Genomic DNA, 55837 nt, shown 5'->3' with positions numbered 1-55837 from the left:
GTGGGCGTCGGGTCGCCCTGGTCGGCCAGGGCTTCGGCGGCCTCCAGCACGTGGGCCTGCAGTTCGCCCCTCAATCGGGCGGCCGTATCGGCTGGAAAGGGCGCGGTCACGGCGGCCAGATAGTCGGTGAGGCACTGGGGCGTGTGGGTCATGCGCGCGCACCTTCCAGGGCCAGGGTGCGGCGAAGTTTCTGCGCGCTGTGCTGGGCCGCGATCAGCCCCGTAAGGAACAAACCTCCCCAAAGACACAGCGAAACACTTTCCAGGAGGCCCAGCGGAAGGTTGCTCAGCGCCGGCAGCACGATCTGAAAGAGCACGATTCCATACAAGCCCATGTTGGCCCGCATCTGTCGGCGCTGTTCTGGGCGCCAGTGGTGGGTCCAGGCCGCTGTGAGCGCCAGCAGGCCCAGCCCTGCGGCCACCCCACCCAGTGTCGGCAGATGCGGGTCACCCGTCCAGGCCCCCTGAAACAGCAGCCCCACCGCCAGCACCCCCAGCATCACAAGGCTCAGCAACCAGCCGTCCACCCGGTCACGGCCCAGTACGTCCAGTTCGGCCGCCGACACGTAGAGCCGACCCAGCGCCTTCCGGGTGGTGGCCGGCGGACCCAGCAGGGCCGTGATGTCGTCGCCCTCTCCCAGCCCGGCCTCCTGCAGGTGGGCCAGCGTTTCGGTCTGAACGCGGGTGACCACCGCCCTGGGCAGGCCCCGGGTGGCGTCGTGCAGCCACTGTTCGGGCGTCATGCGGACACCGCCGGCTGTTCTAGGGTCAGGGTGCGTCGGAGTTTCTGGGCTTTAAAGGTGATCTCGGCGCCCCAGCACAGCCACATCAGCGGAAAGCCCATGACCAACCACAGCGGAGGCTCGCCCGTCCACGCGCCCGTCGTCCACGAGACCCAGAAACTGAAGTTCACGGCCCACAAACCCAGGTTGGTCTGCAATAGAGCCCGGAGTTCAGGGCCCATTCGCCTGATACCCAGGGTGAACAGCGCCAGCAGGCTTCCCGCTATTGCCACTCCATTCAGGGGCGGGCCTACCTGATCGTTCCCGCCTGCCCAGAGCAGCAACAGCAGGGCGCCATAAGCCCCCAGGATCCAGAAGCCGACTCGCTGGCCCCTTGGTTCGCGCAAACCCTCAAAGGTCGCCACGTCCAGATAGAGGCGCGCCAGCGCTCGCCGCGCCTTCTTCGGCTTTCCCAGTAGCCCTTCGACATCTTCAGCCTCGTCCAAACCCGCGTCCTGCACATGGGCGGTGTATTCGGCGCGCATCCGCGCCTGCACGCCCGGCGTCAGGCCGGCCGTGGCTGCGGCCAACCACGCCTCCAGCCTCACGACTGCCCCCCCAGCACCGCCTGCACGGCGTTCACCTGCTGCTGCCACGCCTTGCGGCTGCGGGCCAGCACCCGGCGCCCACTCTCGGTCAGGCGGTATTCGCGGCGCAGGCGCCCCCCCACCTCGTGTTCCTCGCTTTCAATCAGGCCCTCGGCTTCCAGGGCGTGCAGGGCGGGGTACAGGGTGCCTTCGCGGGCGGTCAGCAGCCCCTCGCTGCGGCCCTTGATGGCCTGGGCGATGGCGTAGCCGTGTTCGGGCTGCCGGTCCAGCACCGCCAGGATCAGCATGCGCAGCTGCTCGCGGGTGTTCATGGCCGCAGCATACCTCTGATTTAGATGTATCTCAAGCCGAGGTATCGGGCAGGTTGTAGACCCGCCGGGCGTTGGCGTCGGTGGCGCGTTCCAGTTCGGCCGGGTCCAGGCCGCGCAGGGCCGCGATGAACTCCAGGGTGTAGCGCACGTACCCGGGGCGGTTGGGCTTGCCGCGCTTGGGGACCGGGGCCAGGAAGGGCGCGTCGGTTTCCAGCAGCAGGCGCGAAAGGGGCACCTCACGGGCCGCCGCGTGGATCTCTGGGGCGTTCTTGTAGGTGGTGTTGCCCGCAAATCCAAAGTATGTGTGCTCGCCCCGGTCCAGGCCAAAGCGCAGCAGCCCCGCGTGCCCGCTGAAACAGTGGAGGATAACCGGCACCCCCGGCCACGCGCGCAGCACGTCCATCACGCCCTGTTGGGCGCGGTCCTGCCCGGCCTTGTCGCGGGTGTGGATCACCAGCGGCTTGCCGGTACGCGCGGCGAGGTCCAGCTGCCACTCGAAGGCCGCACGCTGGGCGGTGCGCTGCGTATCGTCCCAGTAGTCGTCCAGACCACTTTCGCCGATACCTACCACGCGCGGGTGGGTGCTCAGGGCCTCCAGTTCGGCGCGTGCCTCGGGGCTGTCCTGGGCGGCGTCGGTGGGGTGCAGGCCCACGGTGGCGTAGACGTCGGGGAATTGCTCGGCCAGGGCAATGGCGTTGCGGGCGTGTTCGGGGCTGGCGCCAATGCAGACCAGGGCGGTCAGGCCCAGTTCACCGCGCGCGCTGGCGGGGTCGTCCAGGTAATCGAGGTGGGTGTGCGTGTCAATCATGCCCCGCAGGCTAAGGGCCTTGCCCCTCCCCCTCCAACTGTTCGGGACGTTACCTGACAGGGGCGACTGCCGGGGCAGCCCGTCCCATCCTGTCCCCACCACTCTCATGAGAGGGCCGCGCTAAAGTGCGGGCCGTGCAGAAAACTGGCCTCTACGCCCTGGCGGGCATCACCCTCTTTGCGCTGGTCTTTGCGTTTGTGCCCACCGGGCGCCGCGACGCGGGCACTGGCGTGACCCTCAGCGGGGTGGAGCTGCGCCTGTACCCCTCGCGCGACCCAGACGCTGTGTGGAGCTTCCGGGCCGCCAGGGTAGACAGCGATCCCCTGCAAAGCCGCACGCGCCTGACCGGCCTGTCGGGGGGCCAGCGTGTGGTCAAGGAAAAAGACGCCAGAGGCCGCTACACTGGCCGCACGACCCTGGACGCCCGGCTGACCACCCCAGACCTGACGATTGACGGCCAGGACAACATGACCACCCGTCAGGCCCGCATCACCCTGGTGCAGCAATGTGCAGATATCGATCTGACCGGAAACGAACAGACTCTGGTGCGGATTGAGGGGGGGCGGGGCTTTTATGCACCGGTGGCCAAGGTGCGCTCTCCCTTCCTCAACGGCGATTACCAGAAGCTACAGATGGGCTTTGATTTCAACATTGAAGACGTGGACAACAACAACTCTGTCACTTATTCCGACCTCGACACCACCGAGCGCTGCGTCAACGGCCAGCGCGTGAAAGCCTGAAAGGAGTTTCCATGAAAAAGACTGCCTCCCTCCTGACCCTGCTGGCCGTGACTGCCCCTGTGCTGGCCCAGAGCGGCGACGCCGCCAAGCGCCTGATCACCATTCAGGGCGGCCCGCGCGGCGACGTGCGCAATGGGCCTTTGACGTTTACCGGCACCCCCGTGAAGGCCAAAGTCAGCACCCTGAACATCGAAGCCTCGCAGGCTGTGATGGCCGCGCCCAAAGGCATTCCGCTGATTGAAGCCAAGGGCAAGCGCACCGCCACCTTTACCGGCAACGTGAAGGTGACCCGTGGCCGCCTGACCGCCACCGGCAACGGCCTGAACTACGACGAGAGCACCGGCCAGGGCGTGCTGGACGGCAACGCCAGCGCCACCTTCGTGCCGGAAAAGAAGGAAGACGGCGACACCGTGACCATCAAGGCGCCCAAGATGAGCCTGGATGTGGACAACAACGTGTCCACCAGTACCGGCGGCGTGACGCTCTCCACCGGCAGCCAGAGCGGCAAGGCCGACAAGCTGGTGTTTGACGAGGACCGCGAGGTGGCCCAGCTGACCGGCACCCCCAGCCTGACCCGCGCGGCCAGGGGCAACCAGAAGGAACTGGTGATCACCGGCCAGGAAGTGCGCGCGCTGACCAAAAGCAAGACCCTGTATGTGCGCGGCGGCGTGAAACTGGTGCAGGGCACCACCACCACCACCGGCGACGCCGTGTACTACGACGACAAGAAGAACGTGGCCTACGTGGTGGGCAACGCGGTGAGCGTGGACAGCAAGAGCAAGGCCACCGTGAAGGCCCCCGCCAGCGGTTACCTGGAGCAGCGCACCGACCTTGCCCGCGTGCGCGCGCTGAACTCGGCGTACAAGATTCCCACCGAGCAGTTCAAGCTGACTGGCGAGAAGTAACTTCAGCCGCTCCCCTGCCCTCCCGGCTCCTGCGCGCCGGGGGGGGTTTTTGCGGTCTGGCCGTGACCAGAAGGCGGCGCCGACACGCAAAGTCTCATGCAGGGAGCCGCTAGACTGCGCGCAATGAGCAAAGCGGGCTGGACATGGACAGGGCGGGCCACGCTGGCCCTGCTGCTGGGGCTGGGGGCAGGCATGGTGTGGGCGCAGCAGGCGCCGGGCACGCCGCCGCCCGCCACCCAGTCCAACCCACAAGTGCCCCCGGAAGACTTGGCGCCGCAGGAGGCAGGGGCGGAACAGTCCAGCCTCGAACTGGTCCGGCGCAGTGAAAAGGACGGCAAGGAGCGCCGCATCCTGATTGTCAAAACCGGGACCCGGGACGACACCGGGGTCTTCGCCCTGTGCACACCCACAGAGGACGAGCCCGAGAATGCCCCCACGCTGGCGGTTTTCAGTGAGACCGATACCGGTGGCGTTCGGCTGACCATTGACAAGAACGTCATTCAGGTGCCCCTGGCCCTGGTCACGCAATTGCCGCCCAAAGGGGACCAGGAAGGCAGCGACGGCCGGGTGGAAGCCAGCGCCGGCACCGCCCGCTTTCTGGACGAAGCCCCGCCCGACAAGACCGACCGCCTGAGCCGCTGCGGCGTGGAGACCAGCCCCAAACCCGCTCCCAACACTGTGCTGGTGACCCAGGGCCGCACCGAACTGAAAGGCCAGAAACTGGTGTACGACAGCACCGACGGCATTGCCCGTATTGACGGGCCCATCACCTTTCAGCGCCGCAGCGACAAGGACGCCCTGAGTGGCCAGAGCGAACGCATAGAGGTCAGCGTGGACGAGGAAAAGACCACGCTGGTGGGCAACGTGGTGCTGAACTCTGAAGGTGGGCGCATCAGCAAGGCCGCGCGGGTGGAATACGACGATACGCGTAACGTGGCCCGCCTGTACGGCACCCCAGAGCAGCCCGCCGAGAGCGTCAAGGGCCAGGACGTGCTGCGCGCCGGCACCATCCTGTACGACTTGGACCGCAACGAGGTGCGCGCCGTGAAGGCCGAGGGCGGCACCATCACGGGCGAGTTTGTGGACGCCGAACCGGCCCCAGGGACGGCCGCGCCCACCCCGGCCCCGGTCACTCCGCCCGGCACCGGCCGTTAGGAGCCCCCCCGGCCCCCGTTTTGGGCCGGGCTCTCCCCTACCCTTCCAGGGACGCCCCTGCCTCGCGCAGAATGTCGGCGCTGCGCTCCAGGGCGGCGCGTTCTTCTTCGGTCAGGGCGGGCACAATCGTGTCCAGCACGCCGGCACGGCCCAGCACGCGCGGCAGGCTGAGGCTGGTACCGAATTCAGGGGTGGGCGCGCTAACGGTCAGCACGGCGCGGCGGTCATCCAGAATGCGCTCGGCAATGCGGGCCAGCGCCGCGCCGATGCCGTAGTAGGTGGCGCGCTTGCCCGCAATGATCTGCCCAGCGGCGCCGCGCGTGTCCTGTTCAATCTGCGTGCGGATCTCCGGGGTCCAGGGCAGGCCGCGCGCCGCCATGAAGTCGGCCACGGGCAGCCCGGCCACGGTGGCGGTGCTCCAGGCCACCACGGCGCTGTCGCCGTGTTCGCCCAGCACGTAGCCGTGGACGTGGGTGGGGTCCACGCCCGCGCGCTCGGCCACCAGATACCGGAACCGGGCGCTGTCGAGCACCGTGCCCGAGCCGATCACCGGCTGCCCGGGGGCCAGTTCGGCGCTCAGACCAGTCAGCACGTCCACCGGGTTGGTGGCGATCAGCAGCGTGGCCTCCGGCGCGGCGCGCGTTACCTGTGGAATCAGGTCGCGGAAGATGGCCGCGTTTTTCTGCAGCAGGTCCAGGCGGGATTCGCCGGACTTCTGGTTGGCCCCGGCCGCCACGATCACCACCGCGCTGCCCTGCAGGTCGCTGGGCGCGCCGCTGGTGACCCGGGCGCCGTGGCTGACGGGCGCGGCGTGGGCCACGTCCTGCGCCTCGGCGCGGGCACGGTCCTCGTCCACATCGGTCAGCACCAGTTCGCTGCACGACCCGCGCAGGGTCAGGGCGTAGGCGGCGGTGGCGCCCACCAGCCCGGCCCCCACAATGCCCACCTTCACGCCGCGCCCCCGCGCACGGTCAGCACTGGTACGGCGCTGCGCCCCACGATTTTCTCGGCGGTGCTGCCCAGGAAAAAGTGCTCCAGCGCGCTCTGGGCGTGGGTGCCCACCACGATCAGGTCCGCGCCCCAGCGCCGGGCGCTGTCCAGCAGGCCCGTGACCGGGTCGCCCACCAGCACCGCCAGTTCCTCGCCGTCTTGCACCAGGGCCTGCAGGCGCTGGGCATCGGCGGCTTCCATGGTGTGCAGCAGGGCTGGGTCGGTCAGGGAAGGGGTCACGCCGCCCATCAGGTCTGGGGCGGCCGTCACGCGGGCGTCGGTGACGTGCACCAGCAGGCGCTGGGCGGCCGGAAAATGGCTGCGGGCCAGCCGCAGGGCCGCCTGAGAGGACGCCGAGAAATCCACGCCCACCAGAATCCGCCCAAAGCCGTCTGGGGCGCCGGGCACGGAGCTGCCGGAATGCTGGGTCATGCCTCAGACCGTACCCAATCCCGCCGCGCGGCGCCAGGAGGGTAAAGGGCAGGTAAAGCGTGCCGCACGGCCCCGCGCCCCTACACTGCCCTATGAACCTTCAGAGCTTCGGGGCGGCGCAAACGGTCACGGGCAGCATGCACCTGCTCACGCTGGGCGGGCGGCAGCTGCTGATTGACTGCGGGCTGTTCCAGGGCGGCGACGAGATGGAAGCGCGCAACCGCGAGGATTTTCCCTTTGACGTGGCCGGGCTGGACGCGGTGATCCTGACCCACGCCCACCTGGACCACGTGGGCCGCCTGCCGCTGCTGGTGCAGCGCGGCTACCGGGGCCCGGTGTACTGCACCGCCCCCACCGCCGCGCTGGCCGAAACGGTGCTGCTGGACAGCGCCCGCCTGCAGGTGGACGGCTACCGCCATGACCTGCGCCGCGCCCGGCGCCAGGGCCATGCCGACGACACCGTGCTTCCGCCGCTGTACGAGGAAGCGGACGTGCACCGCGCGCTGGCCCTGCTGCGCCCCAGCCTGGACTTTGGCGACACCCAGCGGATTGCGGGCGTGCGCGTGACCCCGGAGCGCGCCGGGCACATTCTGGGCAGCGCCTACCTGCTGCTGGAGAGCAGCGAGGGCCGCCTGATCATGAGCGGCGACCTGGGCAACCGCGAAAGTGGTCTGCAGCTGGACTTCACTCCGCCCCCCCAGGCCGACGCCGTGGTGATTGAATCCACCTACGCCAACCGCACCCACCGCGCGTGGCCGGACACCCTGGCCGAATTCAGCGCGGCCCTGCGCGACAGCGTGCGCCAGGGCGGCAAGATCCTGATTCCCAGCTTTGCCATTGAGCGCACCCAGACCATCCTGCACACCCTGAAGACCCTGATGGACGCGGGCGAGGTGCCGCGCATGCCGGTGTTTCTGGATTCTCCAATGGCGGCGCGCGCCACCCACGAGTATTTCGAGTTCGGCGATGAACTGATCCCCGAGGTGCGTGACGCCCTGCAGGCCGGCGAGGACCCCTTCCGGCCGAACACCCTGCACGTGGTGAACACCAGCGCCGAATCCCAGCGCATCAACCGCTACGACGGTCCGGCGATCATTCTGGCGGGCAACGGCATGATGACGGGCGGACGCATTCAGCACCACCTCAAACACCACCTCTGGAAGCCCGGGACCAGCCTGATCATCGTGTCCTACCAGTCGCCGGGCAGTCTGGGCGGGCGGATCGTGGCGGGCGCCGACACGGTGCGGATCATGGGCGAGGAGGTGGCGGTGCGCGCGCAGGTGCACACCATCGGCGGCTTTTCCGCCCACGCCGACCAGGACGACCTGCTGGCCTTCCTACAGAGCGCGGGCCAGCCGCATGTGTGGCTGGTGCACGGCGAAGACGAGGTGATGGCGGCCTTCCTGCCCGTGCTGGCGGCCCAGGGCCTGAAGGGTGACATTGTGCCTGACCGCCAGCCGGTGGACCTGCTGGGCCCCGGCTTTCCGAACGGCACCCCCCCGGGGTTCGCGGCACAGCCCGACACCGGCCGCGACGTGGTGGCCGGAGGCGAGTAGACCGGGAGACCCCAGAGCCACCCCGAGTGGAGACTTCCAATGTCTCGGAGGCAAACAAAGTGGGGGTTGTGAGAGACAGCGACGCGGGCGGAGCCGGCTTCCGGCCCCAGGGTGCAACGGGCTGCCCCTGTCCGGCCCCTGATGACTTCCCAATACCTCTAGCTTGCTTCATCGGGGCAGACGGGTGATTTTGCTTGACCTCCCCGCCGCGCCGCTTGCCCTCTTCCCCGAGGCCACACACCTCCACTTCCTCCTCCCGCTAATCCGCTGGGGTTTCCTGAAGCCCGGCCAGGGGGTCAGGCTGGGCGCGCAGCAGCTCGATAAACACAGCCACGATCACCGGATCAAACTGGTGGCCGGCCTGGGCCTGCAACTCCAGGATGGCCGTTTCGGGCGGCCACGCGGCCTTGTACACCCGGTGGCTCGTCAGGGCGTCGTAGGTGTCCACCACGCTGAACACCCGGGCCACCAGCGGAATGGCGGCGCCTACAAGGCCGTCGGGGTAGCCGCGCCCATCCCAGCGCTCGTGGTGGTGGCGAATCACGGCGCGCGCCAGCGGGTGCAGGGTGGCGATGCTGCGCGTCAGCTCATAGCCCACGGCGGCGTGGCTCTGCATGGTGGCCCACTCGGCGGCGTCCAGGGGTCCGGCCTTGAGCAGAATGCGGTCAGGCACGGCCAGTTTGCCTATGTCGTGCAGGTAGGCGCCCTGGCGCAGGCCCTCCAGTTCCTCGGTGCCCAGGCCCACAGCCGCGCCCAGGGCCAGCGCCTGCTGCACCACCCGGCGGGTGTGCCCGGCAGTCTCGAAATCCCGCAGTTCCAGGGCCAGCCCCAGGGTCAGCAGGGCGCCTTCCTGGGTGGCCTCCAGCGCCGCCAAGTGCGCGCGGCGTTCCAGGGCCTGCCCGATCAGCTCGGCGGCGCGGTCCAGCAGGGGGCGGGCGGCCTGGGGCAGGGGCCGTGCCGGGCGCCACAGCAGGGCCACCTGCCCCACCACCAGCCCGTCTTGCTGCACAGGCGCGGTCATCTGGCCGTCCGGGGCCAGCGCCTGGGGGGCGCCCAGCGCCGCCAGCACGGTGGGCGGGGCGTGGCCATCGGTGACCACCGGCTGACCGTCCAGATCCACAAAGGCGGCCACCTCGGCACCCAGGAAGCTGCGGCATTCGGCCAGAATGCGCCGCGCCACCTGCGCCGGGTCGGTGAGGGTGGCCGTCAGGTGCGACAGGTCGCTGAGCTTCTGAAACTCCTCGGCGCGGCGCCGCAGGGCCTCGACGCCTTCCAGGCGTTCCAGGGTCGTGGTGCCAATGGCCGCAATGCCGCCCAGCAGCTGCGCGTCCAGCTCACTGAAGGGCGGGTGCGGGCGGCTGACCACCAGGGCCGCCAGAGGCTCGCCGTTGGCCCGCCACAGCGGCGCGGCCATCACGGCGGGCACTGGTCCCTGGGGCGCGGGGTTCGGGGCCGCCGCGTTTGAGGCTGGGTCCTCCGGAGGCGGCCAGCGCACCACGGTGCGGGTGGCCAGGGCCTGCTGGGCCAGGGCCTCATCCTGGGGCCGGGCCAGCGGGGGCTGGTTCTGGACCGGGCACCACAGCGTGGCCTCGGCGGTGCCCAGCAGCGCCGCCGCCTGCTGCGCCAGCACCCCCTGTGCCTGCGCCGAGTGGGTCACCTCGCGCAGGGCCGCCGTCACGCTCAGCAGGCCTTCCAGTTCGCGGCGCCGGGCGGCCTCCTGGGCTTGCCGCCGCTGTGCGGCCAGCAGGGCGGCGATCTGGGTGGCAAACGCCTCGGCAATATCGGCGCTGCGGGCCGAAAACGCCGCCGGGTTCTGCAGGTTGTCCAGATTCAGGTAAGCCACCACCTCGCCCCCCTGCACCACCGGCACGCAGACGTTGGCCTGAATATGGGTCAGTTCGCCGTGGGCTTCAAAGGCAGGCCGGGCGCGGGTCCATTCCTCGTTGGCCGCCGCCGCCCGCAGGCGCTGGCTGATCTCGTGGCGGGCCAGCACCCGCGCGCGGCTGACCTGGGGGGCACTGGCCGCGCCGTACCACACGTGCGCGGCGGCGGCCGGCTGGCGCACCCCCACCAGCGCGCTGGAAAAGCCCACCTGCGCCTGCAGCACGAAGCTGTCCCCCTCGCGCAGCGATAGCGACCCGCTTTCGGCCCCGGGCACAGCCGCCACGGCAGCTTCCAGCAGTGGCGCCCACACGTTCTGCTCCGGGCGGGTGTCGTGGGCCAGCAGTGCCAGGGTGGCGCGCAGCGCGCCAAAGGTCACCTCGCCCGCCAGTTCCAGCGCCCGGTCGTCGGGCGGGGCGCCGGTGAGGTTGCCCAGGCCCTGATCGGCACGGCGCGCGGCCTTTTCGTGCAGCATGCGCTGATCGGCCAGCCGGGCCAGGGTGCTGGGGGTGGTGGCCTCGGCGGGGGCGCGGGCCAGCCCTGCGGCGCAGCTCAGCTCGGCAAAGCCCTGGGCCTGCACGGCGCGCTCGGCGGCGCGCACGCACTCGCGCAGGGAGCCCGGCGCCGGGCCGGGCTGCAGCAGGGCGAACTCGTCGCCGCCCAGCCGGTACACGGTGGCCGCCGCGCAGTGCGCCTGCAGCGCCGTGCCCAGCGCCCGCAGCAGCGTGTCGCCCGCCGCGTGGCCGTGCACATCGTTCCAGGCCTTGAAGGCGTTCACGTCCAGCAGCAGCAGCGAGACCCCGTCTCCCGGGGCCAGCTGGGCCAGGTAGGCTTCCAGATCAGCGTCAAAGGCCCGGCGGTTGCGCAGGCCCGTGACCGGGTCTTCCAGCGCCAGCCGCGCCAGGGTCTGGGTGTGCAGGTCTGCCTGGGGCGACAGGGCGGCGCTCACGTCCTGAATCGCCTGGACCCGGCGCCGCCGGTCGGTGATGTCGCGGGCCAGCCCCGCCACGCCCTTCACCACGCCGCCCTCCACTGCACGGCCACCCTCCACCACCGGCAGCGTGGTGAGCTGGTAGATGTGGTGCCCATCTGCCCGCTGCACCTCCCGCTCGGTGACCTCGGGGACGCGGGTGGCCATCACGCGCTGTTCCAGGGCCCGCAGTTCGGCGCTGGCCTGCGGGCCAAACAGCGCCTCGTCGGTCTGGCCCAGCAGGCGCGCCGGGGCCAGCCCCAGCAGGGCGCTGGCGGCCGGGTTGACCCACAGATAGCGCCCGGCGCGGTCCTTGACATACGCCGCGTCCGAGGTGTGCTCGCCCACCGCCTGCAGCGCGGCTTCGGGCGGCGCCGGCGGCGCACGGCCCAGTTCATTCACCAAGAGGGTGCCCAGATCGGCCAGCGCCGCCTGGGTGTCCTCGTCCAGGGCCGGGCCCGGGGTGGGGGCTGCGCCGTACAGCACCGCCAGAGGCTGGCCGTCGTCGTGGCGCAGCAGCAGGCCCACAAAAAAGCGCGTCTCGTCTGTATCCGCAGCCAGCAGCGCCCGTGGTGGGTGCAGGGCCGGGCCCGGATACACCACGGGCCCCTGCGCCGGGCTTAGCCACGTTTGCAGGCACAGCCAGTCCAGCAGGGTGCGCGGCGCGGCGCCGGCCGCGTCGGCGCGCGGGGCCCAGAGCGTGGCGGCCGGCACCCCCAGCAGCCGCGCACCCAGCTTCAGCAGCCGGGACACGGCGGCCTCGGCCTGGGGCGGCAGCTTGAACACGCTGGGTTCGTGCGACATGGGCCTCCAGAAAACAGTGTGCGGCGCGGGCTGCTGGGGGGTGGGGCCCACTGCCTAGTCCCAACCGGCTGGGCGGGGCCACCCCGCCAGAGAAGGGAGGGGGCTGCAGCGGCGGACCAGCCTTCAGCCGTGGGGTGCTGCCAGAGTATGTGAAAACGCGGCCGTTGTGGGGCAGTGCCCGGCGCGCCCCCCCAGCGGGCGGGCCCAGGCGGCGGGGGCGCCCATCCCTGCCCCTCCCCTCATGCCCAGCCGCTAAGCTGTGGGGGCCCATGACACGCCTGTTCCTTCTGGCTCCCCTCGCCCTTCTGGCCCTCACCGCCTGCGGTTCCAAGACCATCGAAGGCGTGCAGACCTTCAAGTACGACGGCGGCGACCACCGCACCGGCTCGCTGGTCTACGCCGAAACCCCCCCGGCAGGCGGCGCCCACAACGCCAGCTGGCAGAACTGCGGCGTCTATGACCGCCCGCTGTACAACGAATACGCGGTGCACAGCCTGGAGCACGGCGCCGTGTGGATCACCTACCGCCCCGACCTGGAAAGCGCCCAGGTGGACCAGCTGAAAAAACTGGTGGAGGGCCGCTCGTATACCCTGCTCAGCCCCTACGAGGGCCTGGACAAGCCGGTGGCCGCCAGCGCCTGGGGCGCCCAGCTGAAGGTGGACAAGGCCGACGACAGCCGCCTGAAGGCCTTCCTCGACAAATACGAGCAGGGCGCCACCGCGCCGGAACGCGGCGCCTCGTGCAGTGGGGCATACGGCGAAACGCAGTGAGGCTGTGGGCTCTGGGCCATGAGCCATGGGGCAACCCCCAGAGCCCACGGCTCAGAGTCAGACAGGAAAGCCCCCCGGCATTGCACCGGGGGGCTTTCTCTCGCTCGCTTACGCGCCGGGTTGCGTGGCGCCTTTGCTCATGGGGACGGGCATGTTGGGCTCGTCGGTTTCGGGCTTGGGCAGCAGCAGCAGGTCCAGGACCTGGCCCACGCGCTCAAAGGTGTGAATGCGCAGGTCGCCGCGAATGCTCTCGGGCACCTCCTGCAGGTGAGGCTCGTTGTCCTTGGGAATGATGACCTCGCGGATGCCGCCCTGGTGCGCGGCCAGCAGCTTTTCCTTCACGCCGCCGATGGGCAGCACGCGCCCGCGCAGGCTGATCTCGCCGGTCATGGCCACGTCCAGGCGCACCGGGCGGCCGGTCACGGCGCTGATCACGGCGGTGGCAATGGTGATCCCCGCGCTGGGGCCGTCCTTGGGCGTGGCACCGTCGGGGAAGTGCACGTGCAGGTCCAGGTTCTTGTGGAACTCGGGGTCGGCGCCGTACAGGTGGGCGTTGGCGCGCAGGTAGGCCACGGCTGCCGCCACACTTTCCTTCATCACGTCGCCCAGGCTGCCGGTCATGTTGATCTTGCCGGTGCCGGGGGTCGCCAGGGCTTCCACCAGCAGCATGGTGCCGCCCACGCTGGTCCAGGCCAGCCCCTGGGCCACGCCCACCTGGGGCTCTTTTTCCATCTTGTCGGGGCGGTGCATGGGCACGCCCAGGTAATCGGGAATCTGCGCGGCGTCCAGCACCTTCACACCGTCCCAGGGCTTCTCCAGCAGTTCACGGGCTGCCTTGCGCGCCAGCTTGCTGATCTGCCGGTCCAGGTTGCGCACGCCGCTTTCGGCGGTGTACTCCTCGACAATGCGGTTCAGGGCGGCGTCGGTGATTTCGAGCTTGCCGGTCAGGCCGTGCGACTTGATCTGCCGGGGCACACGGTAGCGCTTGGCAATTTCCACCTTCTCAGGCTGGGTATAGCCCGGAATCTGGATGATTTCCATGCGGTCCAGCAGCGGCCGGGGGATGGTCTGCAGGCTGTTGGCCGTCGTGATGAACATCACCTGCGACAGGTCGTAGGCCACTTCCAGGTAGTGATCCTGGAAGGTGTGGTTCTGCTCGGGGTCCAGCACTTCCAGCATGGCGCTGCTGGGGTCGCCGCGCCAGTCGCTGCTCATCTTGTCGATTTCGTCGAGCAGGATGACCGGGTTGGTCACGCCGGCGTTCTTCATCGCCTGGATGATGCGGCCGGGCATGGAACCGATGTAGGTGCGGCGGTGGCCACGGATCTCGGCCTCGTCGCGCACGCCACCCAGCGCCATCCGCACGAACTTGCGGTTCAGGCTGCGCGCAATGCTCTTGCCGAGCGAGGTCTTGCCCACGCCGGGAGGGCCCACGAGCACCAGGATGGGCGCACGCAGTTCGGCGTCGTCAATTCGCTCCTCAGCGCTGCGCTCCTTGCGCTGCTCCTCGGTCTCGCCGGGCTTGTGGGTCAGCTGCCGCACCGCCAGGAATTCCAGGATGCGGTCCTTCACGTCGCCCAGGGCGTAGTGGTCGGCATCCAGAATTTCGCGCGTGCGGTTGATGTCGAGGATTTCCTCGTCGCGCTTGTTCCAGGGCACATCCACCAGCCAGTCGATATAGTTGCGCACGACCGTGCTTTCGGGGCTGCCGCCGGGGGTGCGCTCCAGACGCTGCAGTTCCTTCAGCGCCTTTTCCTTCACGCTGTCGGGCATGCCGGCCGCTTCAATCTTCTCGCGCAGGGCCTCGACCTCGGCGGGGCCGTCCTCGCCGCCGCCCAGTTCCTTGCCAATGGCCTTCATCTGCTCGCGCAGGTAGTACTCGCGCTGGTTGGCGTCCATCTGCTCCTTGACGCGCCCGGCGATCTTCTTGTCCATGTTGAAGCGCTCGGTGTCGCGCGAGAGCAGCTTCAGCACGCCCTCCAGGCGGGGGCGCAGCTCCACGGCGTTCAGGATCTCCTGCTTCTCTTCCGGGGTCCAGGTGGCGTGGTGCGTGACCTGATCGCTCAGCGCGCCCGCGTCGGTCAGGGCCTTGATGCCTTCCAGCTGGTAGTTGTCCAGGCGCAGGTTCTTGTTCTGGCGCTGGTACTCCTCGAACGCGGCCTTGACCTCACCGGCCAGCACGGCGACTTCGCGGCTGCCATCGGCGGCGGTGGGGCGGGTTTCGGCGCGCACGCGCATGTAGCTCGACGGCACCTCGTCCAGCACGGCGGCGCGCTCCTGGGCCTCCACCAGCACCTGATAGGTGTTGTCGGGCATGCGCACCACCTGCTTGATCACGGCCAGCACGCCCATGTCGTGCAGTTCGGCGCGGGTGGGATCATCGGTGCGCGCGTCACGCTGGGTCAGCAGCAGCACCCGGCGGTCACTGGCCTGGGCCTCGTCCACGGCCCGCTTGCTTTTGGGGCGCCCCACGTCCACGTTCATGGTGACGCCGGGCAGGATCACTATGTTTCTCAGGGCGACGACGGGTAGTTCCCAGATCATGCTTGCTCCTTGGGTCGCGCAGCGCGCGTGAATGGATCAGTGTATCGCGGAGGGAAAAGAAGAAAACACCCCCGCACGGTGTCCCCAGAGTCTAGGGACGGGCGCGGGGGAATGCTGTAAGCTCTGTTGCGTTTACGCAGACTTCTTGAGTCCCTTCGACTCAAGCAAGGTCATGGGGTGGTCAATATGTTCGGCGTCAAAGCGCAGCTCGCGCAGGCCCTCCACCGGCAGTTCGAACAGCAGGTCGGTCATGGCCTTTTCCAGCACCGCGCGCAGGCCACGGGCGCCCGTCTTGCGCTCGCGGGCGCGGCGGGCCACCTCCTGCAGGGCGGCGTCGGTAAAGCTCAGGTCCACGTCCTGAAAGCCGAACAGCGCCTGATACTGCGAGACAATCGCGCCCTGCGGCTCGGTGAGAATGCGCACCAGCGCCCCTTCGTCGAGGTCCTGCAGCTGCACCACCAGCGGCAGGCGGCCCACGAACTCGGGAATCAGGCCGAACTTCACGAGGTCCTCGGGCAGGAAGCGCAGTTCCTCCTTCTCGTCCCCCTTGTGCTCGGCGCCGAAGCCCACCGCGCGCACGTTGGTGCGGCTGCGGCCAATGTCGGCAATGCCGTCAAAGGCGCCGCCCACGATGAACAGGATGTTCTTCGTGTTCACCTGCACCAGTTCCTGCTGGGGGTGCTTGCGGCCCCCCTGCGGCGGCACCTGCGCCACCGTGCCCTCAATGATCTTCAGCAGGGCCTGCTGCACGCCCTCGCCAGAGACGTCGCGGGTGATGCTGGTGCCCTCGCTCTTGCGGGCAATCTTGTCAATCTCGTCGATGTAGATAATCCCGCGCTCGGCCGCTGCCACGTCGTACTCGGCGGCCTGCAGCAGGCGCACGATCACGTTCTCCACGTCGTCGCCCACGTAGCCGGCTTCGGTGAGGGTGGTAGCGTCGGCGATGGCAAAGGGCACTTCCAGCATCTCCGCGAGGCTGGAGGCCAGCAGCGTCTTGCCGGTGCCGGTGGGGCCAATGAGCAGGATGTTGCTCTTCTGCAGGTTCACGTCGGGGTGGGCGAGGCGCTGGTAGTGGCTGACCACGGCCACCGCCAGGGCCTTTTTGGCCTCGTCCTGGCCGATCACGAACTCATCCAGGTAGGCCTTGATTTCCTTGGGCGTGGGCAGTTCGGTGAGGTTAAATTCCCCGCCGGACTTCTTGTTCTGCTTGACCAGTTCGTGCGCCCGTTCGGTGCACTCGTTGCAGATAAACGCCGCGCGCCCCGGCGCTTCAATCAGCTGGGCAATCTGCGGATGCTGCCGCCCGCAAAACGAGCAGCGGTCCCCTCCGGTTTTGGTCATTGCACGCCTCCCAGTTCGCGGGTGTTTTCAATGACGGAATCAATCAGGCCGTACTTCTGGGCCTCTTCGGGCGACATGAAGTAGTCGCGTTCCATGTCGCGCATCAGTTTGTCGTGCGGCAGGTCAGTGTGCTTGTGGTAGATGCTCACCAGCTTGTCGCGCAGGTGCAGCACTTCCTTGGCCTGCACCTCCAAGTCCGGGGTGTTGCCCCGGAAGCCGGCGCTGCCCTGGTGAATCATGATGCGGCTGTTGGGCAGGGCCATGCGCTTGCCCTTGTCCCCGGCCATCAGCAGCACGCTGCCCATGCTCATGGCGATGCCCACGCAGATGGTGGACACCGGCGCCTTGATGTAGCGCATGGTGTCGTAGATGGCCAGGCCCGCGTAGACCTCGCCGCCGGGGCAGTTGATGTACATCTGAATTTCCTGCTCGGGGTTCTGCGAGTCCAGCAGCAGCAGCTGCGCCACGATGGTGTTGGCCATCTGGGACTCGATCGGCGTGCCCACGAAAATAATCCGGTCCTTCAGGAGCCGCGAGTAGATGTCGTACATCCGCTCGCCGCGCCCGGTCTGCTCGATCACGTAGGGAATCACGCTCATGGGGGCGATTATCGCACGCGATGGAAAAAGTAAAGTGTCAGTGTGGGGGGTCGAGGGAAGGAAGTCCCAGAGAACACCGCCGCCCGGGACGCCCTGCTGGCCCTGCTGGCGGCACAGGCAGAGGAGTTGGGGTTAAGAGACCAGGAGCAGCGGGCCTGGGGCCTCATCGTTCGGCGCGAGGAGCCGCACAGCGTTGTGTCTTTGAAATATCGCCTGGATTTTGATCAGAACAGGTGGCACGCCAGTGTGCAGGGCTGCGTCAGATTCTCTGTTCCTCTGGATCAGGAAGAGCGCGTCCTGAGTTTCTGCAGCACCCCTCATCGTCTTGATCGGACCCAGGGTAGACGCTGGCGCTTTCTCCCAGACGCACGCGAGCCCGAGCTCCGCTGGATTGCCAAAGAATTTAGGTCCAGTTACACGCGCAAGCTGTGGCCTTTTCTCCAGCAGATTTCAAGTCCAGCTGGCCTGTTGGCCTTTATGGTGAATGAGTACCAGCCGTCTCAATTGGCTTCGGCCAACGTCCTCAACCCTTTTCGGAGTGCGGCGCTGGTTCTCGAATCGCGCCTGCCGCCCGAACAAGCCGCGCAAGCTTTGGCCCGGCTCAGCGCGGCTGAACACGCCTTTCGCATCCGCTGGGCAGCGCGTCAGGGCGCCCCACCGACCTGAACGCCAGCGCGGCCAAGACCCCTTCAGTCGCCGGACGCCAGCCCACCCATCAACTCGGCCACGCGCAGCCGCCGCTCGGCGTCGGAAAGCCCCTCGGTGGCGGCCAACTGGGCGAATTTCTCGGAGAAGTCTTCGGGCAGCGTGGCGTATTTCACCACCTTGTCCCCCAGCTCGTACGCCTGACTGAGCTGCACGATGACGCGGCGGGCCTGGACACTGTAGTGGCGCGGGGCAAAGACCTCCGGCGACACCACGCGCCCGAAGGCCAAGGCGTCTTTCAGGACGGTCAGCGCCTTGTCTGGCTCAACCCGTTCGTGCTGGCTCAGGGCCTGGGCGACCTCGGCGGCATTCTGCCCGGCCTCCAGCATTCCCTTGGACGCCTTTATGACCGCGCGCCCGGTGCCTTCCGGGGCGATCCCCGCGCCGAATTCCAGCAGACTGGCTGCCGCGCCTACTGCCTCGGCCGCATTGTCCTGGGCCTTGTTGTACTTGTCTTTCAGGCGCAGCGCAGCCGCCCCGCCAGCAAACAGCGCGCCCGCCACGCGGCACGGCAGGGCGATGGGTGGAATCAGGGCCAGCAGGGCGGCCACCCGCGCCACCTGGTCAAAGCTCCCGGCCGCCTGCTCCAGGTCGGACGGGCCCTTGGTGACGGTGCCGGCCAGGGCCGGTTCACCCTCCACCTCGTAGCGCAGCACCCCCTGACCGTGGGGCCCGTTTTGCACGTACCCGTTGAGTGCCGTCATGAACGAGCCGAAGCGGTCCCCGGGCTGCCGGTAGGGCGAGCCGTCAAACGCCCGGACCTTGCTGGCGTCGGCCACCTCGTTCATCACCGGCAGTTCGACCAGCCGCACCAGCCGTTCAGTGCCCCGCCTCACGGTGCCCAGAAACAGCCGCAGGCGTACCTCCCGGCCGTCGTTCTGACTCAGGACCGCGTGCACGCGCTGAATCCGGCGGTCACTGTCGCTGCCCGGTGCGCCCATGCCTGGAAAGAAACCGGCGGCGCCCACCAGCGCCCGCAGGGCGTCGGACTGGGCGTCCACCGCCGCCATCGCCGGCTGATCGGCCTCGCGGTTCGCCTCGTTGCGGGCGGGCAGCAGTTGCAGCTCCTCTTCCAGGCTGCCCAGCGGCTGATCGGCGCGCTGGTGGTCCAGCAGGGTGCGGGTGTAGGTTTCGGGGTCCAGCACCGTGAACTGGTGTTCATCGCGCGCCAGCACACGGCGGCGGCGGTCGCCCCGCAGCTCGGCGTCCTGCGCGGCCTGATCGCGGGGGTCCTGGTAAGGGTTGTAGGGGTGCGCGCCCGGGTCAGCAGGCCGGCGCGGGGCCACGGCCGTTGAGGCGGCAGGAAACGCCGAGGGGCCATCCAGGCTTTCGACCACGCAGCGCACGGTGTAGTGGCCGGGCTGACTGGGGCTGGCGCTGAAGCGGTCGCCGCTGCCGGCCGCCACCACCTCGGCGCCGTCGTCCCTGTTGCGCAGCAGCTCCCAGCGCACCCCAGTCAGCCGGCCGGCGTTCAGCGGCATGTGCTGCTGGGCCGCCTCAAAACTGGCGCTCTGGTGACTGCCCAGCAGCGCGCCGTGCCCCGTCAGGATGCGCACCTGCGGCGCAGCGTCCCCCCGGCTCCGGCCCAGGGCCTGCTGCTGACGCCGCGCAAAGTCGGCCGCGCTCTGCCGGCTGCCCAGCGCCGCTGGAGCACCGTGGACCGGCGGCGTGGGGGCGGTGGGGGCCGGCCGCTTGCGCTTGGGCGTGTCGAACATGGGCCGATTCTATGCGGTGGCCCTCCTCGGGCGGCCCAGCAGGCGTGGCCCAGACTTTGGCCGTGGGCTTTGGCAAGGGTTTATCTGCGGCCGGGCGGGCGCGGGGCCGCAGTACGCTAAGGCACTCACTTCATTCCCAGGAGGTCAGCCATGCACGCAGACGACACCGCCAAGCGTTCCGAGGTCACCGAGGTGACCGAAACCCGCGACCCCATGACCGGCACCGAAACCCACCACGAGCGCCACGAGGTGCGCCAGGAAGAACGAGTGGAGCCCCAGCCCGCCGTGACCCAGACCACCACAACCACGACGGTGGTGGAGGACTGATCAGGTCCTCCAAGGGCCCCTGGGCAGGGGCCCTTGGGCACAGGTGAAGAGAGGCTTGCGTCCACGGCTCCAGCGCGCGTCCTGCCGCAGGCCTAGAGGCAGAGGATCTCCAGACCCCGCCGCCTTCCTCCAACCAGATGTTGATCCCCAGGGCCTGTCAACCCGTCTGTCAGAAGACAGGGAGGACAGGCCCTCTGGGCTTCTTGTCCCCAAACTACGCAGACCCCGCTGCCAATCGACATCGGGGCGTCAACCGCTGCCCGGTGACGTTGGCCTTGGGCACTTGCCGGGCAGCGCGGCACCGCCCAGCAGACCTCGTCCGTACCTGCTCCTACAGTCGGCTTTCTTCTGCTCACCCATGCTGGGGCGTGAACCTCACCTCTTACCGCACGCTGGGCCGCTCGGGGCTGCTGGTCAGTCCGCTGGCGCTGGGCACCATGACCTTTGGCGCCACCCGCTGGGGCGCCTCTGAAGATGAATCGCAGGCGATATTCGGTGCGTACGTGGAGGCCGGGGGCAATTTCATTGACACTGCCGACGTCTACGCTGGAGGGCGCAGTGAGGAACTGGTGGGGCAGTACGTGGCGGGCCACCTGCGCGACCAGCTGGTGATTGCCACGAAGGCGGGCTTTGCCACCGGGAAGGGCAACCCCCACGCCAGCGGCAACGGGCGCAAGCATCTGCAAGCGGCGCTGGACGCTTCGCTGCGCCGCCTGGGGACCGATTACATTGACCTGTACTGGCTGCACATCTGGGACATGGTGACCCCCGTTGAAGAAGCCTTGCAGACGCTGGGCGACTTCGTGCGTCAGGGCCACATCCGGTACTTTGGCTTCTCGAACGTGCCCGCGTGGTACGCCGCGAAGGCGGCCACGCTGGCCCAGGTTCACGGCGCCCCTGGGCCCGTGGCCCTGCAACTGGAATATTCACTGGTGGCCCGCGACCTGGAGCGCGAACACGGTCCCGCCGCGCGTGAACTGGGGCTGGGCCTGACCCCCTGGAGCCCGCTGGCCGCAGGCTTCCTGACCGGCAAATACACCCGTCAGGCTGGCGGCACCCGGGGCAGCGCCCACGGCGAGGGTCGCCTGGACGGCCCCAATCCCTTTGGCGACAGTAAATTCACCGAGCGCAACTGGCACACGCTGGCGACGGTAGAGGCGGTGGCGGCAGAAGTCGGGCGCCCGCTGGCGCAGGTGGCCCTGGCCTGGGTGACGGCCCAGCGCGGCGTCACCTCCACCATCCTGGGTGCCAGCAGCGCCCGGCAACTGACCGACAATCTGGCCTCGTTAGAGGTGCAACTCACGGCCGAGCACCTGAGCAGACTGAATGAGGCCAGTGCCCCAGACACCCCCAACTTCTTCTCCCCGGGCCTGCGGAAGATGGTCTTTGGCGGCCACGACGTACAAAACTGGGCGGACCAGGCCTGATCCACACCAACAGAGGCCGCCCCAGCTTCAGGGCGGCCTCCTTGCCTGTCTTGCCTCAATCCACGATCAGCGGGATCAGCACCGGGTTGCGGCCGGTCACCTTACGCACGAAGCGGCGCACGGCCCCGTACATGTCGTCGCGCACGTCTTCCAGGCGCTTCTTCTCGCGCATGCCCTGGTCCACGGCGTCCAGCGCCACCTTGCGAATCTGGTTGTCCAGTTCGCGGTTGGCGCGCACAAAACCGCGCGAGACGATCTCCACATGCGGGGTGGGGTGCAGGACGGCCGTCATGATCAGGATGCCTTCTTGGCTCATGTTCACGCGGTCCAGCAGCACGTCGTCGCCAATGTCGCCCACGCCCAGGCCGTCCACGTACACCGCGCCAGCAGGCACGGTGCCGGTGACCTTGAAGTCGTCCTGGCTGAGGCGCACGATGTCGCCGTTCTTGGCAATCAGGGTGCGCTTGGGGGGCCGGGGCAGCGTCTGGGCCAGTCGGGCGTGGTTGATCTGGTGGCGGGGTTCGCCGTGCCACGGCAGGAAGAACTTGGGCCGCGCCAGATTCAGCACCGTCGCCAGTTCCTCCTGGGAGGCATGCCCCGAGGCGTGCACCTTGTGGGCCGGCGGGTAGTACACGTCCACGCCGATCTCGTACAGGCGGTTGATGACCAGATTCACCGCTTCCTCGTTGCCGGGAATGGGGTTGCTGCTCAGAATCACCGAGTCGCCCCGGCGCAGCGCAATCTTGGCGTGGTTGCCAAAGGCCAGTCGGGGCAGCACGCTCATGGGCTGGCCCTGCGAACCGGTGCAGATGTACAGCACCTGCTGGTCCTGCAGCGTGCCCACCTCGTCGTTGGTCAGGAAGGGCTCGGGCAGTTCCATGTAGCCCACGCTCTGGGCCACCTGGGCGTATTTCAGGATGCTGCGGCCTTCCAGCACCACGCGGCGGCCCAGGCGGTGGGCAATCTGCACAATGTTCTGCATGCGGTGCACGTTCGAGGCAAAGGTGGACAGGAACACGCGGCCCTTGCAGCTGGCGATCAGCTGTTCGAGGTTGCGCGCCACTTCCGCCTCGCTGACGCTGCGGCCTGGGCGCTCGGCGTTCGTGGAGTCGGAAATCAGCAGCAGCACCCCGTCCTTGCCCGCCTGCTCAATGCGCGCCAGATCGCTGGGGCGGCCGTCGCTGGGCTCCTCGTCCAGCTTGAAGTCGCCGGTGTGCAGCACCACGCCCGCCGGGGTGGTCAGGATGTACCCGGCGTTATCGGGAATGGAGTGGGTCATGCGCAGGAACTCCACCTGGAAGTGGGTACCAATGCGCACCTTGTCGCCCATCTGCACTTCACGCAGGTCGGTATCCACGTCGCGGATGCCGAACTCGCTGAGTTTCTCGCGCACCAGACCCAGGGTCAGGCCCGCGCCGTACACCGGCACCTTGGGCAGCCGGGGCAGGATGTACGGCAGGCCGCCAATGTGGTCCTCGTGGCCGTGGGTCAGAATCCAGCCCTTGATCAGCCCGGCATGCTGCTGCAGGTAATCAATGCGGGGAATGATCAGGTCAATGCCCATCTGGTGGCTGTCGGGAAAGGCCAGACCGGCGTCCACCACCATAATTTCGTCGCCGTAGCGGTAGGCGGTGATGTTCTTGCCGATCTCGCCCATGCCGCCCAGCGGAATCACTTCAAGGTGGGGGGCGGGCGGCGCCGAGCCCTCGGGGCGGGCCTTGCTGGGGTTGCTCATGAAAACTCCGTACGTCCGCGCCTGAAGCCAGGGTCCGTGGTGCAGGCGGGTTGTGAGAGAAGGCGGGGCCGAAGGTGCGCGGCCAGGGGGAGGATGGATTGTGTCGCTCAGGGCCAGCCTGCCGGGCAGGTTGGGTCCAGAGACGCGGTACGTTCAAGCTAGCACACCCCCCGGCAGGGGCATGGGGCGCGGGGCCCCGCAGCGCGCGGGCAGGCGCGTGAAGCCCCGCTTCATGAAGCGGTATCATCGGGGGCGTGAGCACGCAACGCATTCTTGTCATCGAGGACGATCTGGACATTGCCAACGTCCTGCGCATGGACCTGACAGACGCCGGCTTCGAGGTGGACCACGCCGACAGCGCCATGAACGGCCTGATCAAGGCCCGTGAGGACCAGCCCACCCTGATCCTGCTGGACCTGGGCCTGCCCGACTTCGACGGCGGCGACGTGGTGCAGCGTCTGCGCAAGAACAGCGCCGTGCCGATCATCGTGCTGACCGCCCGCGACACCGTGGAAGAAAAGGTGCGCCTGCTGGGCCTGGGCGCCGACGACTACCTGATCAAGCCCTTCCATCCCGATGAACTGCTGGCCCGCGTGAAGGTGCAGCTGCGCCAGCGCACCACCGAGAGCCTGACCATGGGCGACCTGACCCTGGACCCGCAAAAGCGCCTCGTGACCTACAAGGGCGATGAACTGCGCCTGTCGCCCAAGGAATTCGACATCCTGGCCCTGCTGATCCGCCAGCCCGGGCGCGTGTACTCGCGCCAGGAGATCGGCCAGGACATCTGGCAGGGCCGCCTGCCCGAAGGCAGCAACGTGGTAGACGTGCACATGGCCAACCTGCGCGCCAAACTGCGCGACCTGGACGGCTACGGGCTGCTGCGCACGGTGCGCGGCGTGGGCTACGCCCTGCGCGGCTGAGAGGGGGGAAGCCAGTCCTTTGAACGCCGTGGTGGGTGAAGCCGCCTTTGGCGGGCTGGACGCCGCTGCCCTGCTGGCGGCCATGCCTGATCCCGTGGCCCTGATGCGGCCAGACGGCCGCGTGGCCCTGAATGCGGCGGCCCAGGAGCGCATTGCCCGCGTGTCGCCCGAAGGCGACTGGAGCGCGCTGTTCGATGAGGGCAGCGCCGAGGCCGTGCGCGGCGCGGTGCAGCAGGCCCTGGCCGGGCAGGTCGCGCAGGTCACGGCCAAACTGGTGGAGACCGTGGCGCCCGCCGTGGTCACGGCGGCCCCGGCGGGCGGCGGCGTGCTGGTTCACCTGCATGTGGCGCGCGATCCGCTAGAGGTGGCGCTGGAGCTGATGGACAGCCTGCGCCTGGGCATGGCGGTGCAAGCCCCGGACGGCCGCATCCTGCACGCCAACCACGCCGCCGAGGAAATCCTGGGCCTAAGTCTGAACCAGCTGATCGGACGCGAATCGCTGGACCCGCGCTGGCAGGCCATCCACCCGGACGGCTCGCCCTTTCCCGGCGAGCAGCACCCGGCCATGCAGGCCCTGGGCAGCGGGGAAGCGCAGCACCACGTGCCTATGGGGATCTTCCACCCGCCCAGCGAAACGTGGCGCTGGCTGGACGTTTCGGCCATTCCACGCATCGCCCCGGGGCACACGCGGCCCAAGCAGGTCACGGCGGTGTTTACCGACGTCACCGAGCTGCGCGCCGCGCAAAGCGCCCTGCGCAGCAGCGAGCAGCGCTTTCGCTCGCTGGTGCAGGCCACCGCGCAGGTGGTCTGGACCGCCCGCCCGGACGGCGCCTTTATGCCCCCGCAGCCCGACTGGGAAGCCTTTACCGGCCAGACCCCCGAGACCTACAGCCCTGGAGGCTGGGTGGCGGCGCTGCACCCCGAAGACCGCGCCCACGCCCAGGCGGCGTGGCAGCGGGCCGTCCGGGAGAACAGCGGCTACCACACCGAGTACCGGGTGCGCCGCGCCGACGGGCAGTACGTGCTCATGGAAGCGCGCGGGGTGCCGGTGCGGGGCGAACAGGGCCAGATTCTGGAGTGGGTGGGCACCAACACCGACGTGACCGAACTGCAGGCCGCGCGCCAGTCGCTGCTGGACGCCAACGCCGCTCTGGAAGCCCGGGTGCAAACCCGCACCGCCGAACTGGCCGAGGTCACGCGCTTTTCCACGCTGCTGCTCACGGCGGCGGGCGAGGGCATTTTCGGCCTGGACGCCCAGGGCGTGACCACCTTCGCCAACCCGGCGGCGGCGCGCATGCTGGGGTACAGCGTGGAGCACATGATCGGGCAGGCCCAGCACGCGCTGGTGCACCACCACCATGAAGACGGCCGCCCCTACCTGCTCTCCGAGTGCCCCATTCACCAGACCCTGCAAGACGGCCAGACCCGGCGCATAGAGCGCGACGTGATGTGGCACGCCTCCGGGCGGGCGGTGCCAGTGGGGTACGTGGTGACTCCCACCCATGACGCCCAGGGGCGGGTGAGCGGCGCCGTGGTGATGGTGCAGGACATCACCGAGCAGGAAAAGGCGCGCGCGCAGCTGCACGAGATGATCGAGAACTTAGAGCGCAGCAACCACGACCTGGAGCAGTTTGCCTACGTGGCCTCACACGACCTGCAAGAACCGCTGCGCACCATCGGCAGCTACACCGAGTTGCTGGCGCGCCGGTACAGCGGGCAACTGGATGACCGCGCCGGGCAGTACCTGCAATTCACCCAGGCTGCCGTGGAGCGGATGCGCAGCCTCATTCAGGACCTGCTGGCCTTCGCGCGCACCGGGCGGCAGGCCGCGCCCCCCACCGCGCTGGCCCTGGACGAGCTGATGCAGGCCACCGCTGCCAATGTGCAGGGCAGCCTGCAGGGCGGCGGCACACTGAGCTGGAACACGCCGCACCGGGTGCTGGGGCAGGGCTCGCTGCTCATTCAGCTGCTGACCAATCTGGTAGGCAACGGCCTGAAGTTCCACGCGCCGGGCGAGGCCCCCCGGGTCGAGGTGTCCTCGGCGCAGGAGGGCGCGTTGGTGCACCTGCGGGTGCGCGACCACGGCATTGGCATCGCCCCGGACTACCACGCACGCGTGTTCGAGATTTTCCAGCGCCTGCACCACCGCGACACCTTTGCGGGCAACGGCATGGGGCTGGCCATCTGCCGTAAGATTGCGGAGCACCACGGCGGGCGCATCTGGGTCGAGTCTGTGCCTGGACAGGGCAGTACGTTTCATGTGCTTCTGCCGGGGGTACCCACACCATGACCGCCATGTCTGCTCCTATTGAAATCTTGCTTGTTGAAGACAACGAGCCCGATGTTCTGCTCACCCTGGAAGCCTTCGAGGACTCCCGGGTACCCAACCGCATGCATGTGGCGCGCGACGGCGTCGAAGCCCTGCGCTTCCTGCGCCGCGAGGGCGAACACGCCCAGGCCCCCCGCCCCGACGTGATCCTGATGGACATCAACATGCCGCGCAAGACGGGGTTGGAGGTGCTGGACGAACTGAAGGCCGACCCGGAGCTGCGCAGCATTCCCGTGGTCATGCTTACCACCAGCCAGGCCGACGACGACGTGCGGTCCTCCTACGAGCGCCACGCCAGCGGCTATGTGGTCAAGCCGGTGGGCTTCGAGAACTTCCTGGGCGCCATGCGCGCCTTTGAGGCTTTCTGGCTCACTTTCGTGCGCTTTCCACCGCGCGCCTAGGGCGATAGAGAGGGGGCCCCAGCAGGGCTTGCTGGGGCCCCCTTTCTCCCGGTGCTCAGTTCTTGGCTTCGCGCTTGACGGTGCAGTCGCCGCCCACAACCTTGACGCCCGTGCCGCTGAGCTTGGCGAACACGGCACGCAGTTCCTCCATGGTGCCCGAAACGCCGATGCCGCTGTATTCACGGGTGACGGCGTTGTACGGTGAGCGCACGATGCAGATCACAAGGCGTGAGGCGTCACGCTCATCCCACACGCTGAACCAATTACTGCTCTCGGTGTACAGGATGGACGCGCGGGCGCTGCTGTACAGCCACTCGCGGTCCGTGCGGTCATAGTCGGGTTCGGCGGGCACCACCACTTCACCGTTCATCTTGTTGTTGTTCTGGTCAAAGCCGGTGATGGTCCAGCGTTCGCCTTCCACCAGGGGGCCTTTCAGGTCTTCGGGGCCAGTGGCGGCGGGGGCACAGGCGGCAAGAAACAGGGCAGGCAGCAGAAACAGAGCGCGCATACAGCTGCCCACCCTAGTGCATTCGTGAAGAGAAAGTGGGCAGATGTGCAAGGCCCGTTCCGATTTACAGTTCCAAGTCAACCGGCGTGCGCTTGCCGGCCGGAATGGCGGTCAGCAGCACCTCGTATTTGCCGGTGACAAAGACCTTGTAACCGTGCTTTTGCAGGCCGCGCCGGGCATTCGTCAGGTCAGCGGCCAGCAGGCTCAGGTCCGGGCGGGCGTAGTTGCGCATGCGGGCGCCGTAGCTGAGGGTGCCGTCGCGGTAGCGGGCATTGGGAAAGCCCAGAATCAGGCCGCCCCCCGGCGTCAGGTGCTCGCGGCGCAGGCGGGCGAGCAGCACGTCCTGCACCACCCCGGGGCTTTGCAGCAGGCTCAGGGCCAGCACCAGATCAAAGCGGCCCAGGTTGGCGGGCAGGGCATTCACGTCCAGGGCCAGAAAGTGCGCCTGGGGCCAGCGGGCCTGGGCTGCCGCCAGCGCGTCTGCCTGCAGGTCTACGCCCACCACGTCCAGTTCGCGCCCGGGAAAGGCCAGCGCCAGGGCATCCAGTTCGCGGCCCGCATTCACGCCCAGCGCCAGCACCCGCCCGCCCGGCGGGGGGTCCACCCGGCGCAGGGCCTCCACAAAGGTGGCCAGGAACACCGGGTCTTCCAGTTTGTCCACCCGGCCCCAGGTGCCCGCTGGGCCGTAGCCCCCGGCGTCGGGGTCCGGTGTGGGGGCCCAGGCGCGCAGGGTCACGCGCACCCGCCCGGGGCCCGCCGGCTGGGGGGTGAGCAGGTGCGCGCCCAGCAGGTCGGCCAGATCCGCCCAGACCACCCAGGGGCGGTGGCGGCCGTGGGGGGTGGCCTCGCCCGCGTACAGGCCCAGCCCCAGGTCCGGGTCAGGCACGGTGAACTGCACCTCGCCGCCCGCGCGCAGGCGCTCTCGCACGGCGGGCAGGATGGCACTCAGGGGCTCGTGGGTGAAGTGCAGCGGATCGGACATGGTCAAGGCCCCGCCAGGATAGACGGGGCCTGCGCTTGGGCGTGCGGGTAGGTTAGCCCTGCAGGGCGGCGGCCAGCTGGCGCAGGCCGTCCTGATCGGCCTCGGGGGCGTCGGCAGCCAGCGACTCGGTGGCGGCGCCCAGGTCGGGCAGCAGGGCGGCGGCGCCTTCCAGATCGCCGCTTTCCAGGGCCGACTTCAGGCTGGCCAGGTGCTCCACCACGGTTTCGGCGCCGGGGACACCGTCCAGGGTCTCATGCCACGTCGTGACGTTCTGAACGGCCGCGCTGGCGGGCACGCCCTGAAGACCGCCCGACAGGGCCTGAAGGGTCTGCTGCAACTGCTGGTTCATGGCAACACCTCCTGAAAGCGGGCAGGGAACGGGAACCGCTGGGCCGGCGCCTGGGCGCACGCCGAGCGGCTTCGTTGCCTCTGTCCTGCCTGCGCAGCAAACCACAGGCCCGGGTGGGGCGAGTGTAGGCGCGCACGCTTCATGAAGCGCGAAACGACCGTGCTTTTTGCTGCGCCCAGCCGCCACTTTGCAGCACTTCTGACGGTCATGGGCAGGCGATCACGCTGACCTGACCTTATGTCTCCTTCCTGGCCCCACACAGGCGCCGAGCTTGAAGCGCGGCTGACCGCCGTGTTTCTGCGCGCCGCCGACCCCGGCCCTGCCCAGGCGCGGCTGGCCCTGCGCTTTGTACATACAGAGCCGCATGCCTGTGTGCTGGTGGACGGCCGCAGCGGGCAGAGTCGGATACACAGCGGCGACGCCGCCCGGCAGGGCCCCGCCGACCTCACGTTCGTGCTGAGCGGCGAGGCCGCCCACGCCTTCTGGCGCGGCGACCTGAACCCGGTGGCCGCCATGACGGGCGGGGTGCTCCGGATTGAGGGGCCGCTGCTGCGGGCGCTGGCCCTGGCCCCCGGGCTGAAACGGGTGCAGGCGGCGTACCGGGAGGCAACATCGGGCCTCTAGCCCGGCCGTCGTCAAAATCTGCCTTGCCTCCTCTCTCGGGCAGGTTCAGTCACAGTGGGACAGTCAAGAGATGACCCCAGGCCAGGGCCAATCGCCTAATACCCCCGGTGCTTGACCACGGCGCCCTGGCTTTCCAGCCATCCGGTCACGGTGCCCACAGCGGCCTTCACGCCTGGGGTGATAATGGGACCGCCGAACTTCGCCAGCCGCACCAGATGGGTGCCGTCCTCTCGCGCGGTGATGCCCACCAGGACCTCCTGGGTCAGTTCGCCTTCTACCACATGCGCCAGGGCCACCCAGCCATCCCGCCGCAGACCCTGATACAGCTCCAGCAGCACGACGGTCCACTCGGGGCCGCGCCCCTGGGGGCTGCGCTGGGTGACTTTCTCGAAGGTCTGGGGCTCGAAGGTGGCGGGCAGGGTCAGCACGGCGTGGGGCACGGGGGTCTCCGGGGTGGGGGAATCGGGGTAGGCAGCGGTCTCGCCGTGGGGCACCGGCGCGTGGGCCACCGGCACGAAGCGGGCGTGGTTCACGCCCAGGCCCAGATCGCGCCACTTGAGGGCGTACTTGGTTTCCAGGGCAGCCGGGGGCGGCGGGCCCAGGTCCACGCGCATCACACCGCTCGCTTCGGCCTCGGCGCAGGCAAAGGCAAAATACTCGTCGTGGTCGGTGGTGAGCAGCAGGGCGCCGCCCGGCTTCAGGCGACTGGCGGCCAGCCGGAAAAAGGGCGCGCGCAGCAGGCGGTGGTCGGTGTGCCCGGCTTTGGGCCAGGGATCGGGGAAATTGACCACGATCAGGTCCAGCCCGGCGTGCGGCACCACCTCGCGCACCAGCACGTCGGCGGGCATCTTGGTGAGGATGGCGTTTGTCAGCCCGGCGGCCTTCAGGCGGCGGTGCGCCTTGAGCAGGGACACCCCCGAGAGTTCCACCCCCAGGTAATTGGGCGCTTCCGGGAACGTCCCGGCAAAGTGCGGCCAGAAGCGGCCGTCCCCAAAGCCCACCTCCAGCACCCAGGGGCGCTCTGGCGTGTCGGGGTACAGGCGCGCGGCGGCGTCTGGAAACTGAAAATCCGCGAGGCGAAAGATCATGCGCGCGCCTCCAGCAGTTCGGCGGCCAGCCGCGCGGCGTCCTGCAACACGCTGGCGTACGTGTGCTCGCCAGGGGTGCACTGGCCCAGCATCCGCACCCGTTCCAGGCGGCCCACCCGGAAGCCGTCCAGTTCGCCCGGGGCCGGCACCAGAAAGCGCACGTCGTAGGGGGGCTCCACGCCCTCGCCCTCGGCGCGGCGCTCCTGGCCGACCAGCCATACACCACTGCGCGCCAAGTCGTCGGCCAGGAAGTCGTAGGCCACTTCAGAGAGACGCCCGGCTTCTTCCATCGTGTCGCCCACCAGCAGCCGCCCCTTCAGGAAGGCCCCCACCGCCAGCACCGCCTGCCGGGCGCGCAGCTTTGGCCCCTCCCAGGTGGAGAGCACCACCTCGCCGTCTTCCTCATCCAGCGCGGTCACGGTGCTTTGCAGCAGGTGAATGCCGGCGGTTCCCTCAATGCGCGCCTTAAGCAGGCGGTGAAAGGTCCAGCCGTCGGTGTCGGGCGCCATGCCCGCGCGGACCTCTTCAAACAGACTGCCGGCCGGAAAGGTGACGCCCTGCGTGGTGGGCTGGTACAGGTTGCCTAGGTGGTCCAGGGCCTGCGAGACCAGCAGCACATCCTGCCCAGCGTGCGCCAGCCGCCACGCGAGTTCCGTGCCCGCCAGCCCGGCACCCACCACGGCCACGTCGTACAGGTGCCCGGGTTGCGGGCGGCTTCGGGGAGAGGCGGGACCAAACATGGGGGCCAGTGTAGGGGAATGGGGTGTGGGGAGTGGGTTGTAGGAAGTGGGAACAGATGGGGGTGGGTGGTGGGCGGCTTAGGTGGTCTGGACGCCCCCTCACCCCCAGCCCCTCTCTGCGGCGCAGCTCTGCGAGTCCCACGGGGGGAGAGGGGAGCAACCCCTTCATCTTTTGAAAAGTAGAACCTTCTGGGCTGCACCAAGACGGCTTGCCCCGTACCGCCCAGGTCCAGACGAAGCCGTCGTGCCCGAAGGGCGCGGGCGTCCGGCGATGGGCGAAGGAAGGCCACGGCGTACAGCGTGGGGCGAAGCCTGGCCGCCCCGCACCGTCAGTCAACGTTTGCCGAGCGCAGCGGAAAACTCCCCCCTGCCCCTCCGGGGTAGGGGGGCTGGGGGGGTGGGGCAAACCCACCAGAAACCGTCATCCAACAAACCCCCCGCCCCTCTACCCTACCCCCATGCCCCCCAACCCCGGCTACGCCTACCGAACCCAGGTCCACCGCCCCTGGCCCGGCGTGCTGGCCTTTCTCAGCCACGAATACCGCCACTCCACCCGCGCCACCTGGGCCGCGCGCCTGCAGCAGGGCGAACTGGAAGTCGACGGCGTGCGCCTCACCCACGACCAGCCCCTGCGCCCCGGCCAGACGGTGACCTGGCACCGCCCCCCCTGGCAGGAAGAGGCCGCGCCCCTGCACTACGCCGTGCTCCACGAGGACGAGGCCCTGCTGGCGGTCCACAAGCCGGCCGGCCTACCCACCCTGCCCGGCGGCGGCTTTCTGGCCCACACCCTCCTGACGCTGGTGCAGCAGGACTTCCCCGGCGCCCACCCGCTGCACCGCCTGGGGCGCGGCACCTCGGGGCTGGTGCTGTTTGCCCGCACGGGAGCGGCGGGTTCGGCCCTGGCCCGGGCGTGGCGCGAGCACGAGGTGCGCAAGGTCTACCGCGCGCTGGCGCAGGGTGAGGCCGCGCAGGACGCCTTTACGATCACCACGCCCATCGGCCCGGTGCCCCACCCCCGCCTGGGCACGGTGCACGCCGCCTCGGCGGGCGGCAAAGCCTCGCTCAGCCATGCCCAGGTCCGGCAGCGCCGCGCCGGCCAGACGCTGTTTGACGTGCAGATCCACACCGGACGGCCCCACCAGATCCGTATTCACCTCGCCAGCATTGGGCACCCGCTGGTGGGCGACCCCCTGTATGGCCCCGGCGGCACGCCGCTGCCAGACCTGCCGGGCCTGCCCGGCGACCTGGGCTACGCGCTGCACGCCTGGACCCTGAGCCTGACCCACCCGCTGACCGGCCAGCCCCTGACCCTGGAAGCCCCGCCGCCCCCTGAGCTGCGTTGATGCCCTCGAAGTTGATCCCTAGATCAACCCAGCGAGGCGCGTCTCGACAACAGGACGTTGCACCGGGCGTGGAGCCTTTTCGGCGCTCTCCTGAACAGGCGCCACATGAGGGGCGATGTCCTTAGCGCGCTGTTTCGGCGGTGTAGGTGCCGTCGGCACGGCCCCGGAAGGTCACGGTGCCCTGGCGGTCGGTGCGGTACACCCGCGCGCCCGCCTGCTTGTACAGGCCCAGCGCCTTCTGGGTGGGGTGCCCGTAGGTGTTGCCCGCCCCCACGCTGATCACCACATTTTCGGGACGCACGTTCGCCAGCCACGCGGCGCTGTCGCCATTGGCCGCGCCGTGGTGGATGCTCTTATACACCTGAAAAGGGCCCTTCAGATCGTCGCGTTCCTGGGCCAGCCAGCCTTCGGTTTCGGGGGTTTCGCTGTCGCCGGTCATCAGGGCGCGGAAAGCGCCGAACTGCAGGGCGATGCCCACGCTGTTCTCGTTCTGGTCGTCGCCCATGCCGGGGGGCGGGGCAACCACGCGCAGCTTCACGCTGCCCAGGTTGACTGTCTGGTTGCTGGCCTTGGTAAAGGTGGTGCCGGCGTCCTGCAGGGCCGCGACCAGCCGCTCCCAGGTCTGGGTGGTGCCGCCCAGGCCATTGTTGATAAACACGCGCGGCTTCAGGCCAGCCGCAGGCACCAGCCCGGCAATGTGGTCGGCGTCGGCGTGCGAGGCCACCATCAGGTCCAGGCCCTTCACGTCCAGGGCTTGCAAATGCTCGCGCATCCGCTCACTGCTGCGGCCACCGTCAATGAGCAGGGTCTTGCCTTCGGGGCTCTGGATCAGAATGGCGTCGCCCTGGCCCACGTCCAGAAAGCGGATCACCACCTCGCCACTGGGCTGCGCCGGGGCCGGCTGGCCGCCCCCCTCAGGGCCGCCCTGCTGGCGCATCCAGCCGCAGGCCGCCAGCCCCACGGTGCTCAGCAGGACCAGCACGCCCAGCAGGTCCGAGGGGCTGGGCCCACGGCCCGCGCGGCCTTTCCGGGGGCGCGCCGCGCGGCCAGAGGCAGCGCCCTTGCTGCTTCGGGGGGCGGCTGGTTTCGCGGCGGGTTTCCTGGCCGCCGCCGGCGCTTTCCCGTGGTCGCCGGCGGCCTTCTTCCCCGCGCGGGCAGCGGGTTTCTTCGAGGTGGGCTTGTCCCCGCCGCTCACAGCGTGATCTCCCCGTCATCGTTCAGGGGCAGGGCTCTGCGTCCCGCCTCGTTCAGGGTGTCCAGCGTGGCCTGGGCGGCGGCGCGGCGCGCGGCCGTCTCGCCGGGCAGGGGCAGCAGCCGCGCGCCGTCCGGGCCGTCGTGCAGGGCCAGCACGTCGCCTTCTTTCACCCCGTCCGGCAACTGGGTCAGGGGCAGCACCACCGTGCGGCCGTCGGGCCGCTCCAGCCGGGCCACCGGGCCGCGCGGCGTGGTTTCCAGGCCGTCCACGATCCAGCGTTCGGCGGGCGGTTCTGTCTGTGCCGGATCACTCCTCTGGGTCATGTTCTCAGCGTAGCGCAGCGCCACCGGGCCTGGGCGTGGGCCGGGGTGGATTTAGGGATGTAGGCGGGGCCACGGCGGGCAGGGGTCAGCCCTCACGCTCTTCCGGGTCCAGCAGGCGGGGGGTGCGCCGCCGCTTGGCGCGGTACATCCGTGCGTCGGCCTCGCGCAGCCACTCGCTGAGGGTGGCGCCGGGCCATGCGGCGGCTAGGCCCACATTCAGGCGCGGTGGCTGGGGCACCGGCCACGCGGCTGCCGCCACCTGCCCCAGCAGGTCGTCCAGCTGGGCCTCGGCGCGGGGCAGCGGCAGGGGCAGCAGCGCCGCAAATTCGTCGCCGCCCAGCCGGAAGGCGTGGCTGCCGGGCCCCAGGTCACGCAGCAAGCCCGCCAGCCCCACCAGCACCTGATCGCCGGCCAGATGCCCGTAGGTGTCGTTGATGACCTTGAACTCCTGCACATCCACCACCGCCAGGGTGCAGGGCTGCCCGTGCGCACAGCGGCGCAGCGTGGCCTGGGCCTGCTCGGTGAAGTGGCGCCGGTTGGCCAGCCCGGTCAGGGGGTCGGTGCGGGCCTCGCGCTCGATGCGTTCGTGCAGGGCCGCGTTTTCCAGCGCCACGCTGAGGTGCACGCCCAGCAGTTCCAGAAATTCCAGGTCCTCGGGAACAAAAGCGTGCAGGTCGTAGCTCTGCACCGACAGCACGCCCACGTCCTCGCCGCCCACCTGCAGCGGCACGCCCATCCAGGACATGGTGTGCGGCAGGTCGTGGCGGAAATGGACCCGCACCACCCCCAGCCCCTCGCGCTGCAGGTAGGCGGGCAGGTCGTTTTCCAGGCGCAGTGTGCCGCCCAGCACGCGTTCCAGCAGGCCGTCGCGGCGCGGGGCCAGTACCTGCTCGGCCATGTTGTGGCTTTCCAGGGTCAGGCAGTGCCAGCCGCCCTCCGGCGTGCGCCGCGCCAGCAGGGTCACGGGCATGGCAAACAGGCGCTGCACCTCCACGTGCATGGTGCGCAGCAGGTCCGGGGTGCGCGCGTGCCGGGCCAGGGCCGCCGTGACCTGCACCAGGGAACGGTACCGGGCAATCTGCCGCTGGGCGTCGGCGGTGTGGGTGGTCACCTTGGCGCCCATTGTGGCATGCGCTGAGCAGGCCGCGCCCCTGCCCCCGGGGGGCGTTCACCGGGGGCAGGGGGACATTTTCAGCCCCCGCCTGCGCGTATCCTGCCCTCATGAAGTGGCTCTCCGATCCGGCGCTGGCCCCCATTGCCGAGAAGGTCGAGGCCGGGGCCCGACTGAACTTCGACGAAGGCATGCAGCTGTTCAGAACACGCGACCTGAACACCCTGATGCGCCTGGCCGACTGGCGCAAGCGGGCGCTGCACGGCGACAAGGTGTACTTCGTGCACTCCATGCGCCTGGAATTCACCAACATCTGCTACGTGGGCTGCACCTTCTGCGCCTTTGCCGCCCGCAAGGGCGAAGCGCGCGCCTGGGACTACAGCCCCGAAGAAGTGGTGGCCGAGGTGGGGCGGCGCTACCTGCCCGGCATCACCGAGTTGCACATGAGCAGCGGCCATCACCCCAACCACCCCTGGGCCTTTTACCCGGAGATGGTGCAGCGGCTACGTGAGGCCTACCCGGACCTGCAGGTCAAGGCGTTCACGGCTGCCGAGATTGAGCACCTCAGCAAGATCAGCAAGAAGCCCACCCTGGAGGTGCTGCGCGACCTGCAGGCGGCCGGGCTGGCGGCCATGCCCGGCGGCGGCGCCGAGATCTTTGCCGACCGGGTCCGTAAACAGGTCGCCAAAAACAAGGTCAAGGCCGAGAAGTGGCTGCAGATTCACGCCGAGGCCCACTCGCTGGGCATGCGCACGAACGCCACCATGCTCTACGGGCACATCGAAACGCTGGAAGAGCGCCTGGACCACATGCACCGCTTACGTGAACTGCAGGACGACTCGGTGGCGCGCCACGGCGGCGGCTTTCACGCCTTTATTCCGCTGGCTTTTCAGCCGATGGGCAACACCCTGGCACAGAACCTGGGCAAGACCGACTTCACCACCGGCCTGGACGACCTGCGCAACCTCGCCGTGGCCAGGATCTACCTGGATAACTTTCCGCACATCAAGGGCTACTGGGTGATGATCGGCTCGGAGCTGACCCAGGTGAGCCTGGACTGGGGGGTGTCGGACATCGACGGCACCATTCAGGAAGAGCACATCGCGCACGCCGCCGGGGCCACCAGCCCCATGGCGCTGTCGCAGGCGGGCATGATCCGCATGATTCAGCACGCCGGGCGCGTGCCGGTGCTGCGCGACGCTTACTACCACGAACTCGAAACCTTCCCCCGCAGCGCGGAAGCGGCCGACTGAGCCGTGGGCACCGATCTGGACGCTGTGCTGGCCCTGGACGACGCCTGGAACGCGGCCTACCACCACGGCGACCCGGCGCGCATGGCCGCCGTGCTGGCCGAGGACTGGCTGGCCTTTTTCCCCGATGGCACCGCCGTCTTCAAGGCCGACCTGCTGGCCAACATGAACCGCACCCCGCCCCCGGGCCTGATTTTCGAGCGCCACGCCAGCCGCGTATACGGCGACGCGGCCATTACCCGGGGCACCCTGTACGCCGGCGGCGAGCGCGTGCAAAGCTTCCTCCGCGTATACGCCCGGCGGGATGGAGGGTGGCAGGCCGTGAGTGTGCAGGTGGTGCCGTGAGGGCTCGCTTTGCTCGCGGTCTAAGGGTCAAGAGGTCTAAGCGTCTAAGGCGATGGGGCGCTGAAATTCTTCGACCCCTTGACCCTTTGACCCTTAGACGGGTGCGGAGCGCCCCATGACCTACCGCGCCGGCTGGATTCACTACACCAACGTGGCCCCTATTCTCGACACCCTGGCGTTGCCATCTGGGGTCACGGCCATCACGGGCGTGCCCACCGAGATGAACGCGGCGCTGCTTTCGGGGCGGGTGGACATCGCCAACATCAGCGCGGTCGAGTTCATTCGCAACGCCGACATTCTGGAAGCCCTGCCGGATTTCAGCGTGGCGGTGCTGGGGCCGGTGTATTCGGTGAACCTGTTTCACACGCGGCCCCTGCGCCATGTGCGCCGCATTGCCCTGACCGCGCAGTCGGCCATGAGCGTGGCGCTGCTGGAGGTGCTGCTGCGCGAGTGGGGCCTGAGCCCGGTGCTGGAGCGCGCCGAGGGCGACGCCGAGACGCTGCTGAAGGGGGGCTACGACGGCGTGCTGCGCATTGGCGACAGCGCCCTGCGCGAGTGGTACGGCGTGGCCGGGCCGCTGACCCCGCAGACCACCATGACCAGCCTGCCCGACACCGGCCGGGGCATCACGGTGACGGACCTGGCCTGCGCGTGGTTTGACCTGACCGGGCACCCCTTCACCTTTGCCGTGTGGGCCTACCGCAAAGACAACCCCCCACCCCCGGCGCTGATTCAGGCCATGCGCGAGGCCCGCCGGGAGGGCCTGGGGCACCTCGCCGCCGTGGCACGCCGCCACGCCCCGCGCCTGGGGCTGCCGGAGCGCGTGGTGCAGCATTACCTGTGGAACTTCCGCTACCACCTGGAAGCGCCCGACCGCCTGGGCCTGCACGAATTCGCCGCCAAGGCCGTGCCGGGCCATGCCGAGCTGACCTTTGGGCCCCGGCCGGGGCCGGTGGCGGCCAGCCGGCCCTATGAGCCTACGCACTGAACGTAGAGAGGCCCGGCGGGCTCAGGGACAACGGAACGGAATGCAGCCTCCTGGCACCTGGGCCGCGCTGAACCCGGTGCTGAGGGGCGGCATCGTGTTGGGAACACTGGGGGGCGCGGGCGTGCTGACCCAGCCGGGGGCGCCACTGGCCTGGAGTGTCCTTGGCGCAGGGCTCCTGGCGATAGGGTGGGGGGCTCGGCAGGCAGTGCACAGGGTGCCGGCGCCGCCCCGGCCAGTGGCCCCGCCTGAGCCTTCACCGGCCCAGGCGCCTCGACCCCGCCGACGGCTGCGGCTGATAACCGAACAGCCGCAGCTGGGCGGAGACCTGCACCTGCGGCTGGAGGTTGCGCCCCCTTCGCTGCTTGGGCCCAAAGACATGGCCCTCTGGCTTCAGGTGCCGGGCCACACCATTCCGCTCCCTCTCTGCGCCGTCAAACGTTCGCAGCAGGACCAAGCCCAGTGGCATGACCTAACAACCCGTCTGCCCCGGCAGGTCCCCGCAGGCCCCGCAACGGTTCGGGCCGGGCGCGCCCAGTGCCGCCTGCCAGCCCTTCGCCCCGCCTCGCCGCTTGAGCTGCACCGGCAGGTGGGCGAGGTCGAAGCCTGCGAAGTGCTGCTGGGTGGCACAGCGCTCGCCCACACGGCGGCCCAACTGTACGGCCTGCCAGTCCAGGCCTGGGCGGAGCTGACCGATGAGGACTACCGCCGGGCCTTTCCCGTCACGGCCGAGCAGGTGGCAGCCTATGCCTGCGCGACGGGCTGGAGCGAGCGACATATCCACCGGACCCTCGCGGGCGGGCCGCTGCCCCTCATGGTGGAGATGGACGGCGAGTTCAGCCTGCTGAGACAGGGGGGCTACAGCGAAATAGAGGTCGTGCACACCGCCCCGACCCGCGAGGCCATTGTGCAGGCGTACCTGCGCTGGCACTTTCCCTGGTTACCCCTGGCAGGCGAAGACAGCCCAGCCCGTGGGTAACGTCTAGAGCTGCTCCACCGGCCCCAGGGCCACCACGGTCAGGCGGTCCAACGGGCATTGGCGCAGGACGTCCCGCACGGCTTCCAGGGTCACCGCCTCATAGCGCGCCACCAGTTCGGCGGTGTCTGGCGTGCGGCCCGTGGCCAGGTGCTCCATGCCCAGGGTAAAGAGGCGGCCCTGCGGCGTTTCGGCGCGCAGCAGGGTGCCCACCGCTAGCTTGCGCGCCGCGCGGCGCACCGCCTGCGGGGTGATCAGGGCCGCCGCCTCACGCAGCACCCGGCGGTAAATCGCCAGGGCTTCGGGCGCGCGCTCGGGGTCGCAGCTGAAGCCGCCTTCAAAGGTGCCCGCGTCCTGGTACTCCAGGTGGCCCAGGTCGGCGCTGTCGCACAGGCCAGTGTCAATCAGGGCCCAGTACAGGGCGCCGTTCTCGCCGCCGATCAGGTCGGCCAGCACCTGCGCGGCCTCGCGCAGTGGATCGGCGGCGCCCAGGCCGGGGCAGGCACTTGCCACATGCACGCGGCTGAGGTCCGGGTCGTGCAGCACCCGCACCCCCCCGGGGTGGGCGGGCACGGCGGGCGTCAAGGCGGGGGCCGGCAGCCCGGTGGGCCAGCGCTGCAGGTGCTGCTGGGCCCAGGCCAGGACCGCCCCCGGGTCAAACTGCCCGGTCATCACCAGGGCCACGCGCCCAGCGCCGTAGCGCTCGCGGTGGTGGCGGGCCAGGGCAGCGGCGTTCAGGGCGCCCACCGTCTCGGGCGTGCCCAGAATCGGGGCGCCCAGGGGGTGGGGGCCCCAGTAGTCGGCGCGCAGTTCGTCGGCCAGTCGGGCGGCGGGCTGGTCGGCGTACATGGCGATTTCTTCCAGAATCACGCCGCGCTCGGTCTCCACGTCGGCCCCCCGCAGGGCGGGGCGCATCAGCTCGGTCAGGGTGGACAGCAGGGCGCCCGTCTGCTCGGGCAGGGTGGCGGCGTGATAGACGGTGGCTTCCTCGCTGGTAAAGGCATTCACCTGCCCACCCAGTTCGTCCAGGCGGGCGTTCAGTTCGGCGGCACTGAGGGCCTCGCTGCCCTTGAACAGCAGGTGTTCCAGAAAGTGGCTGGCGCCCAGTTCGGCGGCGGCCTCCTCGCGGCTGCCAGTCTGCACGAAGTAGCCGGCGGCCACCGTCTGGGCTTCGGGGTCGGGGGCCAGCAGCAGACGCAGGCCGCCCGGCAGGGTGTGGGACACGAAAGGCAGGGGTTCAGGCATGGGTGGGTTCCAGGGGAAGAGGGGCGGCCGGGCCCAGGGTCACCACGGCGGCGGCCTGCACCGGGTGATAGCCCGCCAGGAAGGCATTCACGCGGTCGAGGGTGAGGGCCTGCACCGCCGCGCGCAGGGCCGCCACCGGGCGCACGGCACCGAACAGCGCCACGTCGCGCGTCAGGGCGTGGGCGCGGCCCCGCAGGCTCTCGGCGCCGAACACGAGGTTGGCGGCCAGCCCGGCGCGGGCGCGCTCGAATTCGGCCTGTTCCAGGCCCCGGGGCAGGCGGGCCAGTTCGCCTTGCACCACCGCCAGGGTCTCGGCGGCGCGGGCGGGGGTGCTGCCCGTATAGACGCTCAGAAAGCCCTGGCCGCCCAGAATCACGGGGCCGGCACTGACCGCGTAGGCCAGCCCGCGCTCCTCGCGCACCGCGTGAAACAGGCGACTGGCGCTGCCGCCGGATAGGGCGTTCAGGGCCACCTGCCAGGGCAGCCAGTCGGGGCTCTGCGGGGAAACGCCGGGGGCCAGCAGGCTCAGATGGGTCTGCTCGGCCGTCTCGTCGGGCACGTGAGCGCGTTCACCGCGCACGAAGGTGGCCGGCACCGTGTCGTGCTGACCGGGGCGCAGGGGGCCCAGCACGGTCTGGGCCAGGTCCAGCACCGCTTCGGGCGGCAGGTCGGCCACCACACCCAGCACGGCGCCTGCCTGCCCGTAGCGCGCCAGGTGGGCGCGCAGGGCCCCGGGGGTCAGCGCGGCGAGCCCCGCCAGCGTGCCGCTGACCGGGTGGGCGTAGCCCGCAAAGGGCGAACCGGGCGGGCGCGGAAAGGCAGCCTGCCGGGCGCTCGCCGCCAGCCGGTCGGCGGGGCTGTCGTCCAAGCCTTCCAGGTCCTGCCGGGCCAGATCGGTCAGCACCGGCAGCTCGGCGTCCGGCAGTTCGGGCTGCGTCAGCACGTCGGCGCACAGGGCCAGGGCCGCGCGCAGGTCGGCCTGCAGGCCACTCACGCTCAGGCGGGTGGCCTCGGGGCCCACGCCGCCGCCCCGGCGCACGCCCAGGTCGTCAAAAGCGTCTTGCAGGGCGCGCGCCCCCCGGCCCCCGGCGCCCTTGAACAGCCACTCTTCCAGCACGCCGCCTGCGCCCTCCAGGCCCACCGGGTCGTGGGCGCTGCCCACGGGCAGGCGCAGATCAAAGGCAAAACCGGGGCTGCGGCGGCGCTCGAAGGCGAGGCGCAGGCCACCCGGGAGGGTCCACAGGTGGGCAGCGGGGGGAGACGCGGGCATCCGGCCATTCTACCGCGCGCCGCGCTGTGGCTGCCCGCCCGGCCGGGGGCTTACCCAGCGGCGGGCACCAGCGCGGGCGGAGCCAGGGTCACGCGGTTGCGGCCCCCCACCTTGGCGGCATACAGGGCGTCGTCGGCCTGCGCCAGCCAGGCGTCCAGCCCCAGGCCCAGCGCCGGGTCGCCGGGGGCCAGCCCCACGCTGAGGGTTACCGGAATGGGGCGCCCAGCGTCCTGCACACTCAGGGCCTCCACGGCCTCGCGCAGCGCCTCGGCCACCTGCTCGGCCTCGGCAGCCGAGGTGGCGGGCAGCAGCGCAGCAAATTCCTCGCCGCCGCAGCGGGCAAAGAGGTCGCTGCGGCGCAGCCGGCCCTGACAGGTGCGCGCCACCGCCCGCAGCACCTCGTCGCCCGCCGGGTGGCCGTAGGTGTCGTTGATGCTCTTGAAGCGGTCAATGTCCAGCATCAGCACGGCAAAGGGCTGGCCGTCGCGGGCGGCCTGGGCCAGCAGCTGCTCGGCCTGGGCCGTGAAGTGGCGGCGGTTGGGCACGCCGGTCAGGGCGTCGGTCTGGGCGAGGTGCTGCAGTTGCTGCTCGGCCTCGCGCCGCGCGGTGATGTCAAATAGCACCACCGCCTGCCCGCTCACCTGCCCCGACGCCCCGCGAATGGGCGAGCGCTGCACCGTGAAGTAGCTGGGTTCGTGGCCGCGCAGCAGCGTGATTTCCTCTTCTGGGGTCTGCGGCGCATCGGGCGCGGCGAGGCTGGGCAGCACGTCCTGCGAGGACGCCCCCACCCCTTCTCCGGGCCGCAGGCCGAACAGCTCGCGCGCAAAGGGGTTCAGGTCCACCACCCAGCCACTGAGGTCCAGCACCACGATGCCCGCGCGGATGTTGTGAATGACCAGATGGTGGGCAATCGGCACCAGCCGCAGAGCGCCGTAGCGGAACAGCGCCAGCGCAAAGAGCACGGCCGAGAACAGGAAAAAGAAGATGACCTCGTCCACATGCGGCAGCAGGTCCAGTCCCAGCAGGTCTTCAGACATGCGCCCGGCCAGCGGCACGAACCCGCCCAGCGCCAGCAGCAGCCCCTGGCGCCGGAACATGGGCTGGGCCGCATGGTAAAAGCGGGTAAACAGCACCACGCTGCTCACGATGGACCCGTACACCACGGCGGCGTAGGCCCAGAAAAAGGGCCCGTGGCCTGCCTGCAGTTCCGGTTCGCCGGGGACCACCCGCAGGTCGGTCCACATGAGGTGGTGCAGGCTGTCGGTGCAGACCACCGCGAAGACCAGCGCGGCCCAGCCCACCAGTGCCGCGCGCACCGGCCGGGTCAGCCATCCTTCGCGCCCGGTGGCGTGCAGGCAGAACACCAGCCACAGCAGCGGCGTGGGGGCCGCGCCCAGGTACTTGGCCACCAGCCACGCGTGCTTGCCCGCCAATGTGGCGCTGCTGAGTTCCATCACGTAGCACAGGGTCCAGACCGACAGGCCGGCCATCAGCCACGCAAAGGTGCGCGCCGCCGCGCTGGGCCGGCCAGCGGCCACGGCGCCCAGCCCACTGGTCAGGGTCAGCGACGCCAGAAACGGAAGAATCATGGGGGTGTAGGCCAGCATGCTGGGCTCCTTGTGGCGGGGCCGGGGGGAGCGGCAGGCCACCTTTATGTTCTCTTTAGAGTGTAACAGTCCTGGCAATTGAGGCCCTAGCCCAGGGCCCGGTCTGCAACTTTTGCCGGTGTCGGCCGGGCGCTGTGCACGCCATGCTGCCCCCATGCGGCGGTGGGTTGGAATGGGGGTGCTGGCGGCCGTGCTGGCCGGGGTTCTGTTGTGGCTGTGGCCGCTGCTGCAGCAGGCGCGGCAGGTCTCGGCGCTGCTGGCCTCTCCGGCGCCGGCCACGCGCAGCCTGCCCAATCCGCTGCCCGGACAACGTTTTGAAGACACCTGGGGCGCGGCCCGCAGCGGGGGCCGACGCCACGAAGGCATTGACATCTTCGCGCCGCGTGGCACGCCCATCCGGGCCACCACGCGCGGGCTGGTGATCAATGTGGGTCCCAACGGTCTGGGGGGCCGCACGGTGATGGTGCTGGGCCCGGCCGGGCAGCGCCACTACTACGCCCACTTAGAGCGCTACCCGAACCTGAAACGCGGCGACTGGGTGCGGGCCGGGGACGTGGTGGGCTTTGTGGGCGACAGCGGCAATGCGCGCGGCACCCCGCCCCACCTGCACTACGGGATCTATGCGGCCGGGGGCGCCATCAACCCCTATCCCCTGCTGCGGCCCGAGCAGTAGACCGGCCCCCGCAGCGGTATAGACCGAGCAGCGCCACAGGCTGGCCCTGTGCTTCAACGGCCAGGACGGAACGGGACGGCGACTCTGACCCCTCTGCAGGGCGCCCCTGGTTCTTGCCTGCACCGTTCATGAAAGGGACACCTGTTCACAACGCGGTCCTTTTTTTGCCGTGCAGCAGGGCATTTTTCGAGTTAACGCTCCATTAACGTGGGGTTTTTTACAGTAGTGGCACAGGAAACGGGTTGGAGGTGCTGGGGAGAGCGTCTTCCCGCCCGTGAACTGAGCCGGATGCGGGCAGAGCAGCGGCGAAGCGGGGCCCAGGCGGCCCCCCAGCCCCGAAAGACTTTGCCCACCGCCCACCTCGCTACCGCTGGCCTGCGTCCCAGGCCCCTGACCTTCGGAGGGAAGAACATGAGGAACATTGCACTGCTGGCCCTGAGCATGACCGTGAGCACCGCCGCCGCCGCCAACGTGGCCGGCACCCAGACCACCCCGCTGAACATGCGCGTGCAGAACGTGTGCATCACCGGCTACACCAGCCCCGAGTACAACGGCGCCGCCGGCCTGAGCCGCACCTGGAGCGCCGTGAACCTCAACACCCTGGGCGGCGGCGTGGTGAGCGCCGTGCGCAACGTCACCACCCCCGCCATCCGCGCGCTGGGTGTGGACTGCAACCACCGCACCGCCCTGACCATCGCCCCCATCGCCGACATCACCATGACCCGCGACACCAGCGGCGGCGGCCAGCCCTACACCTTCCAGATCAAGGGCGCGGCCTGGAGCCCCACCAACCCCTGGAGCATGGCGGTCAGCAACGGCGCCACCGGCACCATGAACCGCTCCATGGGCAACGGCAACACCATGACCTACCAGTACTACGAGCGCCTCGTGAGCTTCAAGCTGGGCGGCGCCGGCAGCGACCTGAACACCGCGTGGTCGGTCCCCGGCGGCAACTACACGGGCAACCTGGTGGTGAGCTTCAACTACGACGAGTAAGCACCCCGTTTCCCGGGCAACCTGACCCCACCCAGAGGTCAGGTTGCTTCGCCTTCCTGCAAGGAGATGATGGCGTTGTTCCGATTGCCCGCTGCGCTGCTGCCTGCCCTGCTGCTGGGCACGCTCTGCCCGGTGGCCCAGGCCACCCCCAGCACCGCCCCCGCCCCCCGCTGCCAGATCAGCGTGACGGCGGCCATTGCGCCCTACCGCTTTCCGGTGGGCGCCCAGGGCCAGCTGGAGGTCACGGTGGTCTGCCCGCCGGGCCGCTTTGCGGTCACCCTGAGCACGCCTGACGGCCCCCTGCACGGCCCACGCGCGCCGTTCACGCTGCAGTCGGGGCGCACCACGGCCCAGGCCCTGCTGACCGACTGGCCCGCCGACCTGAGCGTGGTGGGCCGGCGAACCTTTACCCTGAACGTGCTGGTGCCGCCCGGACAGCTGAATCTGGCCGGCGGCGATTACTCGACCCTACTTTCGGTCCGCGCTGAGGCGCTGGACCCTGCTGGAGACCTGCCATGATCCGCTTTCTGCTGTGGACGCTGCTGTGCCTGTTGGGTGTGGCCGGAGCCCAGACCTTTGCCCTGTCCCCCACCGCCTTCAACATGGACCCGGCGCGCACCAACACCGCGCAGGTGCGCATGGACAACACCGGCGACGCGCCCATGACCTTTCAGCTGGAAATTCGCAAGTGGAGCACCGAAAACGGGCAGCATGTCTACACGCCCACGCGCGACGTGGTGGTGAACCCCGCGCAGTTCACCCTGGAACCGGGCAAAAGCCAGGTGATCCGGGTGGGCCTGCTGAAAAAGGCCGGCAATGAAGAACTGGCCTACCGCGTCTTTGTGCGGCAGGTGCCCACCGCCGACGTGCCCTCGCAGCAGAACAACGAGGGCAATGTGGGCCTGACCCTGCGCCAGCTGGTGCAGGTGTCCATGCCGGTCTACGTGGCCCCCGCCAGCAGCGCTCCCAAGCTGAGCTACGGCCTGCGCCTGCAAGACGGCAAGGTCATGCTGGACCTGACCAACGCGGGCAACCGGCACCTGACGCTGCGCGACGTGAACGTGGTGGCCGGCGAGGCGCGCCTGAGCCTGGGCAACGCCGCCGTGCTGGGCGGCAGCACCCTGAGCCTGCCGCTGACCCTGGACGCCCTGCCGACCAGCGCCGAACTGGTGTATTCCGACATGAACGGCGAGGAGCGGCGTGAACCGCTGCGCCTGCCCTAAGCGGCCCCGGCTGGGCGCGGCGCTGGGTCTGGCCGCCCTGCTGGCCCTGGCGGGTGCTGCCGCCGCCCAGGACGCGCCCGCCCCGGACCCCTGCGCCCTGCCCCAGACGTTTGTGGACGTCACGGTGGCCGGTCAGGGCCGGGGCGGCACCCTGGTGCTGATGGACGGCGAGCGCTTCTGGCTCTCGCCGTCGGTGCTGCGCGAGGCCGAGGCCGGGTACGCGGACGCCCGCGCCCGCTGCGACGGCCAGGAGTTCGTGCGCCTGAATGCCGCCCTGGACCTGCGCTACGACCCCGGCGAACTGACCCTGAGCGTGGGACCGCGCCTGGAACTGCTGCCCAACAACACCCTGGACCTGGGACAGGTGCGCCCCCCCGAAGCCGAGGTGCTGCCCACCCTCCCTGTGACCACGCTGGGCGTGCAGGGCGAAGTGGCACGCCGCCCGGGCGACGAGACCCAGAGCGCGCTGATCACCCACACCGCCACCGTGCGCGCGGGCTACCAGAATGGCCGCTTTGCGCTGGGGGCGCAGGTGGGTGAAGCCGGGGGCCAGGGGCTGGCGACCGCGTGGCAGGGGCAACTGGGCGCGGCGTATCAGGTGCGCGACAACCTGTCGGTGGAAGCCGCCGCCTACGCCGTCAAGCTGGGGGGCGCGCCGCTGCGGCTGGCCGACGAACAGATCAGCGGCCTGACCGTGACCTACGGCAGCGTGCGCGCCTACCGCCTGCCGCAACTGGTGGTGGCGCTGCCGCTGGACGCCGAGGTGGAACTGCGCGTGCCCGGCGTGGAGGTGCCGCGCCTGAACGCGGCCGCCGGCACCCTGACGATTCGCAACCTGCCGCTGGACCTGCCGGCCGGCACCGTGGAGCTGCGCATCCGCGACGCCACTGGCACGCGCTTTGAACGCGTGACCTACACGGCGGCCGATATTCAGGTCACGGCCCGCGCGCTGGCGCTGCGGGCACAGGCCGGGGTGCGCGGCACCCGGGCCGCCACGCAGGCCACCGCCGTCTACGGCCTGAGCGACGAATGGAGCCTGAGCGCCGAACTGGACGCCGACACGGCCCGCCAGCAGCTCAAGGCCTCGGCGCGCTACGTGGTCACGGACCTGAACACGGGGTTCGGGGTGCAGTACGACTCGGCCACGCGCACGCGGCTGCTGCTCAGCGGCGACGCCACCTGGGCCCGGGGCGAGTGGCGCTTTGGGGTGGGCGCCGTGGTGCCGCCCCTGGACCTGCGCGCGGCCTCGGTCGCCGGGCAGGTGGGCTGGAGCGCGCGGGGCACCAGCCTGGGCCTGCGGGCGCAGGCCACCCCCGGCGCGGCGCGCGGCGAACTGGGCCTGAGCGTCACCCGCAAATTCAGCCCCGACCTCAGCGCGGCCCTGGGCGCGGCCGTGACCGCCAACGACGGCCAGGTGGGCTGGCGGGCCACCCTGGGCGTCACCTGGACGCCCACGCCCAAGCTGGGCCTGAATGCGGTGGCCAGTACCGAGAACGGCGCGGCCCTGCTGGAAACGCGGGCGGTCTACCAGCTGGCCCCCGAACACACGCTGAACGCCGGCGCGGTGCTGGGCAGCAGCGGCACACGCGCGGCCACCCTGGGCTACCAGTACGTGGGGCAGGCCCGCGCCGCCGCGCAGGTGTCCACCACCGGCGAAGCGCGGGTCTCGGGCAGCGTGGGCGCCGCCTGGGTGGGGGGGCAGCTGTTCCTCACGGCGGCCGAGGCGGGGCCCGGGGTGCTGGTGCGCACGGGCGTGTCCGGCGTGCCGCTGGTGGTGGGGGGCGTGCGGGTGGTCACCGACCGCCGGGGCGACGCCCTGGTGCTGCTGGCCAGCGGCACGCGCGTGGCGGCCGTGGCCCCCGACTTTGACCAGTTGCCCGTGACGGTCAGCGTGCAGGAGGATGGCCGCACCCTGAGCCTGTCGCCCTACGGCGTGACGGTGCTGGACTGGAGCAAGAACTTCGCGCGCTTTGCCTGGGTGCGGCTGCTGCACCCCGACGGCACGCCGCTGAAATACGCCCGCCTGAACCTGAGTGGCGACCCCACCACCGACGACGAGGGCTGGGCCCTGGTCCCCGAGTTCAGCGCGCCCCAGACCGTGCAGGTCACGGAAGAAGCGCCGGACGCCCCGCCCTGTCAGGCCGCGCTGGTCCCCGGCACCGAAACCGTTACCTGCGTGCCGACCCCTCCAGCCGCGCCCTGATCGCCGGCCATTCGGCTGCCACAATGGAATACATCACTGTGTCGCGCTGGGTGCCGTCCTGGCGCGGCATGTGCTGGCGCAGCACGCCCTCGCGCACTGCCCCCAGCGCCTCAATGGCCCGCTGCGAGCGGGTGTTCAGAATGTCTGTCTTGATCTCCACGCGCAGCATGCCCAGTTCCTCGAAAGCGTGGGCGAGCAGCAGGCGCTTGAAGGTGCGGTTGGCGGGCGTGCGCATGTGGGCCGGGGCCAGCCACGTGCTGCCGATTTCCAGGCGCTTTTGCTGGGGGCGCATCTCCATGTAGCGGGTGGCCCCGGCATACTCGCCGTTCACCAGCGCTACGAAGGGCTGCTGGTCCACGGCCTGCAGCGCCGCCGCGTAGTAGCGCCCCAGGGTAGGCGGCGTGACCATCTGCGCGTATTCCTGGGCGCTGGCCTGCGCCAGGGCCAGCAGCGGCGCGCTGTCGGCCTCCCGCAGCGGGCGCAGGGTGTACGGGCCATCCGAGATCGTCAGATCGTGGTGCATAGGGCGACTGTACGGCGTGGGAAGGAAGGAATGGGGCGGGGTGTCGAGGCAGCCAAGGGGAAGGAGACGGGTGCGGGGTGGCCAGCTGAGACGGGCTAAAAAGGACTTGCTTTCCCCATGTTCCCCTCTCCCCTGGTGGGAGAGGGAGGGAGGAGCGGAGCGGCGGAAGGGTGAGGGGGCCACCGGGCGGCCCGGACTCCATTGAGTCCCGTCTAAGCCCCCATCCCACCCCTGCTCTCCTTCATGTACGGCCCAACCCCCCTTGTCTGACCCAGCCCAAAAGCCGCCGCTCCACCGTCTTGACAGCGCTTTCAAAGAGGACTACGCTGCCCTTACCTCTCAAGTCCTCTTTCGCAGACGGCCGCGTCTGCGCGCCTAAGGAGCTGTCTGCCTGTGCTCGAACCAGTCACCCTGGCCCAAGTGGCGCGTGAAGCGGGCGTTTCGCCCAGCACGGTGTCACGCATTCTGAACGGCACCGCCAACGTGGCGCCGGACAAACGGGTGCGGGTGGAAGCGGTGATCGCGCGGCTGAATTTCCGGCCCAATCCCCAGGCGCAGGCGCTGGCGGGCGGGCGCAGCCTGAGCATCGGCGTGGTGACGCCCAGCCTGCACTCCACCTTTTACGGCGAGGCCCTGACCGGCATCGAAGCGGCGCTGAACGACACGCCCTACCACCCCATCGTGATCAGCGGGCAGTGGCGCACCGAGCGCGAGCAGGAAGCCCTGAACGTGCTGCTGGCCCGCCGGGTGGACGCCGTGATTCTGCTGGGCGGCATTCTGGACGACGAGGTGCTGCGCCCCCTGGCCCAGCGCGTGCCCATGATCGCCGTGGGGCGCGAGGTGCAGGGGCTGTCCGACAGCTGCATCGTGATGGACAACGCCCTGGGTATGCGCCTGATCGCCGGGCACCTGCTGGACCTGGGCCACCGCGAGTTCGCGTACATCAGCGGCGCCGAGCGCCAGAGCGACGCCGTGGAGCGTAAGAACGCCTTTCTGGGCTGCCTGCAGGACGCCGGGCTGAGCATCCACCCCGACCTGATTCAGGTGGGGCAGTACCTCGAAGACGGCGGGCAACAGGCCGCGCAGCGCCTGCTGGACACCGGGCGGCCCTTCACGGCCCTGGTGTGCGCCAACGACCAGATGGCCCTGGGCGCGCGCCTGACCCTGTACCGCGCCGGACTGCGGGTGCCGGACGACGTTTCCTTGACCGGCTTTGACGACGTGGTGACCTCGCGCCTGATGACCCCGCCCCTGACCACCGTGCGCCAGGCCATTTACGACATTGGCGTGAGCGCCGCGCAGGAAGCCCTGAAGCTGCTGGGCGGCCAGCCCGCGCAGCGGCACGTGTTTACCCCTGAACTGGTGATCCGCGAATCCACCGCCCCGCCCCGGAGCCGACCATGACAGGCCCTGCTGGTTAGCCCTTCCCTGCCCCGCACCGGGCCCAGATGGCCCCTTCTTTCGCTCCAATCTGAAAGCGCTTTCATAACCTTCTGGAGGTTTCTATGAACAAAGGTCTCGTGTCCGTTCTTGCCGCCGCCCTGCTGCTGGGGCAGGCCCACGCCCAGGAAAAGGTGACCCTGACCGTGGCGGTCTTTCCCAGCCTGGACAGCTCGATCAAGGCGATCTTGCCCGCGTGGCAGAAGAAATACCCCAACGTCACGATCAACATGCAGGCGCAGCAGTACGCCGACCACCACAACGCCATGACCACCGCACTGGCCACCGGGCAGGGCCTGCCCGACGTGATGGCCATTGAAGTGGGCTACGTGGCCAAATTTGCCGAGGGGCAGGGCCTGGAAGACCTGAACAAGGCGCCCTACAGCGCCGCCGCCTCCAAGAAGCTGTTCACCCCCTTTACGATTGCGCAGGCCACCAGCAGCGACGGGCGCTTTATCGCCATGCCCACCGACATCGGCCCCGGCACCTTTTTCTACCGCAAGGACGTGCTGGACAAGGCCGGCGTGAACCCGGTGAACATGCAGCGCTCCTGGGAGTCCTACATTGCGGCCGGCAAGACCATCAAGGCCAAGACCGGCGCCTACCTGGTGAACACGGCGGCCTCGGTGTACGGGATCATCATCCGCACGAACCTGAAAAGCGGCGAGGGCATTTACTTCGACAAGAGCAACAACCTGCTGGTGGGCCCGGACAACGCCCGCTTCGTGCGCGCCTTTACCCTCAGCAAGCAGATCCGCGACGCGGGCCTGGACGCCAAGGTGGGCGAGTGGACCAACGAGTGGTACGACGCCTTTAAAAAGGGCACGGTCGCCACGCAGTTTTCCGGCGCGTGGCTGCAGGGCGCCCTGCAGAACTGGATGGCCCCCGAAACCAAGGGCCTGTGGCGCGTGCAGAACCTCCCGGAGCGCTCCTTTGCCTCGTGGGGCGGCACCTTCTACGGCATTCCCAGCAAGGCCAAGAACAAGCAGTGGGCCTGGGAGTTCATCAAGTTCATGACCCTGAACCAGAGCTCGCAGATTGCCGCCTTTGAGGATAACGGCGCCTTCCCGGCCCTGGTCGCGGCGCAGAAGAACAAGGTCTTCAGTGACCCCGTGGACTTCCTGGGCGGCCAGAAAGCGCGCGTGCTGTGGCGCGACGCCGCCGCCAAGACCCAGCCCATTGACGTGAACAAGTACGACTCGGTGGCCGACCAGATCGTGCAGACCGAGCTGACCAACGTGCTGGAAAAGGGCAAGGACATCAAGCAGGCCCTGTCTGACGCCCGCGCCCAGATTCTGCGCCGCGCCCGGTAAGCACCCCCCCGCCCCTCTTCCTGGCCAGCAGGCGCGCGTGTAAGTCACTGGCGCGCGCCCTTGCCGGCCCCCCCTCCCCTTCCAAGGACCGCCATGTCACACCGCCTGCCCGCCCCCGCCCGCGCCCGGCTGAGCTACGCGCGTCTGCAGCAGCGTTTCGCGCCGTACGTGTTTGTCAGCCCGTTTTTTCTTCTGTTTCTGGTGTTCGGGCTGTTTCCGCTGCTGTTCAGCCTGTTCCTGGCCTTTCACCTCTGGAGCCCCTTGGACGGTCTGGGCAACTGGAAGTTCGTGGGCTTCGAGAACTTCGCGCTGGCCCTGGACCGGCAGGACCAGTTCTGGACCACGCTGAAGAACACGGTGTGGATTGGCCTGCTGGCGGGGGTGCCGCAGCATCTGGTGGCGCTGCCGCTGGCCTTCCTGATTCACCAGAGCCTGCGCCGCTACCAGAGCACCCTGAGCACGGTGCTGTTTCTGCCGTACATCACCAACGCCGTGGCGATTGCCATTGTGTTCGCCACGCTGTACTCCGAGCGGCTGGGGCTGCTGAATTACGTGCGCGGTCTGGTGGGCCTGGACCCGGTGCGCTGGCTGGGCGACCCTGGGATGGTGCCGTATTCGGTGGCAGCGGTGGTGTTCTGGCGCTACCTGGGCTGGAACGTGGTGCTGTACCTCTCGGGGCTGCAGGCCATCAGCGAGGACGTGTACGAGGCCGCCACCGTGGACGGCGCGGGGAAATGGCAGCAATTCTGGTACATCACGCTGCCGCTGCTCCGGCCCATGATGTTCTACGCCTTCACCCTGACGATTGTGGGCAACATGCAGCTGTTCGAGGAACCCTTCATGCTGCTCAATGACGGCGGGGGCAGCGGCGGCGCAGGGCTGACCACCGCCATGCACATCTTTAATACCGCCTTCCGCGACCTGGATATGGGGTACGCCTCGGCCATGAGCTGGCTGCTGTTCCTGGCGATTTTTGCCCTGAGCATGGTGAACAACGTCCTGTTTTCACGTGGAGGTGAGCGGTGACCAGTACCCCGGTTCGCGCGGCGCCTGCTGTGGCCCGCCCCAAGCGCCCGCTGCGGGGCTGGCGCCGCCTGCCCCTGTGGCTGCTGATGGGGCTGGTGTGTTTCGTGTCGGTGGTGCCCTTTTACCTGATGTTCGTGTGGGCCTCGCAGCCCAGCGCCGAAGTGTTCGCCTTTCCGCCGCACCTGTGGTTTGGCTCAGCCTTCGACGACAACCTGCGCGGCCTGCTGCAGGTCACAGACGGCAAGGCGCTGCGCCACTTCTGGAACTCGCTGTACCTCGCGCTGGTCGCCACCGCCACCACCCTGTTTTTCTGCTCGCTGGCCGGCTACGCCTTTGCCATGTACAACTTCCGGGGCCAGCGGGCGCTGTTCGCCTTCATCCTGGCCACCATGCTCATTCCGCCGCTGGTGATGGACATTCCCAGCTTCCTGGTGATGAACAACGTGCTGGGCTGGGTGGGGGAGCCGCGCGCCCTGTGGGTGCCGGGCATGGCCAACGCCTTTGGCATCTTCCTGATGCGCCAGTACATCGCCTCGGCCCTGCCGCGCGAACTCATTGAAGCCGCGCGCATCGACGGCGCCACGGAATTTGGCATCTACCGCCGGGTGGTGCTGCCCCTGATCCGGCCCATTCTGGCCACGCTGGGCGTGGTGACGTTCGTGGGCGCCTGGAACAACTTCAAGGGCGCACTGATCATGAAACTCAGCGAGCCCGACACCATGACCCTGCCCCTGAGCCTGCGCCGGCTGGGCGGCGGCGCCACCAACGCCAACGTGGACTGGGGCGCGATCATGATGCTGGTCGTGATCACCGTGATTCCGCTGGTGATCGTGTTTCTCTTCGCCAGCCGTCAAGTCATCAGCGGCCTGACCAGCGGGGCGGTCAAGGACTGAGGCGCCCCCGCATCTGGCCCCCAGCAGGCGGGTGAGGCGCCGCCTTGTGCACCCGCCTCTCTGTGGCCCCCCAACTGAATCGTTTTTGGAGGTGACCGGATCAGCCTTCACCGCCCGGCCTCTTCCCTCCTCTGCCCCGTTCCTCATTTCTGGTCAGCTCCTCTTCTGCCCACAGCGGGCCCCATCCAGCCCTTCGCCCGCTGTGTTCGACCTTCTTTCCTGCCTGTTTCCACGGAGTTTTTGCATGAGCAATCACACCCCTGACCCTGCGCGTTTTCCGGCCCGTTTTACCTGGGGCGTGGCCACCAGTGCCTACCAGATCGAGGGCGCTGCCCATGAGGACGGCCGGGGCCCCAGCATCTGGGACACCTTTTGCGCCGCCCCGGGCAAGGTGCGCGGCGGCGACACCGGCGACGTGGCCTGCGACCATTACCACCGCCTGCCTGAAGACCTGGACCTGATCCAGGGGCTGGGGGTCAATGCCTACCGCTTCAGCGTGGCGTGGCCGCGCGTCCTGCCCCAGGGGCGCGGCGCCGTGAACCGGGCCGGGCTGGACTTTTACGACCGGCTGGTGGACGGCCTGCTGGCCCGGGGCATTGTCCCCTGGGCCACGCTGTACCACTGGGACCTGCCGCAGACCCTGGAGGACGAGGGCGGCTGGCGGGTGCGCGGCGCGGCCGAGGCCTTTGCCGAGTACGCGGGCGTGGTGGCGGGCGCGCTGGGGGACCGGGTGCGGCACTTCATCACCCTGAACGAGCCGTGGTGCTCGGCGTACCTGGGCTACGGCAACGGGGTTCACGCGCCGGGGGCCAGTGATCTGGCCGACAGCTTTGCCGCCTCACACCACCTGCTGCTGGCCCACGGGCTGGCGGTGCCAGTCATCCGCGAGGCCGCGCCGGGCGCCCAGGTGGGCATCACCCTGAACCTGCACCACACCTACCCCGCCAGTGACAGCGCCGCCGACCACGCGGCGGCCCGGCGGGGCGACGGCTTTCAGAACCGCTGGTATCTGGACCCACTGTACGGGCGCGGCTACCCGCAGGACATGGTTCAGTTGCTGGGCGAGGCCAGTCCCCAGGCGCGCGGGCTGGTGCGGCCCGGCGACGAGGACCAGATCGCCGCGCCCACTGACTTTCTGGGCGTGAACATGTATTCCCGCGCCGTCATGCAGGACGCCCCCGGCGAGGGCTGGCTGCACGCCCGCCAGATTCGCCCGGAAGGCAGCGCCTACACCGGCTTTGACTGGGAGGTGGCCCCGGACAGCCTGACCGACCTGCTGGTGCGCCTGCAGCGGGACTACGCGCCCGGCGCCATCTACATCACCGAAAACGGCTCCACCTACCCCGACACCGTCAGCGAGGACGGCACTGTGCACGACGGCGAACGCACGCGGTACCTGGAAGCGCACCTGGCCGCCATGCAGGCGGCCATGACCCAGGGCGCGAAGGTGCGCGGCTACTTCGCGTGGTCACTGATGGACAACTTCGAGTGGGCCGAAGGCTACGACAAACGCTTTGGCATCGTGCATGTGGACTTTGACACCCAGGCGCGCACCCTGAAGCAGTCCGGGCGCTGGTACCGCGATTTCCTGGCCCGGGCGCGGGAGACCGTGCCGGTATGAGCGGGCGGCCGTCTCCCGCGCCCACCCGCCGGAACAGGCCCGGCTGGGTCACGCCACCCTCGTCTTCGTACATGGCGCGGCTTGAACCCTTGGGGCCACGGTTCCACCCGCGCGGGGTGAAACGCGGGCTGGCCCTGGCGCTGCTGAGCGCCAGCCTGGGTTCGGCGGCGGGCATGGCCCCGGCGGCGTGGCTGGACCCAGCGGCGGCCGAGGCCCGGGCGCGCACCCTGCTGGCCGGGCTGAGCCTGGACGAGAAAATCGGTCAGGTGACGATGGCGCATGTGTTCCGCTTCACCGAGGGGGGCCGCAGCGGGCCCCTGGCGGCCACTGCGGCCCAGACCTTTGGGGCCCTGAAGCCGGGCAGCGTGCTCAACGGGGGCGGCGACACCCCGCAGCCCAACACGCCGCGCGGCTGGGCGGACTTTCTGGGGGCGCTGGACGCAGTGGGCCGGGCGGCCGGGCCCCGGAACATCCCGGCGGTGTTCGGGACCGACGCGGTCCACGGAGTCAACAACGTCCCCGCCGCCACGCTGTTTCCGCACAACATTGGCCTGGGGGCAACCTTCAGCCCGGTCCTGACCGAAGAAACCGCCCGCGCCACCGCCCGCGACCTGCGCGCCCTGAACGCCGCCTGGACCTTTGCCCCGGTGGCCGATGTGGGGCGCGATCCCCGCTGGGGCCGCTTCTATGAAACTTTTGGCGAGGCGCCGTGGCTGGTGGCCGACCATGTGGCGGCGGCGGTGACAGGCCTGCAGGACGAGGGGGTGGCCGCCACCCTGAAGCACTTCGCTGGCTACGGCTTGGGCACACTGGGCCTGGACCGGGGCAACGCGGAGCTCAGCCCCCGCACCCTGCACGAAACGGTGCTGCCCCCCTTTCAGGCCGGCATTCGCGCCGGGGCCCTGAGCGTGATGGCCAACAGTGGCAGCGTGAACGGGGTGCCGGCGCACGCCTCCGCCGCCCTGCTGACCGGCGTGCTGCGCGGCGAACTGGGCTTTGGCGGGCTCCTGGTGAGCGACTGGAACGACATCGACCGGCTGGTGGGCACCTACCGCACCCACGCGGACCTGCTGCGGGCCACCGCCGCCAGCGTCAACGCCGGGCTGGACGTGTATATGGTGCCCAATACGGTCGAGGCGTATCAGGGGGCCCTGAAGGAAGCGGTCACCACAGGGCTAGGGTCTGTCTGGCTGAATTTGGCAGGATAACGGCATGGGACGGACGGATTTGACGGAGCAGCAGTGGGCCATACTGTCGCCGCTGCTGCCGAAGAACCCGAAGCGGGGGCACG

53 protein-coding genes (1 of these 53 cut by a window edge) are annotated in these 55837 nt (G+C 69.5%); 28 read left to right on the top strand and 25 right to left on the bottom strand.

The window, feature by feature from the left end; translation table 11 throughout:
- The 5 genes in view from KMW22_RS16510 to KMW22_RS16490 are tightly spaced (at most 31 nt apart) and all read right to left on the bottom strand, a layout consistent with a single transcriptional unit that may run on beyond the window.
- Nucleotides 1–152, bottom strand: partial view of a hypothetical protein gene (locus KMW22_RS16510; RefSeq protein ID WP_221091125.1) — the 5' portion only. 490 nt of this gene lie to the left of the window's left edge; the window shows 152 of its 642 coding nt (coding positions 1–152); it begins with the start codon at nt 150–152; its stop codon lies off the left edge, out of view.
- A complete protein-coding gene (locus KMW22_RS16505) occupies nt 149–742 on the bottom strand; it encodes a hypothetical protein (protein ID WP_221091124.1) in 594 nt (197 codons plus the stop codon). Before KMW22_RS16505 ends, KMW22_RS16510 begins: the two co-directional genes overlap by 4 nt.
- On the bottom strand, nt 739–1329 hold the full coding sequence (locus KMW22_RS16500) for a hypothetical protein (protein WP_221091123.1): 591 nt from the start codon (nt 1327–1329) through the stop codon (nt 739–741). The genes KMW22_RS16505 and KMW22_RS16500 overlap by 4 nt, the downstream gene beginning before the upstream one ends.
- Entirely contained in the window at nt 1326–1640 is a 315-nt protein-coding gene (locus KMW22_RS16495) for a PadR family transcriptional regulator (RefSeq protein ID WP_221091122.1), read from the bottom strand. Before KMW22_RS16495 ends, KMW22_RS16500 begins: the two co-directional genes overlap by 4 nt.
- Before the next feature lie 31 nt (nt 1641–1671).
- Nucleotides 1672–2448 (bottom strand): TatD family hydrolase, encoded by a 777-nt coding sequence (locus KMW22_RS16490; RefSeq protein ID WP_221091121.1) that lies wholly within the window; start codon nt 2446–2448, stop codon nt 1672–1674.
- A 134-nt stretch (nt 2449–2582) separates the two neighbouring features.
- Between KMW22_RS16490 and KMW22_RS16485 the strand changes: the two genes are divergently transcribed.
- The 3 genes from KMW22_RS16485 (at nt 2583) to KMW22_RS16475 (ending at nt 5248) form a co-directional block, all read left to right on the top strand.
- A complete protein-coding gene (locus tag KMW22_RS16485; protein WP_221091120.1) occupies nt 2583–3188 on the top strand; it encodes a hypothetical protein in 606 nt (201 codons plus the stop codon).
- Between the two features lie 11 nt (nt 3189–3199).
- On the top strand, nt 3200–4093 hold the full coding sequence (locus KMW22_RS16480; RefSeq protein WP_221091119.1) for an LptA/OstA family protein: 894 nt from the start codon (nt 3200–3202) through the stop codon (nt 4091–4093).
- A 123-nt stretch (nt 4094–4216) separates the two neighbouring features.
- On the top strand, nt 4217–5248 hold the full coding sequence (locus KMW22_RS16475) for an LptA/OstA family protein (protein ID WP_221091118.1): 1032 nt from the start codon (nt 4217–4219) through the stop codon (nt 5246–5248).
- Nucleotides 5249–5285: 37 nt separating this feature from the next.
- Here the strand turns inward: KMW22_RS16475 and KMW22_RS16470 are convergent, their stop codons facing one another.
- Both KMW22_RS16470 and KMW22_RS16465 read right to left on the bottom strand, forming a co-directional pair.
- Complete coding sequence (locus tag KMW22_RS16470; RefSeq protein WP_221091117.1) at nt 5286–6200, bottom strand: L-lactate dehydrogenase; 915 nt, start codon at nt 6198–6200, stop codon at nt 5286–5288.
- On the bottom strand, nt 6197–6670 hold the full coding sequence (locus tag KMW22_RS16465) for a universal stress protein (RefSeq protein ID WP_221091116.1): 474 nt from the start codon (nt 6668–6670) through the stop codon (nt 6197–6199). Before KMW22_RS16465 ends, KMW22_RS16470 begins: the two co-directional genes overlap by 4 nt.
- Before the next feature lie 92 nt (nt 6671–6762).
- Between KMW22_RS16465 and KMW22_RS16460 the strand changes: the two genes are divergently transcribed.
- Nucleotides 6763–8226, top strand: coding sequence for an MBL fold metallo-hydrolase RNA specificity domain-containing protein (locus KMW22_RS16460; protein ID WP_221091115.1), 1464 nt, complete (start codon nt 6763–6765; stop codon nt 8224–8226).
- 259 nt (nt 8227–8485) lie between these two features.
- Here KMW22_RS16460 and KMW22_RS16455 read toward each other — a convergent pair whose 3' ends face one another.
- The gene (locus KMW22_RS16455; RefSeq protein WP_221091114.1) at nt 8486–11881 is read right to left on the bottom strand and encodes an HD domain-containing phosphohydrolase; all 3396 of its coding nucleotides are present in this window, start codon (nt 11879–11881) and stop codon (nt 8486–8488) included.
- Between the two features lie 269 nt (nt 11882–12150).
- On the opposite strand from KMW22_RS16455, the gene KMW22_RS16450 reads away from it, so the two are divergent.
- Nucleotides 12151–12651: a DUF3105 domain-containing protein gene (locus KMW22_RS16450; protein WP_221091113.1), complete on the top strand. Its 501-nt coding sequence runs from the start codon at nt 12151–12153 to the stop codon at nt 12649–12651.
- 108 nt (nt 12652–12759) lie between these two features.
- Here KMW22_RS16450 and lon read toward each other — a convergent pair whose 3' ends face one another.
- The 3 genes from lon to clpP form a co-directional block, all read right to left on the bottom strand.
- Nucleotides 12760–15195 carry an endopeptidase La gene (gene lon, locus KMW22_RS16445; RefSeq protein WP_221091112.1) on the bottom strand — a complete coding sequence of 812 codons (2436 nt, stop codon included), beginning with the start codon at nt 15193–15195 and terminating at the stop codon, nt 12760–12762.
- A 132-nt stretch (nt 15196–15327) separates the two neighbouring features.
- Nucleotides 15328–16536 carry an ATP-dependent Clp protease ATP-binding subunit ClpX gene (clpX, locus tag KMW22_RS16440; protein WP_221091111.1) on the bottom strand — a complete coding sequence of 403 codons (1209 nt, stop codon included), beginning with the start codon at nt 16534–16536 and terminating at the stop codon, nt 15328–15330.
- Nucleotides 16533–17135 (bottom strand): ATP-dependent Clp protease proteolytic subunit, encoded by a 603-nt coding sequence (gene clpP / locus KMW22_RS16435; RefSeq protein ID WP_221091110.1) that lies wholly within the window; start codon nt 17133–17135, stop codon nt 16533–16535. Before clpP ends, clpX begins: the two co-directional genes overlap by 4 nt.
- Nucleotides 17136–17336: 201 nt before the next feature.
- Between clpP and KMW22_RS16430 the strand changes: the two genes are divergently transcribed.
- Complete coding sequence (locus tag KMW22_RS16430; protein WP_221091109.1) at nt 17337–17801, top strand: SAM-dependent methyltransferase; 465 nt, start codon at nt 17337–17339, stop codon at nt 17799–17801.
- Between the two features lie 23 nt (nt 17802–17824).
- Here KMW22_RS16430 and KMW22_RS16425 read toward each other — a convergent pair whose 3' ends face one another.
- Nucleotides 17825–19555 (bottom strand): hypothetical protein, encoded by a 1731-nt coding sequence (locus KMW22_RS16425; RefSeq protein ID WP_221091108.1) that lies wholly within the window; start codon nt 19553–19555, stop codon nt 17825–17827.
- 150 nt (nt 19556–19705) lie between these two features.
- On the opposite strand from KMW22_RS16425, the gene KMW22_RS16420 reads away from it, so the two are divergent.
- Together KMW22_RS16420 and KMW22_RS16415 are read left to right on the top strand one after the other, a co-directional pair.
- A complete protein-coding gene (locus tag KMW22_RS16420; RefSeq protein WP_221091107.1) occupies nt 19706–19882 on the top strand; it encodes a hypothetical protein in 177 nt (58 codons plus the stop codon).
- A gap of 368 nt (nt 19883–20250) precedes the next feature.
- A complete protein-coding gene (locus KMW22_RS16415) occupies nt 20251–21309 on the top strand; it encodes an aldo/keto reductase (RefSeq protein ID WP_328774735.1) in 1059 nt (352 codons plus the stop codon).
- A gap of 55 nt (nt 21310–21364) precedes the next feature.
- Here KMW22_RS16415 and KMW22_RS16410 read toward each other — a convergent pair whose 3' ends face one another.
- Entirely contained in the window at nt 21365–23044 is a 1680-nt protein-coding gene (locus tag KMW22_RS16410) for a ribonuclease J (RefSeq protein ID WP_221091105.1), read from the bottom strand.
- A gap of 254 nt (nt 23045–23298) precedes the next feature.
- Here KMW22_RS16410 and KMW22_RS16405 point away from each other — a divergent pair, with 254 nt between their 5' ends.
- Genes KMW22_RS16405 through KMW22_RS16395 form a run of 3 tightly spaced genes read left to right on the top strand, consistent with a single transcriptional unit; the run spans nt 23299 to nt 26694 of the window.
- Nucleotides 23299–23964, top strand: a complete 666-nt coding sequence (locus KMW22_RS16405) for a response regulator transcription factor (RefSeq protein ID WP_107137083.1) — start codon at nt 23299–23301, stop codon at nt 23962–23964.
- A 28-nt stretch (nt 23965–23992) separates the two neighbouring features.
- A complete protein-coding gene (locus KMW22_RS16400; protein WP_328774737.1) occupies nt 23993–26254 on the top strand; it encodes a PAS domain-containing sensor histidine kinase in 2262 nt (753 codons plus the stop codon).
- Nucleotides 26255–26259: 5 nt separating this feature from the next.
- The gene (locus tag KMW22_RS16395; protein WP_407928454.1) at nt 26260–26694 is read left to right on the top strand and encodes a response regulator; all 435 of its coding nucleotides are present in this window, start codon (nt 26260–26262) and stop codon (nt 26692–26694) included.
- A gap of 55 nt (nt 26695–26749) precedes the next feature.
- Here the strand turns inward: KMW22_RS16395 and KMW22_RS16390 are convergent, their stop codons facing one another.
- The 3 genes from KMW22_RS16390 to KMW22_RS16380 form a co-directional block, all read right to left on the bottom strand.
- Nucleotides 26750–27202, bottom strand: a complete 453-nt coding sequence (locus KMW22_RS16390) for a hypothetical protein (RefSeq protein WP_221091103.1) — start codon at nt 27200–27202, stop codon at nt 26750–26752.
- A gap of 64 nt (nt 27203–27266) precedes the next feature.
- Complete coding sequence (locus KMW22_RS16385) at nt 27267–28184, bottom strand: class I SAM-dependent methyltransferase (protein ID WP_221091134.1); 918 nt, start codon at nt 28182–28184, stop codon at nt 27267–27269.
- A 52-nt stretch (nt 28185–28236) separates the two neighbouring features.
- Nucleotides 28237–28533, bottom strand: a complete 297-nt coding sequence (locus tag KMW22_RS16380) for a hypothetical protein (RefSeq protein WP_221091102.1) — start codon at nt 28531–28533, stop codon at nt 28237–28239.
- A gap of 237 nt (nt 28534–28770) precedes the next feature.
- On the opposite strand from KMW22_RS16380, the gene KMW22_RS16375 reads away from it, so the two are divergent.
- On the top strand, nt 28771–29157 hold the full coding sequence (locus KMW22_RS16375; protein WP_221091101.1) for a hypothetical protein: 387 nt from the start codon (nt 28771–28773) through the stop codon (nt 29155–29157).
- A gap of 95 nt (nt 29158–29252) precedes the next feature.
- On the opposite strand, the gene trmB is transcribed toward KMW22_RS16375, so the two are convergent.
- Together trmB and KMW22_RS16365 are read right to left on the bottom strand one after the other, a co-directional pair.
- Nucleotides 29253–30245 (bottom strand): tRNA (guanine(46)-N(7))-methyltransferase TrmB, encoded by a 993-nt coding sequence (trmB, locus tag KMW22_RS16370; RefSeq protein ID WP_221091100.1) that lies wholly within the window; start codon nt 30243–30245, stop codon nt 29253–29255.
- Complete coding sequence (locus KMW22_RS16365) at nt 30242–30985, bottom strand: FAD-dependent oxidoreductase (protein WP_221091099.1); 744 nt, start codon at nt 30983–30985, stop codon at nt 30242–30244. Before KMW22_RS16365 ends, trmB begins: the two co-directional genes overlap by 4 nt.
- A 458-nt stretch (nt 30986–31443) precedes the next feature.
- Between KMW22_RS16365 and KMW22_RS16360 the strand changes: the two genes are divergently transcribed.
- Nucleotides 31444–32328, top strand: coding sequence for an RluA family pseudouridine synthase (locus KMW22_RS16360; RefSeq protein WP_221091098.1), 885 nt, complete (start codon nt 31444–31446; stop codon nt 32326–32328).
- Between the two features lie 121 nt (nt 32329–32449).
- On the opposite strand, the gene KMW22_RS16355 is transcribed toward KMW22_RS16360, so the two are convergent.
- From KMW22_RS16355 to KMW22_RS16345, 3 genes are all read right to left on the bottom strand, one after another.
- The gene (locus KMW22_RS16355; RefSeq protein ID WP_328774734.1) at nt 32450–33523 is read right to left on the bottom strand and encodes a ComEC/Rec2 family competence protein; all 1074 of its coding nucleotides are present in this window, start codon (nt 33521–33523) and stop codon (nt 32450–32452) included.
- Nucleotides 33520–33846, bottom strand: coding sequence for a DUF3006 domain-containing protein (locus KMW22_RS16350; RefSeq protein WP_221091097.1), 327 nt, complete (start codon nt 33844–33846; stop codon nt 33520–33522). Before KMW22_RS16350 ends, KMW22_RS16355 begins: the two co-directional genes overlap by 4 nt.
- 85 nt (nt 33847–33931) lie before the next feature.
- Nucleotides 33932–34957, bottom strand: coding sequence for a GGDEF domain-containing protein (locus KMW22_RS16345; RefSeq protein WP_221091096.1), 1026 nt, complete (start codon nt 34955–34957; stop codon nt 33932–33934).
- A gap of 110 nt (nt 34958–35067) precedes the next feature.
- Between KMW22_RS16345 and mqnE the strand changes: the two genes are divergently transcribed.
- From mqnE to KMW22_RS16325, 4 genes are all read left to right on the top strand, one after another.
- Entirely contained in the window at nt 35068–36210 is a 1143-nt protein-coding gene (mqnE, locus tag KMW22_RS16340; RefSeq protein ID WP_221091095.1) for an aminofutalosine synthase MqnE, read from the top strand.
- Nucleotides 36211–36213: 3 nt separating this feature from the next.
- The gene (locus KMW22_RS16335) at nt 36214–36552 is read left to right on the top strand and encodes a nuclear transport factor 2 family protein (protein WP_328774733.1); all 339 of its coding nucleotides are present in this window, start codon (nt 36214–36216) and stop codon (nt 36550–36552) included.
- A gap of 115 nt (nt 36553–36667) precedes the next feature.
- Nucleotides 36668–37540: a menaquinone biosynthetic enzyme MqnA/MqnD family protein gene (locus tag KMW22_RS16330; protein WP_221091094.1), complete on the top strand. Its 873-nt coding sequence runs from the start codon at nt 36668–36670 to the stop codon at nt 37538–37540.
- A gap of 376 nt (nt 37541–37916) precedes the next feature.
- Nucleotides 37917–38516 (top strand): hypothetical protein, encoded by a 600-nt coding sequence (locus KMW22_RS16325; protein ID WP_221091093.1) that lies wholly within the window; start codon nt 37917–37919, stop codon nt 38514–38516.
- A 3-nt stretch (nt 38517–38519) separates the two neighbouring features.
- On the opposite strand, the gene KMW22_RS16320 is transcribed toward KMW22_RS16325, so the two are convergent.
- The 3 genes from KMW22_RS16320 to KMW22_RS16310 are packed head-to-tail and all read right to left on the bottom strand — an operon-like array spanning nt 38520 to nt 42635.
- Nucleotides 38520–39758, bottom strand: a complete 1239-nt coding sequence (locus KMW22_RS16320; RefSeq protein WP_221091092.1) for a M16 family metallopeptidase — start codon at nt 39756–39758, stop codon at nt 38520–38522.
- On the bottom strand, nt 39751–41028 hold the full coding sequence (locus KMW22_RS16315; RefSeq protein WP_221091091.1) for a M16 family metallopeptidase: 1278 nt from the start codon (nt 41026–41028) through the stop codon (nt 39751–39753). The genes KMW22_RS16320 and KMW22_RS16315 overlap by 8 nt, the downstream gene beginning before the upstream one ends.
- Nucleotides 41029–41078: 50 nt before the next feature.
- Entirely contained in the window at nt 41079–42635 is a 1557-nt protein-coding gene (locus tag KMW22_RS16310) for a histidine kinase N-terminal 7TM domain-containing diguanylate cyclase (RefSeq protein ID WP_221091090.1), read from the bottom strand.
- Between the two features lie 154 nt (nt 42636–42789).
- On the opposite strand from KMW22_RS16310, the gene KMW22_RS16305 reads away from it, so the two are divergent.
- The 5 genes from KMW22_RS16305 (at nt 42790) to KMW22_RS16285 (ending at nt 47730) form a co-directional block, all read left to right on the top strand.
- Nucleotides 42790–43308 (top strand): M23 family metallopeptidase, encoded by a 519-nt coding sequence (locus tag KMW22_RS16305; RefSeq protein WP_221091089.1) that lies wholly within the window; start codon nt 42790–42792, stop codon nt 43306–43308.
- Between the two features lie 411 nt (nt 43309–43719).
- Nucleotides 43720–44304 (top strand): hypothetical protein, encoded by a 585-nt coding sequence (locus KMW22_RS16300; protein WP_221091088.1) that lies wholly within the window; start codon nt 43720–43722, stop codon nt 44302–44304.
- Between the two features lie 75 nt (nt 44305–44379).
- Nucleotides 44380–44823 carry a hypothetical protein gene (locus tag KMW22_RS16295; RefSeq protein ID WP_221091087.1) on the top strand — a complete coding sequence of 148 codons (444 nt, stop codon included), beginning with the start codon at nt 44380–44382 and terminating at the stop codon, nt 44821–44823.
- The gene (locus KMW22_RS16290) at nt 44820–45527 is read left to right on the top strand and encodes a fimbrial biogenesis chaperone (protein WP_221091086.1); all 708 of its coding nucleotides are present in this window, start codon (nt 44820–44822) and stop codon (nt 45525–45527) included. Before KMW22_RS16295 ends, KMW22_RS16290 begins: the two co-directional genes overlap by 4 nt.
- The gene (locus tag KMW22_RS16285; RefSeq protein WP_221091085.1) at nt 45505–47730 is read left to right on the top strand and encodes a fimbria/pilus outer membrane usher protein; all 2226 of its coding nucleotides are present in this window, start codon (nt 45505–45507) and stop codon (nt 47728–47730) included. The genes KMW22_RS16290 and KMW22_RS16285 overlap by 23 nt, the downstream gene beginning before the upstream one ends.
- Here the strand turns inward: KMW22_RS16285 and KMW22_RS16280 are convergent.
- The gene (locus KMW22_RS16280) at nt 47696–48253 is read right to left on the bottom strand and encodes a GNAT family N-acetyltransferase (RefSeq protein WP_221091084.1); all 558 of its coding nucleotides are present in this window, start codon (nt 48251–48253) and stop codon (nt 47696–47698) included. The two genes, KMW22_RS16285 and KMW22_RS16280, sit on opposite strands and share 35 nt — an antisense overlap.
- A gap of 393 nt (nt 48254–48646) precedes the next feature.
- Here KMW22_RS16280 and KMW22_RS16275 point away from each other — a divergent pair, with 393 nt between their 5' ends.
- The 6 genes from KMW22_RS16275 to KMW22_RS16250 all read left to right on the top strand — a co-directional run bounded on the left by KMW22_RS16275 (nt 48647) and on the right by KMW22_RS16250 (nt 55754).
- On the top strand, nt 48647–49657 hold the full coding sequence (locus KMW22_RS16275) for a LacI family DNA-binding transcriptional regulator (RefSeq protein WP_221091083.1): 1011 nt from the start codon (nt 48647–48649) through the stop codon (nt 49655–49657).
- A 101-nt stretch (nt 49658–49758) separates the two neighbouring features.
- Nucleotides 49759–51006, top strand: a complete 1248-nt coding sequence (locus KMW22_RS16270) for an ABC transporter substrate-binding protein (protein ID WP_221091082.1) — start codon at nt 49759–49761, stop codon at nt 51004–51006.
- Nucleotides 51007–51099: 93 nt separating this feature from the next.
- Complete coding sequence (locus tag KMW22_RS16265) at nt 51100–52032, top strand: carbohydrate ABC transporter permease (protein ID WP_221091081.1); 933 nt, start codon at nt 51100–51102, stop codon at nt 52030–52032.
- Complete coding sequence (locus KMW22_RS16260; RefSeq protein ID WP_328774732.1) at nt 52029–52925, top strand: carbohydrate ABC transporter permease; 897 nt, start codon at nt 52029–52031, stop codon at nt 52923–52925. The genes KMW22_RS16265 and KMW22_RS16260 overlap by 4 nt, the downstream gene beginning before the upstream one ends.
- A 244-nt stretch (nt 52926–53169) precedes the next feature.
- Nucleotides 53170–54546: a GH1 family beta-glucosidase gene (locus KMW22_RS16255; RefSeq protein WP_221091080.1), complete on the top strand. Its 1377-nt coding sequence runs from the start codon at nt 53170–53172 to the stop codon at nt 54544–54546.
- A 116-nt stretch (nt 54547–54662) separates the two neighbouring features.
- Nucleotides 54663–55754 (top strand): glycoside hydrolase family 3 protein, encoded by a 1092-nt coding sequence (locus tag KMW22_RS16250; RefSeq protein WP_221091079.1) that lies wholly within the window; start codon nt 54663–54665, stop codon nt 55752–55754.
- The last annotated feature ends 83 nt before the right edge of the window (nt 55755–55837 follow it).

The sequence above is a fragment of the Deinococcus aquaedulcis genome (genome assembly GCF_019693445.1).
Classification (GTDB): Bacteria; Deinococcota; Deinococci; order Deinococcales; family Deinococcaceae; genus Deinococcus; species Deinococcus aquaedulcis.
Note: the sequence above shows the minus strand (reverse complement) of the source record. Positions and strands in the feature narration are given on the sequence as shown.

Coding starts and splice junctions, on each gene's coding strand:
- KMW22_RS16505 (WP_221091124.1), bottom strand. CDS start 742: ATGACGCCCGAACAGTGGCTGCACGACGCCACCCGGGGCCTGCCCAGG.
- KMW22_RS16495 (WP_221091122.1), bottom strand. CDS start 1,640: ATGAACACCCGCGAGCAGCTGCGCATGCTGATCCTGGCGGTGCTGGAC.
- KMW22_RS16490 (WP_221091121.1), bottom strand. CDS start 2,448: ATGATTGACACGCACACCCACCTCGATTACCTGGACGACCCCGCCAGC.
- KMW22_RS16480 (WP_221091119.1), top strand. CDS start 3,200: ATGAAAAAGACTGCCTCCCTCCTGACCCTGCTGGCCGTGACTGCCCCT.
- KMW22_RS16475 (WP_221091118.1), top strand. CDS start 4,217: ATGAGCAAAGCGGGCTGGACATGGACAGGGCGGGCCACGCTGGCCCTG.
- KMW22_RS16465 (WP_221091116.1), bottom strand. CDS start 6,670: ATGACCCAGCATTCCGGCAGCTCCGTGCCCGGCGCCCCAGACGGCTTT.
- KMW22_RS16460 (WP_221091115.1), top strand. CDS start 6,763: ATGAACCTTCAGAGCTTCGGGGCGGCGCAAACGGTCACGGGCAGCATG.
- KMW22_RS16455 (WP_221091114.1), bottom strand. CDS start 11,881: ATGTCGCACGAACCCAGCGTGTTCAAGCTGCCGCCCCAGGCCGAGGCC.
- KMW22_RS16450 (WP_221091113.1), top strand. CDS start 12,151: ATGACACGCCTGTTCCTTCTGGCTCCCCTCGCCCTTCTGGCCCTCACC.
- lon (WP_221091112.1), bottom strand. CDS start 15,195: ATGATCTGGGAACTACCCGTCGTCGCCCTGAGAAACATAGTGATCCTG.
- clpX (WP_221091111.1), bottom strand. CDS start 16,536: ATGACCAAAACCGGAGGGGACCGCTGCTCGTTTTGCGGGCGGCAGCAT.
- clpP (WP_221091110.1), bottom strand. CDS start 17,135: ATGAGCGTGATTCCCTACGTGATCGAGCAGACCGGGCGCGGCGAGCGG.
- KMW22_RS16425 (WP_221091108.1), bottom strand. CDS start 19,555: ATGTTCGACACGCCCAAGCGCAAGCGGCCGGCCCCCACCGCCCCCACG.
- KMW22_RS16420 (WP_221091107.1), top strand. CDS start 19,706: ATGCACGCAGACGACACCGCCAAGCGTTCCGAGGTCACCGAGGTGACC.
- KMW22_RS16410 (WP_221091105.1), bottom strand. CDS start 23,044: ATGAGCAACCCCAGCAAGGCCCGCCCCGAGGGCTCGGCGCCGCCCGCC.
- KMW22_RS16395 (WP_407928454.1), top strand. CDS start 26,260: ATGTCTGCTCCTATTGAAATCTTGCTTGTTGAAGACAACGAGCCCGAT.
- KMW22_RS16390 (WP_221091103.1), bottom strand. CDS start 27,202: ATGCGCGCTCTGTTTCTGCTGCCTGCCCTGTTTCTTGCCGCCTGTGCC.
- KMW22_RS16385 (WP_221091134.1), bottom strand. CDS start 28,184: ATGTCCGATCCGCTGCACTTCACCCACGAGCCCCTGAGTGCCATCCTG.
- KMW22_RS16380 (WP_221091102.1), bottom strand. CDS start 28,533: ATGAACCAGCAGTTGCAGCAGACCCTTCAGGCCCTGTCGGGCGGTCTT.
- KMW22_RS16375 (WP_221091101.1), top strand. CDS start 28,771: ATGTCTCCTTCCTGGCCCCACACAGGCGCCGAGCTTGAAGCGCGGCTG.
- trmB (WP_221091100.1), bottom strand. CDS start 30,245: ATGATCTTTCGCCTCGCGGATTTTCAGTTTCCAGACGCCGCCGCGCGC.
- KMW22_RS16365 (WP_221091099.1), bottom strand. CDS start 30,985: ATGTTTGGTCCCGCCTCTCCCCGAAGCCGCCCGCAACCCGGGCACCTG.
- KMW22_RS16360 (WP_221091098.1), top strand. CDS start 31,444: ATGCCCCCCAACCCCGGCTACGCCTACCGAACCCAGGTCCACCGCCCC.
- KMW22_RS16350 (WP_221091097.1), bottom strand. CDS start 33,846: ATGACCCAGAGGAGTGATCCGGCACAGACAGAACCGCCCGCCGAACGC.
- mqnE (WP_221091095.1), top strand. CDS start 35,068: ATGAAGTGGCTCTCCGATCCGGCGCTGGCCCCCATTGCCGAGAAGGTC.
- KMW22_RS16330 (WP_221091094.1), top strand. CDS start 36,668: ATGACCTACCGCGCCGGCTGGATTCACTACACCAACGTGGCCCCTATT.
- KMW22_RS16325 (WP_221091093.1), top strand. CDS start 37,917: ATGGCCCTCTGGCTTCAGGTGCCGGGCCACACCATTCCGCTCCCTCTC.
- KMW22_RS16320 (WP_221091092.1), bottom strand. CDS start 39,758: ATGCCTGAACCCCTGCCTTTCGTGTCCCACACCCTGCCGGGCGGCCTG.
- KMW22_RS16315 (WP_221091091.1), bottom strand. CDS start 41,028: ATGCCCGCGTCTCCCCCCGCTGCCCACCTGTGGACCCTCCCGGGTGGC.
- KMW22_RS16310 (WP_221091090.1), bottom strand. CDS start 42,635: ATGCTGGCCTACACCCCCATGATTCTTCCGTTTCTGGCGTCGCTGACC.
- KMW22_RS16305 (WP_221091089.1), top strand. CDS start 42,790: ATGCGGCGGTGGGTTGGAATGGGGGTGCTGGCGGCCGTGCTGGCCGGG.
- KMW22_RS16300 (WP_221091088.1), top strand. CDS start 43,720: ATGAGGAACATTGCACTGCTGGCCCTGAGCATGACCGTGAGCACCGCC.
- KMW22_RS16290 (WP_221091086.1), top strand. CDS start 44,820: ATGATCCGCTTTCTGCTGTGGACGCTGCTGTGCCTGTTGGGTGTGGCC.
- KMW22_RS16280 (WP_221091084.1), bottom strand. CDS start 48,253: ATGCACCACGATCTGACGATCTCGGATGGCCCGTACACCCTGCGCCCG.
- KMW22_RS16270 (WP_221091082.1), top strand. CDS start 49,759: ATGAACAAAGGTCTCGTGTCCGTTCTTGCCGCCGCCCTGCTGCTGGGG.
- KMW22_RS16265 (WP_221091081.1), top strand. CDS start 51,100: ATGTCACACCGCCTGCCCGCCCCCGCCCGCGCCCGGCTGAGCTACGCG.
- KMW22_RS16255 (WP_221091080.1), top strand. CDS start 53,170: ATGAGCAATCACACCCCTGACCCTGCGCGTTTTCCGGCCCGTTTTACC.